This is a genomic window from Paenibacillus sp. HGF5 (assembly GCF_000204455.1).
In the GTDB taxonomy this organism is placed as follows: Bacteria; Bacillota; Bacilli; order Paenibacillales; family Paenibacillaceae; genus Paenibacillus_AQ; species Paenibacillus_AQ lautus_A.
Window position 1 is genome coordinate 1 of sequence record NZ_AEXS01000097.1, and the last position, 57,671, is coordinate 57,671.

The following is a 57,671-nucleotide window of genomic DNA, read 5'->3' on the forward strand; positions in this document are numbered from 1 at the left end:
TTCGAGCCTCATTGTCACGACGCTAAATCATGATTCCGAAGTCAAGGCCCTGTGCAGCAAATACGACAAAAAAGCATTCGTTATTGGTGCGAATGCGGAAACGTCGGTCCTGCTTGATATTGCCCGGCTGACACCGGGCAGCCATCTCAGTTTTGTCTGCCTGGGGAAGGCAGGTGCGCAGTGGATGGCCGGCCGTGTTCAAGAAGCTGGTATCGATGGGGTTCGGGCCAGCCTGGCCGGCCTGGATCATCGGGAAGACCTGCTGCAGCGGATCGAGCAATCCGATCAGGTTTATGCCTCTGATGCCGTATATGAAAAGGTTCGATCGTTAGCTCCCGGCAAGGTGAAGCTGTTTCCCATGGCGCTGGAGAAGAGCAGTGTGAACATGCTAAGAGACATGATCTGAAGCCCATAGGAAAAAACGCCCACTGTTTTAAACAGGGGCGTTTTCACTTTGGAATATGTCCATCCATCCGCGACGGATGTCCCACACTTTGGCTGCCGACAGCCCTCAAACGAGGAGTCAATTGCTGTTACCCTCGACATCCGACCGCTGACCCAAGTGTCATTTCCGAGAATTCAGCAGGTCAAGCAGTCGATTTACCCCGACCACCTGGATCAAGCAGCCATATAAACCCATATGATTTCGAAACGTCAATTCGTAATTGGCAGCTTCGCAATAAAAATGCTGCCTCACCCGTTCATGTGAGACAGCATGGTCTTTAAATGAAATGTTCGTTGCCCCTCAAGCCAGCTTACCGGAAATCCGGTTAATGGTCTCTTCGTCCGAAACCACATACAGCCTCGCATCCCGCGGAATCGGCAAATCGAGCTTGCGGTTGATGCTGAGGTCACTGCGATCGGAGATCAGCGTCGCTCCTTGCCGCAGCAGATCCTGAAATGCATCCCCGTAGGTCTTCCATGCGGAGTTTAATGCCACTTCGTAAATATCGTCGCCGTGCTGGCGGCTGAGCAGCTGCATCAGCACATCCGAGTTTCCTTCCTGCAGCGCTGCCCGCACCGCCAATCGGGAAACGGCATCGTGCGAGAGGACAAACTCGTTTACTTGATTGTGGCGGAAATTCTGCACATGCTTCTCCTGCATGATCTCCACCGTGGTATGTACGTCCGGCGCAATCCGCTCGATGCTGGAAACAATCAGGAGCGACTTGCCGTCCACCAGCGCCGATTCGTCGATCCGGGCGTCCGCGAAGACAATGGCGGACTTGGCCTCCAAAATGTTGGCTCTCATCAGCACGTCATCCGATGCAGGATCGCCGCTTACAAAATGCACCTGTTCGAGATGCTCCACGGGATGCCGGCTGGAATCGTCGATGACCACGATCTCGGACTGCGGCGAATACGACAGAATCTCGTCGATCGCGGACATCGCTTTTTTGCTCCAATTGATAATGATGACATGGCCGCTGCCCTTAAAGTTCAACCTGCCCGCTCCTCTCTGCCGCTGCATGCTTCCAAACGATTCGATCACTTTACCGATCACTAAACTGAGCAGTCCGATACCGAAGATATAGATGAATATCGTTAATATCTTGCCCGGCACGGTAGCTGCATAATAATCGCCATAACCAACGGTGGCCATCGTGGTAAGCACCCAGTAAAGGGCGTTAAACCAATGGTGAAACGTTTCCGGCTCCAGCAGGAATGCCAGGGTCGAGCAAAGCACCACAAACAGCACCACGATCACGCTGATCGTTGTTTTACGCAGACGCATCATTTTCAAAGATAATCTCAGAAAAAAAGTGCACGCTCCTGCTCCTCTCCCCATTGGTGCAAATCGGCCTAAATGATCAGGCTGCTGATCGCAAAGGCTGTGCCGATGAACACCATGGCCAGCAGGATGCCGATCGCTACGTTGCCCTTTTGCAGGTGCTCGGAAATTCGAAGACCCGGCGTCGCCAGCTCGAATACCCAATAGGCAACGATCAAGCATACATATCCAACGGCAAACCACAGTATCATATGCCATATCGATGAATTCGTATATGCCGATATGCCCAAAATAATAGCTGTTGCCATAAACTTGCCGCCAAATGCCAGACCAACCGCGACATTGCCTTTTTTCAGCTCTTCCATGTCGTTAAACCGGGTCATCCAGCTGAAAATCAGCATGCCCAGCAATTGAAGCACGATAATACAGATCACACTTATAACAATATTAATGACGACCGTCAATCCGCCCACCCCCGAAATTTTGCATAGGCCAAGTCGTAATCGGCGAAATCATGCACTTCCTCCAATACAACATCAACCGTGTCCTTCTTCTCCAATGCGGCATAACGCTTCTCGTCGATCGGCTGCTTGATCCGGTTGCCCGTCGGCAGCTCAACAACGGCAAAATGCCTGGTGTCTTTTTTGTACGTTGTTTTATATACCCCAACCAGCTTCACGTCGGTTTTGACGGTCACTTTCAGGTTGGCCAAATCCGATTCCGCCGTCTTTTTATCCTTGAACGACTTAATGGTCTGCCAGGACGATAACCGGATATCGTTGCGCTGATTCGCATCCGTGGTCAGCTCGGCGTCCATGAATTGCAGCGTCCAAACTTTGTCCCCTGTAGCATAGTTGTTATCGTTAGGCAGGAGCTCGTTATCCGGCAGGACGGTCATGTCGCCGCCAATCAAATCGCCGACGGTCCCTTCAATGATGCGATAGTCCCAAGGCACGCGACTAGAGGTTGAAGATACTTCCTCCGATCCGGTATGGAACACGGTGGAGCTGCCGCCGGAGCATGCGCTCAGCGCTAAAACCATAAGGGATAAGATAAGCACCGCCAGGACGACCGGAGGTTTCCTCTTTCCCTTCGGAGCACCGCTTTGCTGCCTTTTCTCTTGTTTCAACTGCATTTATTTCACTCCCATTGCGATAAAATGGCTCGAATTGCCCGTAATCAAACCGCCCGCCCGTCCCAGCAATCCGCATGGGATACCATTAAGGACGAACAACCCCGTCAGCAAATGAAATTCCCCTTCCGCCGTCTCGACGCGAGCCAGCTCGGCCCTCCTCTGATAGACCGTCGGAAACATGACGCTAGTATCATATCCGTCCTGATCCTCTACCTCGAGCTGTCCTGTCTGGTCGTACAGTTTGACAGAACCACCCTCTCGGCCGAACATCGACTTCGATACGAAATTGCCGGAGAACACCGGTTTGTTGTATGTCGGCAGCATATATTTAACGATCGCTTCGCGTTCTTGCTCATCGAACAATAGGCCCAGCTCATACATGCCCCACATGGCGGCCAGCAAGCCTTTGGACTGCAGCAGAATGCTGTGCGGCGAGTTGAACAGCTGGAGTCGCCCCGTCTCGATGGCATAGGCAAGCGCATCTCCGCCATCATCGACGGACATCCATTCCTTCGGATAAAGAGCAAACATCCGGTGAATCTCCCGGCCTTCGCCGTCCTTCAGCATGCCTTCGTCCACCCATAGATCCAGACAATCCACCAGCTTGATATCCAGCCCGCTGTGCCGGACCAATGCTTCAATCGTGCCGGAGTCCTCCAGATGCTCGCCGTAAGCAATGCATGCGGCCGTATCCGGACGCTCTGCCGCCCATGCTTGTGCCACCAGCTCTTGCATCCGCTCATTGGGAGAATAGACGCCGGCCTGAGCGCACATCCACGGCGTTGCAATGGAAGCCTCAACATACCCTGTGGGTGTGTCCGCATTCAGCTCCAGCAGCTTGATGCTGCCGTCATGGGCAATCGCAAAGTCAAATCTGGCATACCGGCTGATCAACCCTTCCTCCGGCAGCGGACATTCGTCCAGCATCTGCCATAGAATCGGCGGAATGCCGATCAAGCTGTAAATATGATGGTTGCGATGGACGTAACGTACGGTTTTGTCCAGCGTCGCCCACAGTACCGCAGCGGCTTCTTCCAGCTCGCGATAGGTCTCTTGACGTATAGTGACGATTTGATCTATCCAGTAGGCTTCCCCTTCCAAATTCGCCCAGGTAAAGCCAAGCTCTGCGAGCTCCGATACCCGCCCATTCCGATTGGGGTCAGGCTGTCCCGAAACGGTAAACACGCTTTGGCGGCTCATCCGCCAAAACCGCCGGATCTGGAGCTGGATTTCGAACCCGAGGAACTGAAGCCGCTGGAATTGCCGCCAATGCCGCCGGACTTGGACGATGTGGAGCGGCGCGTTATCGTTCCTGAAGAGGACGTTGAGGTCTTGGGACGGACATTGGAGTTCACCACCGGTTTGTTCTGGAACGTACCGCTCGAATACGTGCGGGGTTTGTAAGGCTTGCCGTTATTCGCGTAATATCCGCGATGATTGTTGTACCATCCGCTGGAGGAATAGTAGGAGCCGTTGTTGAACAGCATGTGGTAGAGCAGCAGATCATCCCAGCCGAAACCGGAATTGTAGCCGCCATAGTTATTGATTACCGTCGTTCCCCCGCCTGATCCTGCAGATGCTCCTTCCGCCGGCTCTTCCTCGAATTCTTCTGCGCTAGGGAACGGGATGTTCCAGTCCACGTTCTTGTCAAAATACTTCTTTACTTCTTCCGTCGACCAGGATACCAGCTGCGGCTCTTCGGATGAGGTAACCGCTTCCGAAGCGAGATCCTTCGCTGCCGCGCCCGACACCAAAAACGCATTCGCCAACAAGGCGATGCCGAGCGAGCTTGACAAGACTCGAATCGGTTTGCCTTCCGGCGTCAGCCATTTGGAAGCGGGCTGGTCTTTTTTGTCTTTTTCATTACTCAAGATGATGTCTCCTTTCGGACAGAATTAATCGTTCCGCATCGGAACGAGCAGAAGCTCCAGTTTGCCCGTGTCCACGTTTAATCTGCCTTCGATCGTTTCATATTCCCTGCCGCCCGCGACGATATAATTCACGTGCTCCAGCGCAGCGACCATGTTCATCGTCCATGCCCGCTCTTCAATCTGCACCAGCTCACCGTCCGGTCTTTTTTCAAACAAATAACGTTCATTCCATAATCCATGATGACAACCCCTTCCATCTAAAGCAGTGAGTATTGTTACGCATTATATTGGGAATCGTTTCAAAAATCTATGATGGGCTCTCGGCGCGTGGACGAAAAATTTGCTGCAAAAAGACACAATCCATATAATAACATCGCTACTGATTATTTACACCTTCGAATTACCATTAAAAAACTCTTGAAAACGAACATTCTAGACGCGCAATGCCTGATTATTTACGTTTTATAAGGTGTAGCATCCATTTTCATGATCATCGTCTCTCTTGACATTATCACTAGTGTCATACTTTAGGATGGGTATCATCCCAAACCCAGAAAGGGGTTATACCGATGAATACAAATCCAAAGAGATTTTCTAATGTTAATCATCATGACGATGCGCAGTCGGACGGCTCTATCCTTGCTCCGGTAACCGTGATCGGATTAGGCGCCATGGGCTCCAAGCTGGCCCGAACCTTCGTGAACAGCGGATATGACACCACCGTCTGGAACCGCACGCCTGAAAAAGCCGCCGAACTTGTAGGCTTGGGTGCCTCCGGCGCTACGGAGATCGCAGATGCCATCGCCGCCAGCCCCCTCGTGATCGTCTGCGTACTAGATTACGATGTCGCTCGCCATATTCTGGAGCCCATAGGCGATAAGCTTTCCGGTAAAGTTGTCGTAAATCTGACAAACGGCACTCCCGAGCAAGCCCGCAACATGGAGACGTGGATGAGTAGCCTGGGCGCCGATTATCTGGATGGCGGCATCATGGCCGTCCCTTCCCTGATCGCCACACCACATGCCGTCATACTCTACAGCGGTTCAGAGACTGCGTACGGAACGTATGAACAGGTCTTGGACAGCTTAGGTACAAGTCACTATTTGGGACCTGATCCCGCCCTCGCCCCACTGAATGACTTGGCACTGCTTAGCGGAATGTATGGGATGTTCGGCGGTTTTATCCATGCCGTGGCGCTTGCAGGCACCGAAGGAGCGAAGGCTTCAGACTTCACGACCTCGCTGCTGATGCCTTTTCTGCAGGCCATGATGTCCACTCTGCCTGAGATGGCGAAGCAGATCGACACCGGAGATTATTCCGCCAAGGATGCGAGTCTTGCGATGCAAGCCGCTCATGACACCATCGGGGAGGTCAGCAGGGTACAAGGCGTCAGCGCCGAAACATTCGCGCCGATTTTCGAACTGATGAAACGTCGGGTAGAGGAAGGTTATGGCGGGGACGACTTCGCCAGCGTGATTGAGCTGATCCGTAAGCGTCGATCGTCTTAACAGGAAGAAGAGAGCTATTATCGGCATCGGCAGGAACTGGCGACGACGTACGACCTGACCTCCATCGAACTTTAGTAACTCTGCGAAGCGATTCTTATCCTCCATACAAATGAAGCATGGATCATCCGGCGAGGACCGATCCATGCTTCTTTTTTTATATCCATGAACCTTGCTTATTTAATCAATTCCCTGATTTCCTGAAAGTTATCGGCAAATCCGATAAATACGTTGTCGCCGATAACGATCGTAGGCACGATCTGTTTTCCAGTCAGACGTCTCACTTCTTCCGGATATTCCGGATTCTGCGTGCAATCAAATTCCGTGTACGGAACCTGCTGCTCCTTGAAGTAACGCTTGGCATGATGGCAATCGCTGCAAGTGGGTATGGTGTAGATTTTCAACGGCTCTGTCATGTCGATCACTCCTTAAACGAAAATTATTTTATCTCAATAACAAAAGGCACGGTCACCACTTCACCTTGATGCTGAAATTGTCCCCAGATTTTGTAGATGCCGCTATGCGGAAAGGTAGTCGCAAACTCCGCTTTAGGACCAGTGCTAGATTCGTCAAGAGGATGCACATGGATGTACTTCTCGGCGTCTGCGGACAAAATGACAACATGACCGACCGCGCCTAGGTAAGGCTCCAGATTGCTGATTCCCTGCTTCGTCTGCGCATCCTGAATATGATAGGTGAGCACGGTCTCTTCATTCGATAAGGCATTGCTCAGGCTCAGTTCGATTTCCTTGCCGTTGACTTGTTTGATCAGGCTGGAGTCAGGCTCAATGGCCGAAGTTTCTCCTTCTTCTCCCTCCACCTGAACCCATTCGCTGAGCGTGCTCCCTCCAGCGCCCTTCGGCACGAAATCCGCAATCAATTTATATTCGCCGCCGGCGGGAAACGTGGTGTTCACGGTAAACTCGCCGTTCTCCTTGTAATCGGGATGGATATGGTTGAAAAATGACAAATCGCGATTCACGATGATCAAATGCAGCAGCTTCTCATGATTGACTTCAAATTCCTGGACGGGTCCACCGTTGTTGTCCGTGATCTGAATCGTTAACTCTGTTTCGGTGCCTGCGCTTGCCGGTTCATTCCATGTAAATTCAGCCTGGTAGTTGTTCGAGGCCGTCTCATGCCCGCCTCCGTGCCCACTGTGCCCGTTCTCTTCCGGATTTACGGCTTCCTGATTATGGTTCCCGCCGTGGCCGCCTGTATCCGGGGCCTGCTTCGCATTATCGCATGATGTCATTAATCCAATTGCAAGTATGCTCGTTAAGGTTAGCACAGTACCCTTCTTATTCAACATGCGCTATCACTCCATTCACTTGGATATGTTGTAAGATGACTTATCATCCGTTTCTGAAATTAGTATACCCCCCTATCCTATAATTAATCAACTTTTTTCTAAAATAGCACCTGATCCATTCGCGCTCTCCACGCAAATAACACCATGCCGCCCGCATGGTGTTATCCCCCTATTCTTCACTATCGCCCAAACTATAGGATCTATTCCTTATGGCTTTCGGTGCGTACAGCCGATGATTTCATAAATCTTCTCCATATCCACATGATTCCGCACGATGTCCGCCACACGGTCGTATTCTGCGAGTTTGCGTTCTTCCGCTTGGAACGATTCCCAAATGGCATCCAGTCCCTTATTTATCCGAATGCCGTTCAGCCAGGACCTGCGAAAGGCATCGTTGTCAAACAAGCCGTGCAGATAACAACCCCAGATGCGTCCATCGGCGGTGGCTAAACCTTCAGGATATGCTTGAATATCTTCTCCGGCTTCCAAAGAATCCCTCGAATCTGCTTCAATCGAAAACAACGTTCGGTGTTCTGATCCGCCAGGCTCCGTGCTCCTTTCGGTGACGCCCATATGGATTTCGTAGGCCCCTATTGCCGAAATAGCCTTCGTATCCGATAAAACGAGCTTCAGAGGATGTTCCTGTGACAATTCCCCTCTTACGCGAACGGTCTTTTTTTGCTTTGAAAAAGCTGTCCGCATCGGCAGCAGTCCAAGTCCCGCCGCTTCCCGTGCGCTGCCTTCCACCGCATGCGGATCCGATAACCGCTCGCCCAGCATTTGATATCCTCCGCAGATGCCAACCAGCTGCACATCCCGCGTCTGCGTCAATCTTAAAATTGCCTCCGCAAGGCCCCGATCCCGGATGAACCCCAAATCGCTGATCGTATCCTTCGTTCCGGGCAAAATGATGACGTCCGGCGTGCCGAGCTCATCCACCGATTGGACGAAGCGAACGACGACATCCTGCTCCCAGCGAAGCGCATCAAAATCCGTAAAATTCGAAATGCGCGGATACCGGATAACGACAATATCAAGGTCGCGTTTTTCCTGTCTCTGATATTGAAGCTCATCCAGCACTACGGAATCCTCGGCCTCGATCCGCATGTCCTGAATGTAAGGAAGGACGCCAAGCACCGGTATGCCTGTCCGTTCTTCAAGCCAGTCCAGTCCCGGCTTCAACAGCGCCAAATCCCCGCGGAATTTGTTGATGATAAACCCTCTGACCCTGGCCGCCTCATGGGGCTCCAGGAGTTCGAGCGTTCCTACAATCGAGGCGAACACGCCCCCGCGGTCGATATCCGCAACCAGAATGACCGGAGAATCCGCCCATCCAGCCAAATTCATGTTCACGATATCCCGATCCTTGAGATTGATCTCTGCCGGACTTCCCGCGCCTTCCATGACCACGATATCGTATTTCTCCCGGAGCCGGTCCAGCGCATCCAAGACGATCCCCTTGGCCTTCGGCAGAAACTGCGTCCTGTAATCCATCGCGCTCATCTGCATTTCGGGCACGCCGTGGATCACGATTTGGGAATGCATATCTTTAATCGGCTTGATCAGGATCGGATTCATGTCCGTTGTTGCGGCTATGCCGCAGGCTTCGGCCTGCACGCCCTGCGCTCTGCCGATCTCCTTGCCATCAAGCGTCACGTAGGAGTTAAGCGCCATATTTTGCGACTTGTATGGAGCCGTGCGATAACCATCCTGCAGAAAAATACGGCACAGCGCGGTCGTTACGATGCTCTTGCCTACATCCGAAGCCGTGCCCTGCAGCATGAGCACCGCTCCTTGTCCTTTCCCGATTATCGTGGGTGTTTCCCTTATGTATTCCGTTTCCGTTTCATTCATCTTCTTCACCCTTTTCCCTTACTTAAGCCGTTTACTCCCATCATTATAGCAAACCGTTGATGAAGGAGTTCTTCTTGCGTGAAATCAGATAACCCCCCTTGAAACTTTATCCTGAAAATGTTAGCTGTATATTGAATAGTTGCATAACAAACAAGCCGATCCGGAAGGATCGGCTTGTTTGTTATGCCTGTAAAATCAGACGCGGCCTAGGTATGCTCGCTAAAGGATAATATTATCATCACGAGGGATATATTCATCCAACAATATACTTTTTTAGTTAAATTTGTATTATCTTGGATAGGTGACTAGAGTTAGATAAGGGAGGACTTATTGAATGGTAATGCAATTCTCCAAGATTAGCAACATCTATATTCATGTCAAATGGTTCACGGACAATTTTGAATGGGTCCCTCTGCCCATTCCCCGTATCGTTACGCTGACGTTCCTGTTTTGGTTAGCGTTTACATTGCTGATCTTGTTGCTCACATGCGCAATACACGATCCCTTGGGAAAGATGCGGCCCGTCGTGCGAATCCACGGATGGCTGCACAGGCTTAGGCCCCACACCGAGGTGATTCTGCGTATTGGGCTGGCGATCGGGCTGGTGCTGCAGCTTCTGAGCGGCTCCTACCTCGCCCCCGAATTCCGAACCAATTCCATGTGGATCATCCTCGGCCTATCCGCAGCCGCAGCGTGCCTTCTCTATAAACGCACCTTGCCGGTAAGCGGCGCCATCCTACTCCTGCTCTATATTCAGGCGTCCTTATCCTACGGTCTTTTTCATTCCATCGATTATTTGCTCTATCTCGGCATTGTTTATTATCTGTTTGTGTGCGGCACTCCCATCAAAAGAACGGCAGCCCCGGTCTTGTATATATGCACAGGCATGTCCCTCGCTTGGCTTGCCATGGAAAAGCTGACCATTCCCGAGCTCGCTTGCACGGTTATGGGCAGCTATGGACTTCCTACCTTCGGTTTTACCATAGAGCATTTTGTCATGATTAGCGCTTTTGTTGAAATCGGACTGGCATGGGCGTTCATCGTAGGTATCATGAACCGGTTCACGGCACTGCTGGTATCCGGCATTTTTATTATGACAAGCCTTGTATTCGGTTACAAAGAAGTCATCGGCCATATGATCATTCACACGGTGCTGATCCTGTTCCTGATCGAAGGCACGGGGGAACTGCGTACCCCTTTTCAGTTCCATCGCTCGCCGGTTAAACGCGGATTGTTTGTGGGCGTTAACTTCTGCCTGTTTCTGTTCAGTTTGATGGCGCTCTATATTTGGATGGGCAAGATGTTATGACAAACTCTGAATCCGTTGGCCGATGGATTTGCCCAGCTCAACCACCGTTTTGGTCTCGCTTGACCTGACGACTGCATCCAGCACCTCTTGATTCCGGTATCCGTCCATGAACCCGGGCACTCCGTCGGCATGCGCTCCCCGCAATATCGCGGCAAAATCGGCATACTGCTTGACTTTGCAATGCTGCGGCACTTCCATTGCCGTTCTGGCGAGCTGTCCGGGCTCTTCTTCGCGAATCCACACCACCCGCTCCGGATCCAATGTGCTCGCGTGGACCGTGCCGTGGTCGCCATAAATGGACACTTCATGCTGATTGCCTGAACCGAATGCATTGCGTGACGTCTGGAATACGCCCATAACATCATCGGTCATCCGGGCCTGAAAGCTGGCAAAATCATCGACCTCGATCTTGGCCATGGCTCCCGTCACCGGGTCCCGGCGTTCCGGGATGATGGTATGTAGCTGGGCCGTAATTTCTTCGAACTCCCCAAACAGAAAACGGGCCATATCGATCATATGCGAACCGAGATCTCCCAGCGTTCCCGTCCCCGTGATGGCTTTGTTATATCTCCACATATAGGGAACCTGCTGGTTCGGCACGCCAAACCCCTGCAAATACTGAATGGAGAAATGACGGATCGTACCCAGCTTGCCCGTTCGGATAAGTTCCCTGGCATAACGAAAAGCGGGCGTATATCTGTACGTAAATCCGATCATGGCGGGAACGGGCTGTTTCTCATACAACTCCAGCAAGGAGATGGCTTCTTCGAAGACTCGCGTGAATGGTTTTTCTGCCAAAAAAGGCTTGCCCGCTTGCAAGCATGCGCTGATGATATCAGCGTGCACGTTGTTGGGCGTGACCGAAATGACGGCATCGACGTCAGGATCATCAATTAAATCCTTGAAATCCGTATAGCGTTTCCCGTCCTCGATCCCCAGCTGATCGCCTACTCTAGCCACCGCTTCCCCGTTGACGTCGCTCACGGCCACAAACTGATAGACATTCTCTGCATTCATCCAGCGGATGTGCTCCTGCGCCATCCCGCCCAAACCGATTAAGCCGATTCGAAATTTATTCATCGTTAGAACACTCCTCATATTAGGTCTCTCATTAGGATTGTGCGACAGGAGCGATGGGCGCCACCCGCCCGTAAGCCGTTTTAGCTCCTTCAACTGGAGCGGCCCAGAACACGCCATTGGTAATCACCTGCAGAATTTCGGGCTGGTGGTAGACCGGAAACATTTCGTGGCCCGGACGGAAATAAAACAGCTTCCCTCTGCCGCGCCTGTAACAACACCCGCTTCGGAACACTTCCCCGCCTTCAAACCAGGAGACGAACACAAGCTCATCCGGCGCCGGAATTTCGAACCGCTCTCCATACATTTCTTCCCGCGGAATCTCGATATATTCACCCAGCCCCTGCGCAATAGGATGGCTCGGTTCAACGACCCATAAACGCTCGATCTCGCCGTCGTCGCGCCATTTCAGCATCCCGGTGTTCGTGCCAAGGAGCCTGGAGAAGATTTTGGAGCCGTGACCAGAATGCAGCACGATCAATCCCATGCCGTCCAGTACCCGCTGCCGAACCTTCTCGACAATGTCGTCGCGGACCTCATCATGTGCCAGATGGCCCCACCACAGCAGTACATCCGTGTTCGCCAATCGCTCATCGGTCAATCCGTGATCCGGCTCATCCAGTACGGCGGTGGCTGCTTCCAAACCTTCCACCTGTTCGAGATGATCCGCTATCGCACGATGAATCCCATTCGGATATATGCCGGCTACCTGATCATTATGTCTCTCATGCCGGTATTCATTCCATACCGTGACTTTGATGTTCCCCATGATTGCTCCCTCCTGAGTTCCCTAGTAGTCGATTCAATAAAAGCTTAATCATCACTTCGAGTGCGGATCATACTTACGATCCCTGTTGCCCCCCGATTTTTTTGCGCTTTGTTATATGGTAAAAATCCGGGGACAAAGGGGACCGCTTCGCTTCTCCAATATGATTCCGCCTTCTCCGTTGAAGTCTGATACATGAATACTGATCATAATCCTTTTTCATCCCATGTCGAAATCACGCTGCCCCGCAGCATTTCGATCTGCGGGGCAGCTCATGACGATTGCTATCAATCCTTATTTGACACTGATATACCGCTGATAGGCTTCCTTGCGGATCTGTACCAGCCGCTCCAGCCCCATATCGTTCAGCTTCTTGACGTATGCGTCCCATTCCGCATCGATATTGCCTTCGGATATCCATTTTGCGCGGGTCGTGCCGACAAAGCCATCGATATCCGTAGTCAGCGTAGGCAGCTCCTGGAATTCTTCTGCGCTGTACATGACGTTCGGGAACGGCGTCGTCACGTAATCGCTGCCCAGCTTGTCGATGACCAGCTTCAAGCCGTCGCCCGTGGTCTCATCCAATATGATATTTTTCTCGAAGCTCGGGCTTACGTACTTGGGACCGAAATCCCTTACGGATTGCTCCCAGTACCAGGCATCCGCACTCGTTCCCTCCGGCGGACTCATGAGCGTAAACGTTCCGTCGTCGTTCTTCTGAATCACCGTGCCGATGGCTCCCCAGAAATTCTGGATGCTCGCTTCATTGGTGTAGAACTGATCCGCCCAGCGGGCCGAAATTTCCGGATGCTTGTTCGACGTGGTGATGAGAAACTCGTTTCTGCGCAGGCTCATGCCCTCAGGCTCGCCGCCCTGGTACCGTTTACCGTCAGGACCGGCAATGGATGGAATCGCGATGTATTGATCCTTCCATTTTCCGAATACCGCGTCCGGTACCCATTGGTTGGAGAAACCGATCAACGCCGCATCCGGGTTCTGATGTTTTGCCGTGGACATGGTGCTGTCCTGCGTGAAGATTTCTTGGTCTATGAGGCCTTCGGCGTACAGCTTATGGGCCCACTTGATCGCTTCTTTGTAGTTCTCCGTCACCGGGTAGAATACGGGCTCGTTATCGATGACCATCATGCTGTTTCCGTTGATGTCGGTGATGCCGAAGGGATTCAGCAGGTCGATGCTGATGTTCCCCGATCCGCTGACCGGAATTTCGTCGGCCTTGCCGTTGCCGTTCGGATCCCCTTCTTTGAACGCTTTGAATACGTTATACAATTCGTCCGTGTTGTCCGGAACGTCCAGTCCGAGCTGATCAAGCCAGGCTTTGTTAATGATCGGCTGGATCGACGCCTTCGGCCTTGACGGCAGCCGCGCCGGCAAGGAATAGATTTTCCCGTCCGGGAAGGTGCTCATCTTTTTCATCTCGGGCGTTTCTTCCAGCGCCGCCTTCAGGTTCGGCATGTATTGATCGATGTAGTCGTCGAGCGGACGGAAATACGACAGGTTGTTGACGATGTCGGAATCGCTGAATACGATATCCCCAAAAATGATATCCGGCAGCGTACCGCTCGCCAGCATGATCGATTTTTGCTCGCCCCAATCATTGGAGGACATGATCTGCCAATTGATTTTGACGTTGGTCTCCTTCTCCAAATCCTTGAGCCACTGGTTCTGGAGGAACGTATCCCCCATGTTGCCCCAGCGAACGGTCAGCACGTCCAGCGTAATCGGTTCATTCACGATCGGCAGGCCTTCTTGGTTAAAAGCGGCCTCGGCATCCGACTTGGCGTCCTCCTTCTTGCCGCCGCTACAGCCCGCCAGGTTCAACAGCAGGATTGCGGTCAACATGATGACGGCAGCCAGCTTGAGGCGATGTCTCCTCTTTGCATTGTTTGTTCCCATTCCACCATTCCCCCAATACTTATTTTTCATCAATTCATCGCGGTGTTACGACTTGACGGCTCCGATCATCACCCCCTGATTGAAATACTTTTGCACAAACGGGTAGATGCACATGATCGGCACCGTGGCGACGATAATGACCGCATAGCGCATAATATTGGCCAGACGCAGCGCAATGGCCGCGGCTTCCCCGGTACCCATCGCGGACTGCATCTGGTTGGTGACCAGAATATTGCGCAGTATGAGCTGCAGCGGGTACAGGTTCGTATCTTTTAAATAGATCAGGGCGTTGAAATAAGAATTCCAATGACCCACGGCCGTCCATAAGGCGATGACCGAGATGACCGCTTTCGAAAGCGGAATCACGATGGTCACGAAATATCGGAGATTTCCGCAGCCATCCAGCTGTGCCGCCTCCCATAAATCCTCCGGGATGCTGCTCTGGAAAAAGGTCCGCGCCACGATGATGTTGAAGGCGGCAACCGAGAACGGCAGCACCATGACAAGAAACGTATCGTACAGCTGGAAATCGCGGATCGTCATGAAGGTCGGAATCAAACCGCCGTTAAAGAACATCGTAAATATAAAGAGCAGCGATATATACTTGCGGCCCACGAGGTCTTTGCGGGACAGCGCGTAAGCTGCGGATATGTTAACCACCAGGCCGATGGCTGTACCCACGATCGTATACACAATCGTATTTCGGTACCCAATCCATATATTAGAGTGCTTCAGCAATTCTTGATAGCCTGCCAGCGTAAAATCATTAGGCCACAGCCATACCTGTCCATTCGCGACCGCTGCCGGCTCGCTGAACGAAGCGATGATGATGAAGTACAGCGGGTAAATCAGCACGATCAGCATCAAGACGGCGAATACATACAGGCCGATTTCCAGCACCCTGTCGGAAGATCGGGTGTTCCTCTGCTGCGGCCCCGTCTTCTCTCTTACTTCCACTACGCCCATAGAACCCTTCCTCTCTTGCGTTACCACAAACTGTTTTCGCTGTATTTTTTCGAAATCTGGTTGACCAGAATCAGCAGAACAAAATTGATGACCGTATTAAACAAATTGATGGCCGACGAGAAGCTGTATTGGCTGCTCAGCATCCCAATTTTGTACACATACGTGGAGATGACCTCGCTGGAGGTTATATTGAGACTGTTTTGCATGAGATAAACCTTCTCGAAGCCAACGCCAAGCAAGCTCCCGATCCGCAAAATGAGCAGCGTTACGACCGTTGGCATCAGCATCGGGATGTCGATGAACCGGATTTTTTGCCATCTGCTTGCCCCGTCCATGGTGGCCGCCTCGTACAGGCTGGGGCTCACCGCAGACAACGCCGCGATATAGATAATGCTGTCCCAGCCCGTATGCTGCCACACGTCCGACCATACGTACACGCTGCTGAACAAGCCGGCCGATCCCATCAGATTCGGTGCTTGTGCACCGAAGAGCCGGAAGATATTCCCGATCAATCCCGAGCCCGGCGAGAACAGAATCAGCATGAGTCCCACCATCACGACCGTCGATATAAAATGCGGCATGTAGGTTACGGTCTGGAAGAAGCGCTTGAACCAATTCTGGCGCATTTGATTGACCATCAAGGCCAGCATGATCGGAATCGGGAACGTCGCAACGCTGTATAAGCTGATGACCAGCGTATTCGTTATGGTGGTCGAGAATTGATAGGAGTTAAAAAACTTCTCGAAATACTTCAGACCGGCCCAGGGGCTGTCCATAATCCCGAGAGCGGGACTGTAGTCCTTGAATGCGATCAAAATGCCGTACATCGGCACGTAAGAAAACAACAAAACCAGCACTACCGCAGGCAGCAGCAGCAAATACAGGCCCCAATTTTTTCTGATCCGCCCGAGGGTTGGGTGTGTGGTTCTATTCAGTTGGCCTGCTTTCAAATCGATTCCCCTTTCTGTTCGCGTCGTCATGAATCCGGTATGTCACGTAAGCAATTTCAGTATACTGCGATCCGGCGTCATGATTTGGACCTCATGATGCGCTATCCGGACCTTTGCCATATCCTTTTGCCCGCCGTCCCCGAATCGCCGATTCGATCATGCTAGTATTCGGACTTTACGATGTGTTATCCGGACTTTATGGAAAATGCCCGAGCGTTCGCTCCTGTTTTTTTCGACGTTTCCATTTATAATATCCTTACTGATATAAAAACGCTTTCATAATATAGGCGAACTGAAAGGAATCAGGAAATCCCTATGGTTAAAGCATTGAATAACAAGCCTTATCCCATCCGTCACTATGTGAAAATCATGCTCTTCATCTCGATCTTTGCCCTCGTGGTGGATTTGGTGATCAGCTTCGCCTCCATCTTCATCGTGAAGCAGCAATCCACCCGCTATTTGCAGGATACGGCGAATCTGTACATCCGGCAGATCAATCATGACTTCTCGTATATCAACCACTATATGGGCTGGACGCTCGCGAATGACGAAAGCGTCAAGAACATGGATACCCCCGGCACCGATTACGTGAATTATATTAAGTCGAGCGAAAGAGTGCATAAACAGTTTAATGAGCTTCAAAAAAACTATGGCCAGGAATACAACTTCTTCTTCTATTTAAAGGAACAGGATTTCTTCCAGAACTATGCCCCCATGTCCCTTTCGTATACGGAGTTCCTGGAGCTGAAGGAACAGATCGTCTCCCTCACGGATTCCAAAAACGTATACGAAACGTTCTACTCGAACTGGAACCCGATCCTTGTGCAGGACACGCATTACGTCATTAACATCGTACCCTATCACAACCGGTACTTGATCTGCCTCATCTCCGCAGACGACCTGGTCCGGCCGCTCCAGGAATTGGATTTGGGCGAGGACGGGTTCGTCTCTCTGGTGGATGCCCAAGGAGCAGCCCTTACGAGTCCAGGTGCCGGCGAGGCCGGGGCCAAGCCGCTCGAAGGCGCCAAGGCTTCCTTGTTCAGCCTGTCACAGCCGCGGACTACGGTCACGGAGGGATTCTCGAATGCCTCCTTCAACGTGCAGCTGGTCATCCAGTTCGGCGTGTTCGAGACCATCATGATCGCCCAGCTGCTCATTATGCTGCTGTTCGTACTGCTTACTTGCACGCTCAGCGTGGTCATGCTGTATTTCAAGAAGAAGGTGTTAAAGCCCATTCAGAATTTCTCGGAAAACGTAAGGCGCATCCACGAGGATAGCGAAAATCTGGATTTCATGAGCAGCGAGATCATCGAGCTCGAGCAGGTCAATTCTCAATTCAAACACCTGATCGAACAGATCAAGAAGTTTAAAATCGATATTTACGAGCAGGAGCTCGAAAAACAAAGAATCCAGCTCGATTATATGAAGCTGCAGATCAACCCCCATTTTTTCCTGAACTGCTTGACGAACATCTACAGCATGGCGCAAATGCAAATGTTTAAGGAAATCGAATATATGTCGCTGTCCACGTCCAAATATTTTCGTTACATTTTTCAGAGCGGCGATAACCTCGTGCGGCTTGAGGACGAAATCGAGCACGTCCGGATTTATCTGGAGATTCAGAAGCACCGCTACCGCGATGCCTTTTCTTATCACATCGGGTATGAACAAGAGCTTGCCGGCCTCACGATTCCCCCCCTGGTGCTCCAGACCTTTATTGAAAACGCGGTGAAATACGCCGTATCCAGAGATCAGGTGCTGCAAATTCGCCTGACCGTCAGCTTGCAAGTGGAGGACGATAAGCCTTATGCGGTCATCCGGATCTCCGATACCGGTCCCGGCTTTCCGCAAGACGTATTGGATAAGCTGGCAAACGGCAGGCCGCTGGATCAAAGCGAAGGGAAACACATCGGGATCATGAACACCCTTCAGCGGCTGGAGCTGCTCTACCATCATCGGGCGCAGGTGGAATTTTCAAACCCGGAAGGCGGCGGTGCCAGCGTCGCACTAACGCTGCCCCAGCCACTGCAGGAAAGGAGAGGAGACATTCGATGAATGTATTGCTGGTTGATGACGATTATTTTGTCGTGGCCGCGCTGGAGAAGAAGATTGATTGGAAGGCACTCTCGATCGAACAAGTCCATACCGCTTACAGCGTGGCGCAGGCGAGGGAGATTCTGCAGGGTCATTCCGTTCAGATCCTCATTTGCGACATCGAAATGCCGCAGGGCAGCGGACTGGAGCTTCTCGCCTGGATACGCGAGGAACAATACGGCATACAGACGATCTTCCTGACTAATTACGCCGATTTCAACTATGCGCAGAAAGCGATTGAGCTGCAAAGCTTCGACTATTTCCTGAAGCCGATTGAATTCGACAAGCTCAGCCTCATCATCTCCAAGGCCGTGTACAAAGCTAAGGAACAGCAAAGCGATCAGGAGGCGATACAGGACGGGCAGCTGTGGAAGAAAAACCAAAGAAAGCTGCAAGAGCACTTCTGGAGCAAGCTGATCAAGGAAAAAAAGCTTCGTCGGACCGGGCCGCCATCGCCGGGTATATCGCGGAGCAGAATCTGTCCTATGCGATGTCGGATCTGTTTCTCCCCCTGCTGATCACGATCTTTCCGTATGATCAAAGCTTGGGCAAAGAAGACAAGGATCTGTTTGACTATGCGTTTCTCAACGTGCTGTCGGAATTGTTCCAGGACCCGCTCTTCACGGTTGAAGCCGCTATGGAATATAAGGATTACAATTGGATGGTCATGCTGAAATGGAATTATCCTCCTGATACCGCAGTCATTGAATCCATCTGCACGTCCTTCATCGAGAAAGCCAACCGGTTCCTTCGGAGCGATGCGTGCTGCAACGTATCGGTTTCGGCGGCTTTGGAGGGGATCAACAAATCCATACGGGACCTGCTGCAAATGAACGAGGACATGATCAAGAAGCGCAACCAGATCATGTTTCTGGAACGGCATTCGCTGCAAGAAGCCGCGTATACCCCTCCCCCGCTTCAAGACTGGGAGGCGCTGCTTGCCGAAAACAACCCGGGTGCCTTTCTCGAAGAAACTCGCCGGTACCTGCAGAATTTGGCCAAGAGCGGCGTCCACAGCGCTTCGGTGCTGCGTTTATTCCGCTTGGATATGGTGCAGCTCGTGTACTCCTACCTGAAGGGCAAAGAGATTCAGGCTCATAAGCTATATACCGGCAAAACCAATGATCAGTTATTTCTGCAGTCGTTAAACTCGATTGAAGACATGGAAAAATACATGGCGTATCTCGTCCGCACGGCAGCCGAATATCATGCTTACGCCGGCCATTCCCATACCGTCGTAGAGGAAATCAAGCATTATATCGGGTGCCATTACGGGGAGGAGCTGACGCGAACGACCCTGGCGGAAATCGTCTTTCTGAACCCGGATTATTTGGCCCGCGTCTTTAAGAAAGAAACGGGCGTATCTTTAGGCACTTATATCATTCAGGCCCGCATCCGGGCGGCCAAACATCTGTTGGAGTCGACTCCGTTGTCCGTGTATCAGATTGCGGCGAAGGTCGGATACGCCAATTATTCCTACTTCTCGAAGCTGTTCAAGCAGGATACGGGCTGGGCGCCCAGCGACTATAGGCGGGTGCTGCAAGGCGGAGGCAGCGGGAAGGTGGATCACGCCAAATGACCGCAGCATGCACTGGCAATCCATGAAGAATGGGCGAATCAACGACGTCAACACAAAAAGTACCGCAGCCTCAAGCATAATCGCTTGGCGGCCGCGGTACTTTCTTTACGATATTCAATAAGTGCTGTCCTTCGTCAGGTCATGCAGGGTAAATGTCGAAATCCTTCAGCGTTTCGCCCGTTCTGGCCGATTCAAACACCGCTTCGATCAGGTTCAGGACGCGCAGCACTTCCTCGTTCTTGACGATCGGTTCTGCCTCGCCCCGGGTCACGGCCGCAAAGTTATCGAAGAAGCTGCTGGATTGACGGTATGGCTCCGGCAGGGCACCCGTAATGGTAGCTTCTTCGGAAGGAGGGGCCATCGTTTTGGTCAAGCCTACCCCGGCTTGAATCGGCTTCGGCTCCACTTTCGCGGCATCCTGGTTCCGGGTAACGACTCTTCCGTTTAACGACCAATCCTCAATAATGCCGGTTCCCTCGGTTCCTTTGACATACCAGCGTGGAAGCGTAATAAAATTCGTCGTTCCCACTTCGATCAGAACCGATACGCCGTTCTCGAATTCGATGACCGATTCAAAGCCGTCATCCACCTCATCGCCCAAAATAAAGCTCAAGCGGCTGCTCAGGCTGGTCATCCGGCTGTCCACCATGAACAGGATCTGGTCCAGCAGATGCACGCCCCAGTCCAGCAGCATGCCGCCGCCGTGCGCTTCCAGATGGCGCCAATCGCCCGGAATGCCGTTCGCCCCGTGTACCCTGGATTCGATACGGAACAAATCGCCAATCGTCTTTTCGTTGTACATTTGCTTAATCGTCAGGAAATCCTCGTCCCAGCGGCGGTTCTGGTGAACCATCAGCACCCGACCGGCCGCATCGGCAGCGGAGACCATGTCCTTAAAGTCGCTTACGGACAATGTTACCGGCTTCTCGCAGATGACATGCTTGCCGGCTGCAAACGCCTGAAGCGCCAGCTCCTTATGCACGTCGTTCGGCGTTGCAATAAGCACCACGTCAACCGCATCATCGTTCAACACTTGGTCATAACTCTCGTAGGCAGAATACCCGTCCTCCCGGGACGCCTTCCGGCGCTCTTCCAGAATATCGTAGGTTCCGGTCACCTCAAGAAACGCGTTGTCCTTAATCAGCTTGGCATGGTAGCTGCCCATACCGCCGTAGCCCACGATCACGATCGCTTGTTTTCTTTTTTCCGTCGTCATAGATACATAGCTCCTTTTTTACATCTAAGCAGTAAACGCATACACAACCATTATAATATCATATGCGAAATAACTGTTCTCTTTTACGATATTGTATTCCTGCTGCCATCGCAAGGCTGTGAGTTACATCGCAGCCCGGAATGGAATGAGCAGGATGGCAAAAAAAAAAGCGTTACCCTGCTTCTATCGCAGGGTAACGCTTCTTGATTTTCGCGAGTTATTCCTTCACGACCAGCTTCAGCGGTGCCGCGATATTCGCTTCCACCTCTTTGCCCTGCAGCACGTCCTTGGCTGCGCCGACGGCGAGCTGACCGATCAGTTCAGGCTGCTGGGCTACCGTTGCCGTCAGATTGCCGGCTTCGATGGACTTCAGCGCATCGTCGTTGCCGTCAAAGCCGATAACCATGATGTCTTTGCCCGAGCTTTGGATCGCTTCGATTGCGCCCAGGGCCATTTCGTCATTGTGGGCAAATATCGCTTTGGCGTCCGGATTGCCCTGCAGCAGATTTTCCGTCACGGTAAGACCTTTGGTCCGGTCAAAATCCGCCGCTTGCTTCGCGACCACGTTCAGCTGCTCATCCGCGATATCATGGAAGCCCTTGCCCCGTTCGCGGGTCGCGGAAGCGCCCGGAACGCCTTCGAGCTCAATGACCTTCGTATCTTTGCCCAGCTGCTCCACGATATATTCGGCCGCCATTTGTCCGCCCTTCACGTTATCCGAGGCGACCAGCGCAGCGACCTCGCCTTGATCCGCCGAACGGTCCAGGGTGATGACCGGTATGCCCAAACTGTTTGCCGTTTGAACCACGGTCGAGATCGCGGACGAATCCGTCGGGTTAATCAGCAGTGCATTGACGCCCTGCTGAATCAGGTCGTCGACGTCATTGCTCTGCTTGGCAGAGTCGTTCTGCGCGTCAACGACAACGACCTCCATTCCCTGCTTCGCCGCTTCGGCGACGACGCCATCCTTCAAGGAGACGAAGAACGGGTTATTCAAGGTGGAGATGGAAAGACCGATCTTGATGTCTTTGACGTCTCCGCCGGTTTTGGGCTTCGCCCATTCCGGCGGCTCCAAGGAACAGCCCGTGATGAAGATCAGCATGAGTGATACGAGCAGCAAAGTTGTTTTTTTCATCGTTCATTCTCCCCCTTAAGCCGATTTTCTACGGTCGAGCAGTACGGCAATCGCGATCACGACACCTTTGACAACCATTTGATAGAATGAGTTCACGCCGAGCAGGTTGAGCCCGTTGTTCAGAATTCCGATAATCAGCACCCCGATCAGCGTGCCGACAATCCGGCCGCGTCCGCCGGTCAGGCTTGTACCGCCCAGCACAACGGCTGCAATGGCATCCAATTCATAGGATGTACCCGCTGTCGGCTGTGCGGAATTCAAACGGGAGGTCAGAATCGCCCCTGCCAGCGCGGACAGCATCCCTGCCAGGGAATAAATCATAATCTTTACGCGCGGTACCTTAATGCCGGATACAAGCGATGCCTTTTCGTTACCGCCGATGGCATACGTTTTGCGGCCAAACGACGTTTTATGCAGGATGACCCACAGCACGGCAAACGTGATGATCATCGTAATGGCCGGCACGGGAATGCCCAGCAGGTATCCGCGCCCGAACAATTGGAATACAAGGCTGTCGCCAAGCCCAGTAATCGGATTACCGTTCGTATAAACCAGCGTAAGTCCCCGGAATATCGTCATGGTAGCCAAGGTGGCGATAAACGGCGCCATTTTCCCCTTGGTAATCATGAGACCGTTGATCATCCCCATGACACCGCCAAGCGCAACGCCGATGATGATCGAGAGAATCGGGTCAAACCCCGCTACCATCATATTGGCGACAAATGCGCTGGAGAGCGCGAGAATCGAACCGACCGACAGGTCAATGCCGCCCGTCAGGATAACAAACGTCATACCGAAAGCAATCAGTGCGTTAATCGATACCTGACGCAGCAGGTTCAGAATGTTAAGCGGTTCCAAGAAGCTTGGATTCAGGACGGAAACGATGACGATCAGAATGATCAGTCCGAGCAGCGGACCGAGCTTTTGCGTCAAACCTGAGACCTTGAACCCTTTTTCCGCCTTGGCATCGTTAATAGTTGTCATATTACTGTCCCCCTGTAGCTAGAGTCATGATGTGTTCCTGCGTGGCTTGTTCGCGATCCAGTTCACCGGATATCCTGCCCTCGTGAACGACGAGAATCCGGTCGCTCATCCCGAGCACCTCCGGCAGCTCCGACGATACCATCAGAATCGCCACGCCGCGTTCGGTCAGCTCATTCATCAGCTGGTAAATTTCGCGCTTCGCTCCTACGTCCACGCCGCGGGTCGGCTCGTCCAGGATGAGCACGCTCGGCCCAATGCCGATCCATTTGGCGATAACCACCTTCTGCTGGTTGCCCCCCGACAGATTGCGTGCATGCGTCTCGGATGAGTGGGTCTTGATCTGCAGCCGCTTTGTCAGCGTATCGACGAAATCCTGCTCCTTCTTCCCGGAAATGAATCCTCTGGATGAGAAGCTGAACAGATTGGGCAGCGCCATATTTTCACGGACCGAGAAATCCAGCACCAGCCCTTCATCCTTGCGGTCCTCCGTTATGAATCCAATGCCGTGTTTCACGGCATCATCCGGCTTCTTGATCTGAACCTTCTTGCCGCGCACCCAGATTTCCCCGCTATCCAGCGGGTCCAGCCCGAAGATCGCTCGCATCATCTCGGTGCGCCCCGCGCCCATCAAACCGGATACGCCTACGATCTCGCCGGCTCGAACGGAGAAGCTCACATTCTCGAACCGGCCCTTGCCGGTAATATTTTTCACTTCCAGCACCGGTTCGCCCGGAGACGGATGCCGTGCGGGATATCGCTCGGTCAGCTCCCGGCCGACCATCTTTTTGACGACTTCGTCAAAGTTGGTTTCGGGAATCGGCTTGGTGTCCACGGATTTGCCATCCCTCATGACCGTAATCCGGTCGCAGATCGTGAAGATCTCCTCCATGCGGTGGGAGATGTAAACGATGGATACGCCCTGCTTTTTCAACGAGCGGATGACGCCGAACAGCTTCTCGATTTCCCTTTCGGTCAGGGCCGCCGTGGGCTCGTCCATAATGATGACTTTCGCTTTGGTCATGAGCGCTTTAGCGATCTCAATCATCTGCTGCTGGCCGACGGAGCATTCCCCTGCCTCCTGCGTCAACGGTATCGTCACCGCCAATTTGCCGAACTGTTCCTTCGCAAGCGCCTTCATTTGTTTCATGTTGAGGAATCCCAGGCCGGATGTCATTTCCTTGCCGATAAACAAGTTATCCAGAACCGTCATCTCCGGCCAGATGTTGAGCTCCTGGTGGATGAAGGCAACGCCTCTCTCTTCGGCTTCCTTCGGGTTCGCAAAATAGGTTTCCTGACCGTCGATCAAGATCTTGCCCTCATCCCGGCTGTGAAGCCCGGTTAATATATTCATCAGCGTCGATTTGCCCGCGCCGTTCTCTCCCATCAGGGCATGAACCTCTCCTTCCCGGAGATCAAAGTCCACGCCCGCCAGCACCCGGTTCGTGCCAAAGGATTTATGGATATTCGTCATCTCAATGTTCATGATGCTTCCTCCTCTTTAACCGAAATGAACGCCGGCCTGCAAAATGCAGTTCGCATAGGGCTTGGCTTCGCCTGTACGGATAACCGCCTTGGCGTTTCGAGTCCGTTCCTTGAACTGCTCGTGCGAGCAAGCCTCGATCTCGCAATCCTGAAATTGTTCCTGTATATCATGCAGTGTTTCCTTATTCTCCCGCTTCATTTCTTCAGCAATGACGATTTTTTCAACGACCATATCGTCGGCGATCGCCTCCACCACCTCCATAAAGCTCGGCGTTCCCAGCGTAAGCGCCAGGTCGATCTTCGGAACGCCTGGAGGAATCGGAAGGCCAACGTCCCCGACCACGATGGTATCGGTGTGCCCCAGATCCGCCAGCACTTTCGCGATGTGGCTGTTCAGCATGCCGTTCTTCTTCATGATCAAAGGCTCCCTTCCACTTCGAGACGCGACGGCATTCCGCCCTGCGCTCCGAACTTCATGACCGACAAGGAAGCGGCGCGGTTCGCGAATCTGAGGCTGTCGGTCATGCTCATGCCCTCGGCCAGCGCCACGGCGAATGCGCCGTTGAATGTATCGCCGGCACCCGTTGTATCTACGGCTTCAACCTTGTAGCCCGGAACCACGACCTCTTGCATACCGTCAAAATAACGAACGCCCTTTTTCCCTTCCGTTACGATGAGTTTATTCGGATACCGGCGCAGCACGTCGCCGAGCGGCTCGTCATTAAACAGGATAGCGGCTTCATGTTCGTTTGGCGTAATGTATGCCGCCCGTTCAATAACGACGCTCGGCACCGGACGGGCAGGAGCGGGGTTCAGCATCAATGGCACCTGATACTTGGCGCATATCGCACTCACGTGCACCACCGTTTCTTCCGGAATCTCCTGCTGAATCAACACGATATCCGCCGCCTGGATTGCCTTTTCCGCCTGATCTACGTATTTCGGAGTGATCCGATCATTGGCAGCCTTCACCACCACGATGCTGTTGTCTCCCTCTGCCAAAATGATGTGCGCCGTACCGCTTTCCATACCTGTAACCGGTTCCACATAATCCGTAATAACACCATTCGACTGCAAATTGTTCAAAATCGTTTCGCCGAAGGAATCGTCACCGACGCAGCCAACCATCGTCACCTCTGCACCCAGCCTTGCCGCCGCGACGGCCTGGTTGGCTCCCTTCCCTCCGGGCACCGTCTTAAAGCTGTCGCCTAGCACCGTCTCTCCCGCGCCGGGGCGCTTGGCGGAGGTCACCACCAAGTCCATCGACGCGCTTCCGATTACCACGATTTTTGCCATCACGATTCCACCTTTCTCGTTGTCTGCCGCTCTATGAATTCAACCGAGAATTCGATATTGCTTTTCTCTATGCGCTGCCCTTCGATAAGTCCGATAAGCAATCTGGCCGCTTCCCGGCCCATTTCGTACGCCGGCTGATGAATCGTTGACAGCGGCGGGGCCAGCAGCCTGCTGAGCAGAATATCGTCAAATCCTATAATTTGCACGTCTTCCGGCACCCTTTTCCCCAGCCGAAACGCTTCCTTCACCACGGCGGATGCCATAATATCGTTACTCGCGATTATGCCATCCGTGTCCGGATATTCGCTGAACACTTTCTGGGCGAATTCCTCGGCATCGGTTAAAGAAAACGATGTCGTCTTCAGCACTTGATACGCAGCCGCCTGCTGCTCCAGAACCTCGACAGCTCCTTCAAAACGTTCCTGTGCAGGCCGCACATCCGCCGGACCTTGAATTACCGTTATGGCTTTACTCCCTCGCCGTACGATTTCCTCAGCCGCTATTCTTCCTCCCTGACGGCCATCCGCGTACACGGAAGGGCGGTCCGACGAGGTGCGGTCGAGAAACACGACGGGAATGTTCAGTACCGTATACATGTCGGCATCCGGATCGTTGGTCGATGATATGACGCCAACCACATTGTTCTGGACAAACGTCTGAATGTACTCCATTTCCTTCTTCTTGCTCTCGTCGCTGTTTCCGAAGATCAACCGGTAATCATTCTCCTGCATCTCGTCCTCTACCCCGCGGGCAAGCTGCGGGAAATAGGGGTTCATGATGTCGGGAAGCAAAAGTCCTATCAATTTGGATTTCCTCTTGTATAAAGAACGCGCCACTTCATTCGGCGTGTAATTCAGCTCTCGAATGCTCTGTTCCACCTTGGACCTGGTGTCCTCATGCACGTAACCGTTTCCATTTAAAACCCGCGAAACCGTGGCTACGGATACGCCCGCCTGATTCGCCACATCCTTGATCGTTGCCATACCGTCATCACCTCATTCATGTGTAACCGGTTACAGATATAAGATATCACATCTCTTTTCAACGTGCAAGCTTTTACGGAATGGAATATTCTTGTACCGGCACTGGCAAACTCGCCATCAGCAACTGCCATGTCCGGCAATAAATTACGGTATTCTTACAAAACCCATTACTGGATTTTACATCCGGCTCCTATACTCAATGCTGTAAGGCCAAGCTGGAAAGTGAGGTAAAACATGATGATGGAAAAAGAATTCACGCTTCCTTCTCCGGGGCACTCTCTATCGCCGAACGTCAACGAGCCGGAGGTATCAACCGCGGCGAAACCCGTCTCGATCAAGAGAACAAGGCGCAGGGAAATTCTGCTCGCTTATGCATGTTTAGCGCCTTCGCTGCTCATATTCGGCCTGTTCTTATTCTACCCGCTGCTCAAGTCGGTTTATCTTAGCCTGTTCCTGACCGATCCGCAAGGCCGGGTAGCGGAATTCGTAGGATTCGACAACTTCAGGGAAATATTGGCCTCCGACATGTTCTATACAAGCTTTGGCAATACCCTGCTGTTCATCGTGCTGACGGTTCCGACCGGCATGGCGGCTGCGATTCTGCTGGCTGCCCTGACGCACAACAAACTCAAGGGCATGAAAATATTCCGCTTTATCTTCTCGCTTCCGATGGCCGTGTCCGTCGGTACCGGCTCGATGATCTGGATGATTCTATACCATCCGACCTTAGGCATACTGAATTATTTCCTCTCGCTCCTCGGCACGCAGCCCGTCCAATGGCTGACCGATCCGAAATGGGCCATGATCTCCGTCGCGCTTATGACCGTCTGGATGAATCTTGGATTCAACTATATCCTGATGCTGAGCGGCATGCAGGGCGTGTCCGAAGATATCTATGACAGCACCAAGATTGACGGCTCCGGTCCGCTGAGAACGTTCTTCCGGATAACGATGCCGCTAATCTCCCCTACGTTATTCTTCACGTCCGTCGTATCGGTCATCGGTGCCTTCCAAGCATTCGGACAAATCAACATCCTCACCAAAGGCGGTCCGATGAACAGCACCAACGTCATGGTATTCAACATCTACCAGGATGCCTTCGTCAATTTTCGCTTCGGCATCGGCAGCGCGCAGGCACTCATCCTGTTTGCCATCATTCTGCTGCTGACCGTCTTTCAATTTAAATTCGTCGAGAAGAAGGTGCATTACCAATGAACATGCGTCTCATGCCCAAAAGCTTCATCTACATCGCGCTGCTTCTCGGTTCGTTGGCCGTTCTTTTCCCGCTCCTATACACCTTGTCGACATCGCTGATGAGCGAGGCCGAATCGGCCGTCTATCCGCCGCCTCTGCTTCCCGAAGCCGTCAATCTGTCCAACTTCGCCAAGGTGATCGATACGATTCCTGTTCTTACCTTTATCGGAAACAGCCTGGTCGTCTCCATTGCCATCATGCTCGGGCAGATCGTGACCGCAAGTTTGGCGGCATACGCTTTCGCCTTCCTGCGATTCCCGGGAAAAACGCTGCTGTTCAGCCTCTTTCTCGCGACGATGATGATCCCGTGGGAGGTGATCATGATTCCGAATTACTTGACGGTCAAAAGCCTGAACTGGCTGGACACCTATCAAGGGCTCATCATTCCATTTCTAGCCACGGCCTTCGGAACCTTCCTGCTCAGACAGACCTTCCTGCAGCTGCCGAAGGAGCTGTTTGAAGCGGCCCGCGTGGACGGCTGCGGACATGTCCGCGTTTTCCTGAGCATGGTGCTGCCGTTATCCATCCCTGGAATCGCCACGCTGGGCGTGTACTCGTTCCTGAATAATTGGAACATGTACCTGTGGCCGCTTCTGACAACCAACCGGGTCGAGATGCGAACCGTCCAAATCGGGATCGGCATGCTGCAGTTCGAAGAGATGAATTCATGGAATCTGATACTCTCCGGCGTGCTCCTGCTGCTGCTGCCTTCCCTGCTGCTGCTTGCGCTCGGGCTGAAACCCCTTGTGCGCGGCATCACCGCAGGTGCTTTGAAGGGCTAATGGCCACAAAGCCGGCCTCAGTAGACCACATTGGATCAGCCTTGCGTGCCGGTTATCGATATAAAACGGGCCCACGCAATTTCTGATAGATCAAACCATACTTTATTTTCAAAAAACCATTTTCAAAAAGGGAGAGATTAACCGATCATGAAACGTTTTGGTAAAAGGTCCTTCGCGCTGCTCCTGCTTTCCTGCTTCATGCTGATCAGCGCCGCTTGCAGCAATACGCCAGCCGCCGGAGAAACGACCGTTGCCGCCGGCAGCGAACCGGCCAAGGAACCTGTTAAGGTCGTTTGGTGGCATTCCATGAGCGGTGAGCTCGGGACCGTCGCGGACAAGCTGATTTCCGATTTTAACGCAGCCCACCAGGATATTCAGGTAGAGGGCGTGTTTCAAGGCACGTACGATGAAAGCTTGAACAAGCTGAAGGCTTCATTGGGATCGAACAGCGGACCGACCATGATTCAGGTGTACGAAATCGGCAGCCGTTTCATGATGGACACCAAGGCGATCCGTCCGGTTCAAGACTTCATGGATGCTGAAGCATACGACATTTCCTCCTTGGAACCGAATATCAAAAATTATTATACATTCGACGACAAATTGTATTCGATGCCGTTTAACTCCTCCAACCCGATCCTTTACTACAACAAAGATGCCTTTAAAGCGGCCGGTCTGGATCCGGAAAATCCTCCAAAAACCTACGAGGAGGTAGCGGAAGCGGCTAAAGCGCTAACGAAAGGCGGCCAAACCGGCGCATCCTTCGCAATTTACGGCTGGTTCATGGAGCAGTTCCTTGCGAACCAAGGCGTTGAGCTGCTGAACAACGGCAACGGCCGCACTTCTCCGGCAACCGCTTCGCAAGTCAACAATGCCGCTGCCGTGAAAACGCTGGAATGGTGGAAGCAAATGCTGGACGATAAGGTTCTGCTGAACCTGGGACGTAAAACGGATGACACCAAAAAAGCCTTTGCAGCCGGCCAGGTCGCCATGACGCTGGACTCCACGGCTTCGCTCCGCGGAATCGTCAGCGCAGCGGAAGGCAAATTCGAAGTCGGCACGGCATTCCTGCCCAAACCGGCTGACGGCGGCGAAGGCGGCGTTATCATCGGCGGTGCAAGCCTGTGGCTGATGAACAACAAATCGGAAGAAGAGCAGCAGGCCGCCTGGGAATTCATGAAGTATTTGGCCGAGCCGCAAACCCAAGCCTACTGGCATGTCAACACGGGTTACTTCCCGGTCACGACCAAAGCTTACGAAGAGTCCCTGGTAAAAGAAAACCTGGAGAAATATCCTCAATTCCAGACCGCGGTGGATCAACTGCATCAAACGACCGCCAACCTGGCAACGCAGGGCGCTGTCATGGGCGTGTTCCCTGAGGCCCGCCAGCTGACGGAAACGGCCATCGAGGAAGTGCTGAACGGTCAGAAAACACCGCAGGAAGCATTGGATAAAGCTGCTCAGGAGATCAGCTCCAAGATCGAGACCTATAATAAAACGGTAAAATAAACGTCGTGCATGCCGCGTAAGCATGCGATGAAACCTAATTCGAATTGCACATCATTAACACCCTTCATGCTGTCTCATGGGGCTCTCTGCAGTCATTCCATGAATCATGCATAAAGGGTGTTTTTCTTTTTCTCGTTCAACCCAAAACCTTCCATATTTGCTCAGCTTGTATAGGGCTTTGCCCAAGTCACTCAGCCCGGCTCCGGAATACACTGTTACAAAGTGGAGGTGAGCAAAGTGATGAACAATCTTCCGTCCACCGTATCGATCATCCCGGTGCCCTTCGACCGGGGAGCTACCCGCCGCGGCGCCGGACAGGGACCGGACGCCATATTCGGAGCCGGTCTGAAACGCAAGCTTAACGCGCTCGGTGTAACCTACCAGGTCGATGATTTTGCTGCGCTCCCCGAGCGCAAGGATGAAGCGCACCATCCCCGATTAAAACATTTGACAGAAGTCGTGACGATGAACGAGCAGCTGGCAGCGCGCGTATCCGCCCTGGCAGTAGCGGGCACCTTCCCTCTTGTGCTCGGCGGCGACCATAGCATAGCAATCGGCACGCTCGCCGGACTTACCCGGCATTACCGCAACTTGGGCGTCATCTGGATCGATGCCCATTCCGATCTCAATACGCCGGATACTACCCCGACCGGCAATATCCATGGCATGTCCCTGGCTGTCAGCTTGGGAAAAGGCGATCGGCGGCTAACCTCGATCGGCGGCGTTAAATCAACCATTAAGCATGAGCATGTGGTGCTCATCGGCGCGCGCTCACTTGATCAGGGCGAGCGGGACTTCATCCGCCGGGAAGGCATCGCCTGCTTCACGATGCAGGATATCGACCGCATGGGCATGTTCCGGGTCATGGAGGAAGCCATCCGCATTTCGTCAACGGGAACGGATGGCGTTCATCTTTCCTTTGATATTGACAGTGTCGATCCGAAGATCGCACCGGGAACAGGAACGCCGGTACAAGGCGGGCTCAGCTACCGGGAAGCGCACCTGGCCATGGAGATGCTGTCGGAATCCGGTATTCTGACGTCAGCCGAATTCGTGGAGAACAACCCGCTGCTGGACCGCGGGCAGAAGACGTCCCGGCTGCTTGTCGGTTTAATCGCCTCCATGCTGGGCGAAAGCATCTTATGACATTTTCATGACATGGCATCACGCTTGATTATGAGAGGCCTCTTGCGCGGGCATGCTGTATTTTCCGCGTTGCGGTTTCTTTAGACTCCCAAGGAGGTTACGCCATGGACCCTTCCAACCCTCATATCGAGAAAGCCGAAAGGTACGGCGCGAGAAACTACCACCCTCTTCCCATCGTCATCGCTTCAGCTGAAGGCATTCATGTGACGGATTCGGACGGCAAACGGTATATCGATATGTTAAGCGCCTACTCGGCACTTAACGCAGGTCATTGTCATCCCCGCATCATCCGGGCCTTAAAGGAACAGGCGGATCGGGTGACCCTGACCTCGCGCGCATTTCATCATGATCAACTAGGCGATTTTTACGAGAAGCTGTCCGCTTTAACCGGCAAAGGGATGATTCTTCCCATGAATACGGGAGCCGAGGCGGTTGAGACAGCGCTTAAGGCAGCACGTCGCTATGCTTACCGGAAGAAAGGTATTCCGACAGATCAAGCTGAAATCATCGTATGCGAGGGCAATTTCCACGGCCGCACGATCACGGTTACCTCCTTCTCCTCATCCCGCGAATACCGCGAGGACTTCGGTCCGTTTACGCCGGGATTCAAAGTCATTCCCTATGGCGACCTTGAGGCGCTGGAGCAGGCGATTTCGCCGAATACAGCCGCTTTTCTCGTGGAGCCGATCCAAGGCGAATCCGGCATCGTCATTCCGCCTGACGGATACCTAAGCGGGGCACTGGAGCTGTGCAGGCAGCACAACATCCTCATGCTAGCGGACGAAATCCAGACCGGCTTCGGCAGAACGGGCAAACGCTTTGCCTGCGACTGGGAGGAGGTCGAGCCGGACATGTACATTCTTGGAAAAGCGCTGGGCGGCGGCGTCTTTCCCGTCTCCGCCGTGGCGGCGGACGCGGATATTCTGGATGTATTCGAGCCGGGTTCCCACGGCTCGACCTTCGGCGGAAATCCGCTCGGCTGCGCGGTGGCCATCGCCTCCATGGACGTGTTCATTGAGGAAGGGCTGGAGGTTCGCTCCCTGGAGCTCGGCGAATATTTTCTCCGGCAACTTCGATCCATCCCGCATCCCGATATCCAGGAGGTGCGCGGCAGAGGTTTGTTCATCGGCATGGAGCTGAAGGTCCCGGCCAGATCCTATTGCGAGAAACTGAAAGATCTCGGCTTGCTCTGCAAAGAAACCCATGAAACCATTATCCGCTTCGCCCCTCCGCTCATCATCACCAAAGCGGAACTGGACCAGGCGGCGGGGATCGTAAGGCAGGCGTTTGCGTGATAAATCGATACCGTCATGCACTTGCGCAAAAAACAGTTTGTTCACCCCCCGGCTCCAAGGCATGGGGTGCGGCAAACTGTTTTTTGCGGTTTCTTTCCGCTTTTAGCCAGGCAGAAGCTGAAGCGTTGACTGAAATATCATATAGCGGTGCCATGCCGCATTTCCTGTATAATGGATTGTATAATATTGGATTTAAGATTCTGATAAGAAACGTATCGTTATTCCCTTCTCGGCTCATTTCAGCGTATGACGGGTAATGATTCCCAGCCATGTTTTATCAGGGTTGATGATAACTTAACAAGGAGGTTCACTCATGAGAATAGCCATTTGCGGGGGCACCGGCTTCATTGGCCAAGCATTGTGCAAGCGCTGGCTGCGCGACGGACATGACATTATCATCATCACCAGGTCGAAGCCGGAGATCCCTGCTGTGCAGCAGAACGGGTCATTATCCTACTTGACCTGGGATGAGATGAAATCCCATCCGGAGCGGTTCGAGCGCTTGGACGCACTCGTTAACCTTGCCGGCTCCTCCCTGAGCCAGCGCTGGACGCAAGCAGGCAAGAAGAGAATTCTTCAATCCCGGCAACGAACCGTATCTGCCGTAGCGGACCTGATGCAGCGCCTGGAGCACAAACCTCCGGTCATTCTTCAAGCATCGGCAATGGCCATATACGGCACATCCGAGTTTGAAGCGTTTGATGAGGACAGTCCGGCCACGATCATGGATTTCCCGTCCGAGGTTGTGCAGCAATGGGAGCAGGCAGCCGATTGTATCCCGGTAGACCGGTTAATCAAGCTGCGCATCAGCGTCGTGCTGGGCGATCAAGGCGGTGCCCTCCCCAAGATGCTGCTGCCGTATAAATTAGGGGTCGGCGGCAACATCGGCAGCGGCAAGCAATGGCTCTCCTGGATCCATATCGACGACATCGTGGAATTAATCGATTATTGCATCCGGCACGAAGACATTTCCGGAGCCGTGAACGCCGCTTCCCCGCATGCGGTCACGAACGAGGAATTTGGCCGTAGCGTCTCCAAGGTCTATCGCCGTCCGCATTGGCTGCCCCTGCCTGCATTCATGCTCCAAGCCATCCTGGGCGAAATGTCGCTTATTCTGTTAAAGGGCCAGCGGATCCTTCCGGCCAAAGCCCAGCGCCACGGCTTCAAGTTCCGGTATCCGGAATTGACGGCCGCCTTGCAGCAGATCAAAGGAAGCTGAATCACCCTCCTTGCGCATAAAAACAATCGCTCTCTTGAGATCAAGAGAGCGATTGTTTTATTCGTGAACGTTATTGGACCGGAGATAACTCACTCTCCGTGACCCATTTGTGGTTCTTGACTTCCTCTCCGGATGTTGACGTAAAGTCCACCATATAGACCGTCGTTTGCTCGGCGGAATCGATAACGGCTGTCGCTCCGTTCATCCCCTCCATATGATCCGCATTCACGACGGCTTTCGCTCCCGGCTCCAGGGGCTCCTTGCCCGCATCCTTCAGCTCTTCATGAATGACCCATTTATGATCCTTCACTTCGGGCCCGCCGTTCGTCGGCGTATACGATATCGTGTACACCGTCGTATCGTAAGCTCCGACTATCGTTGCTTTGGCCCCCTTCATCCCGGGCATGTGGTCGGATTCGATGATCGCTTGGGTCCCGGCCGCATAGGCAGGATTGTCCGCCGTCTTCAACCCTTCCGGAACCTCGCCCGATCCGGAATGGTTCATGCTGCCGTGATCCATGCCTTCCATGCCGCCGGTGGTATCCACGCTCTCCGCTTGATCCGGATTCGCGCCATCCGTATTTCCGCAGGCGCCCAGCACGAGGATGAGGGATGCAAAGGCAACCAGAATAAGCGGCTTTAATCGTTTTTTTGCTGACATATGACGAACTCCTCTCTTATATTGAATATTCATAGCATAACAGCGACTTGTGAAGAACTTATGTAGCTGTCTATGCATTACATCACTATACCCATTTTTTCTTTATATCTTATCTTGTGATATATAATAGAGAGACAACCCAAGATACATCCAACCTATATTAAAGGCAGATGACACTGCCTTAGGAACGAAGGAGAACCATCTCCCATGCAAATCGATGACGATGTTTTCATCCCGTTATTCAAGCGGGCCAATTCCATATTAAATCGTACCTTGAGCCGTATTGAACAACAGGAGCTGAGCATCCGGATCCATTACTGGGGGTTCATGCCACGCCACTACGACAATACGGAGCACAAGCATTCTTTTTTTGAAGCTTGTTACGTGTTAACAGGCAACGGAACCTATATCGAGGGCGAAAGAGAGTTTCAGCTCCATCCGGGCACACTGTTTCTCTCACGGCCGGGCGTCCAGCATCAAATAAGAAGCAAGGACGGCCTGGCCTTATGCTATGTCGCCTTTGAACCGGAAGAAACGGCAACCGGCGAGTTTTATGCGGCCGCGTTCCGGTTGTTGGCCAAACAAGGCAATCCGGTGGTTACAGAAGGTGCCCGGCAGGCGTCCGGATTATTATGGCTTTCGCTGTTATCGCTGTTTCATACGGGTTCCGGCAAACAGCACCCGCCGCAAATGCTGAACAGTTTGGCCGCATCACTGATAGTATCCTTTCTGGCCGTCCATGGCCCGGGCTTCCACCATGAGCCTTCCGGCGCCGAAGCAAACGATGAAGGAACCTCCATGTTTCATCAGGCCGAACTGTTTATCAAGGACAACCTCAACGAACCGCTCTCGCTGGAGCGCGTGGCGGGCCATCTCCACATCACGACCCGTCATTTAACCCGGCTGTTTCGCAAATACGGCCATCAATCCTTTGTCCATTATGTACAGGAGCAGCGCGTGCAGCAGGCAAAGCATATGCTCCTCCATACGGATCGCCAGATCAAGGAGATTGCCGTCTGCTGCGGATTCGAGTCCGTGCATTACTTCACCAGGGTATTTACGTCCAAACTTGGCGTAACCCCGGCCCGCTTCCGGCGCTCGCAGTTTTCGGAAGGACGCTACGACTCCGAGGTTTAGCGCCCAAGGGCCGCCGATGTCCTGATCGTACAAAAACACTTCCTCTTTTTATAAAGACGTATCCTCCCTTGCCTTCTACAATGAAGTCGTAACAGACATTCCGGAAGGGAGGATACATCCAATCCATGAAACCTGCAACTGCCTTTCAATCACATCCGATCAATCCTGTGGATTTTCGCCACGAGCCCTTGTTCATGAATCAGGGGATCGACTCCTGGAACTCGTTCATCATGTCGACCCACAAACAAAAATCGCAGCTTCATCCCCCTGAAAAGCGAGGCGTCTACATTACGCTCGACGGAACGCACGGTGCCGATTTCGATAAACTGCTGATCCAGCTTCAGCAAGCCTGCGAACAAGAGGGCATCGCCTTCTCGAGCGATTCGACGTCCCATTACGTAAAACCCGAAGCCGAGCTCCGGGCCGAGATGGCTCCTTATCTGACCGATAACCGGGCATTCGGCTATAAAGCCTCGGATGTCCGTCCCATTCAATATTTTCTGCCGGACGCAAAGGCTGCCTTGCAAAAAAGCGCGCGTCAATTTGACGCGATGTGCGGCATTCACGTGCTGCACGGCCCGGGTGCCTCGCTGCTGGAAGGCAAGACTCCCGATCTTCGCTTCTACGCCGATTACTCCCGCGAAAACCAGCAGCGGCGCCATGCCGAGCATATGGGCAGCTTCGGCCTCGGCATCTCGAGCGATAAGGTTGAGACCTACAAGAACTGCCTGTTTCTCGAATGGCCCGTCTGGGAAACTTACCGCCGGGACTGGCTGGACCATCATGTCCAGCATTCGGTCAACCAAGCGTACTATATGGATTTGAATCGTTCGGAAGCTCCCGTCTGGCTGCCTGCAGCGAAATTGGCAAGCGTGCTGCATCAAGCGGCCCGGCAGCCGTTTCGGGTCAAGCCGTTTTTTGCCCCGGGGATATGGGGAGGGCAATACCTTAAGGAATTGTGCGGCCTTCCCGAAGAATGGCCGAACTGCGCCTGGAGCTTTGAACCCATCGCTCCCGAGAACACGCTGCTGCTGTGCGTGCAGAATGTCACCTTCGAGGTTCCGTTCACTTTGTTGATGGAGGCAGCCCCCCAGGAAATTATGGGAACGCGTAATTTCGAGCTGTTCGGCGATTATTTTCCGATCCGGTTTGACTATCTGGATACGATGCAGGGCGGCGAGCTGTCGCTTCAGGTGCATCCGTTGCAGGAATATGCAGAGGCGCAGTTCAATGAACATATGACACAGCAAGAGTCGTACTACATCATGCGTAATGTCCCGGGAGCCAAGGTGTATTTGGGACTGAAGGAAGGGATCACCGGCGGACGGCTCCTTGAAGCCGTCGAGAATGCCCATCTTCAGGAAGAGCCGCTTGAGCTTTCCGACTACGTTAACGAGTACCACTCGCATACAGGGGATCTCTACCTTATTCCACCGGGTACGGTCCACTGCTCCGGCAGGGATAATCTCGTGCTGGAAATCTCCTCGACCACCTGGTGGTTTACGTTTAAGATTTACGATTATCTGCGGCTGGACGCCGATGGCAAGCCACGCCCGATGAACCCTGAGCATGCGCGCCACAATATCAATGACGCCATGAATACGTCGGCGGTAGAGGACGGGCTTATCGCCAGGCCATCCGTCGTAAGCCGTCAAGGCGGGAACACGGAGGAACTGCTGGGGCAACGGGAAGAACTTCTGTTCCAGGTCAGCAGGCTGAATTTGCAGGATACGTGGAAAGCGGATACCCAAGGAGAGTTCGTTATGTACAATCTCGTGGAAGGCGACCGCGTCCGCCTTGTACCGGCAGCGGACGAGGGTGGGGCCGTTGAATGGGGCTACGCGGAATCCTACATCGTTCCGGCATGTATAGGCGAATACCGATTGGAGAACCTGTCCGAATCCCCGTGCACATTGATTGCGGCCAGGGTCAATCCGGAATGGAATCTCCCGCTGCTTCCGCCTTCCCGGAGAGCGGCAAACGGAGAGTTTTCATGAACCGCCCTGATTGGGACGATCCGGGAAGCCCGTCTCCCCCTGCCCCCATCACCATAACGCTTGATGCCGGGGGAACCGCTTTGAAGGGGGCGCTGCTCTTGAATGGGCAGCTTGTCCCCGGCTCGTTCCTCATCCGGCCTTCGGCATCGCAAGGAACGGCTGAGGAAGCGATCGCCAGCTTCGCCGGCGCCTGCCATGATTTGTTACGCTTTTACGCCTCGGCCTTCCGGCCGGTGGACTATCGCGATTCGATCCGGATCGGCTTTGCCTTTCCGGGGCCCTTCGATTACGCAAAAGGCGTTGCCCTTCTTCAAGGCATCGGCAAATATGATGGGCTGTACAAACTGTCGGTTCGGGATCTGCTCCGTTCGAAGTTCCAGAGCCTCAAACCATCCTTTCCGGGTGCCATGATGAATCGTTTGACCGCTGCCGATATCCGATTCGGGAACGACGCCTTCATGTTCGGGCTGGGCGCCTCCATCCGGTTCAGGGCGGAACGTCTCGTATGCCTGACGCTCGGTACGGGCCTCGGTTCGGCCTTCGTGGAGAATGGCCGGATCGTAGCCGGCAAGGACGGTATCCCTGGCAGCGGCATGCTGTATGCGGAGCCTTACCGGGACCACATCGTGGACAGCTATTTCGGGAGAAGAGGCATTCTGAGGATGGCCTCGGAGCGGGGACTCCTGACGGACGGAATCGACGTTGCCGACCTGGCCGAAGCGGCAACGCGAGGTAACGGGCAGGCCCGCGATTTATTCCGGGAATTCGGCAGCAATCTGGGAGGAATGCTGCGGCCCTATCTATCCGGATTCCGGCCGGATCGCTTGGTGCTGGGCGGACAGATCTCGGGCAGCCTGCCCTTATGGGAAAGGGATATGCAGCTGGCCTTGGGTACGCACAGCGTTCCAATCGACTGTCTCGAGGACGGTACGTCCGCTGTGTTTTACGGCATAGAGAAGCTGTTTGACGATACGGCGAGCGATCGATCCGCTCCATATTATCATTAGGAGGTCCTATCATATGAACAAGAACATATCACGCCAAGGAAGCCATAGACCCGCCCGTCCCTGGACGATCTATGCCATCCATCATTCTCACACGGATATCGGTTACACCGAGCGCCAGGAGCGGATCGAGCAGTACCATGTCGATTTTATCCGCCAGGCTTTAGGCATTACGGATGCCGCACACCGCGGAGAACGTCCCGAATGGAAATCGTTCCGCTGGACTTGCGAAACATTCTGGGCGGTTGAGAAATTCCTCGAATCGGCCACGACGGAAGAAAAGGAGGCTTTTCAGCAAGCGGTAATCCGCGGTGATATCGAACTGTCCGGAACCTATCTCAACATGACGGAGCTTCCGGACTTCGACCTCCTTCTGCACAATCACGGCAAGGCGCAAAGGTATGCAAACACGTTCGGACATCGGATCGACAGCGCCATGACCGCCGACATCAACGGGTACAGCTGGGGTTATGCGGAAAGCCTGCTGCAAAATAACATCGAGCATCTGTTTTCCTGCATCCATACGCACCACGGCATGTATCCGCTGGGCCGCAAACAAACCCCGTTCTGGTGGGAAAGCCACAGCGGCGGCAGGCTGCTCGTATGGAACGGCGAGCATTACATGTTCGGCAACGAGCTCGGGTTCTGCCCTGACGCACTCGGCAAATACATCATCAAGGATGAGCTTCAGCATAATTTGATGGAGCCCGAAGAGCGGCACAACGACATTGCTGCCCTGCGGATTAACCGGTATTTATGGAATCTTGAGCAGGAGTCCTACCCGTATTCCTTCGTTCCCGTCATGGTCTCCGGCCTGGGCACGGACAATGCGTCCCCGAATGCCGACATTGCGGAGTGGATAAGCGCATGGAATGAACAATACGGCGACCAAATCACCATTAAAATGGCCACGCTCTCCGAATTTTTTGCCGTCTTGAAGCAGGAGGATCTGTCCGCGCTTCCGGTGCACCGCGGGGATTGGCCGGACTGGTGGACCGATGGGGTCGCCTCCACGGCGATGCATACCCAGATTTACCGGGATGCCCAGCGCACGCTTCGCAAAGTCAAGCGTCTCGATCCGGGCCATGCAGCGGCAAGCCTCGCCGAGATCGAGGAGGCATCGCAGGCGCTGACCATGTATGCCGAGCATACCTGGGGCTACCATTCCTCCGTGTATGAGCCTTGGCATCCGCAGGTGCAGATGCTGGAGGTGCGAAAGCAAGCCTATGCGGCGGAAGCCAGCAAGCTGGCTTACCGGGCGCTGGATAAAACGCTCGTTGCCCGTCAGGGGGCACTGCTTGCCCCCCATCGTCCCTTACGCTACGAGGTGATCAACACGGAACCGGCCGCAGCTACGCTGCAGGTTGCCGTACCGCTGGATGGCTGGGAACACGTGATTTTGAAGAAAACGTTCGAGCTCATCGACGAAACGACCGGGCAGCCGCTTCCGTACCAATTGACACATACGGGGGCACTCGTTACGGAGCTCATGCTTGAAGCGGGAGAGTCCCGGATATTGTTTATTCATACGCCCGAATCGTCTGATGTTTTCGCTGCTTCCGGGAATATGGCAACCGCGCGGAATACCGAACCGATCGCATGCGAAGGCATCGCCGACATTTGGACCCAGCCCTTGACTCCCTATCCGATCGTGGTGGGCAAGAGTTCGCTCGAATCCGACTTCTTCCGGATCGAATGGGAAATGAACAAAGGCATTACGGCCTGGATCGATAAGACACGCTCGGCGGGCCTGCTGGACGGCGAACGCGAGCACGGGGCATTCACTCCTGTCTACGAGGTAACGCCGGCACAGGATGAGCATAATCCATCCGAAATATGCTCGACCCGCCGCCGCATGGGACGCAACCGGAAGGGCACCAACGTCCAGCGGGATGCCGGGCGCTTAACCCGCGCGACCGTGCTGGACAACGGACCGCTGTTTGCCCTGGTCGAGCTGGTGTTCGACGTGAAGGGGCTCAGCTACTATGCCCTCCACATCAAGATGTTTGCCAACCAGCCTCGTGTCGAGGTGTCCGTCCGCTTCCACAAGGACAGCGTTTGGCTGCCGGAAAATGTCTATGTGGCACTGCCGTTCTCGCTGGGGACGGAAGCCGAGTTATACGCCGAAAAAGCCGGATGCCATATCCGGCCTTGGAAGGATCAAATTCCTGGAAGCTGCCTCGATTACACCAGCGTGCAGGAGGGAATATTCTGGCACTCGGCTAAAGACCGGGAAGCGTTGACCCTGTCCATGACAGACACGCCGCTCGTACAGCTCGGAACGCTGGAGCACGGGCCGCGCCAGCTTCACGCCATGCAGCCGGCGGACAGCCGTCCTTCCACGTATGCCTGGATATTGACGAACTACTGGGAGACCAATTTCAAGGCTACGCTCGGCGGCTTCTACGAGTTCCGCTATGCGGTAGAACGCCATCGCCAGCTGGACCCCCAGCAAACGGCGAAGACGCTGCACGCCTCAACCGGACAATTCACGATCCATCGGATCCATTGATTCATGATGAAGAACAGCTGCCCTGGTAACCAGGGCAGCTGTTCTCATTAATACAAGGAGGCGGTCTGTCGATCCGGCCTCTCCCGTCTTTTGATTATTCGGTTATAGCGGGATTACGTCCAAGCCCACATGAATCCGTCGCGATCCCAGGCAATCCGGCCGCCATGCAGTTTGCGGAAAGCCTTCTTCACGTCCTTGGAGAGCGAAGCATTTCCATTCTCGTTCACGAAAACAAATTCTTCCCCGAAGTTCTCGCGTACATAACGGATGGCTTCCGTCTGATACAAATTGCCCGTAAACCGGATTTCCTCCACCATCCATTCGGCCACCTGCTGTGCTGTATATGCCATATGTGCATTCTTCCCTTCTGTATCCATTCCCTTATTATAACAGAATGGACGACAGAGTCGATTCGCATGGAAGCCGCCCGAAGGGCAGCTGTGCATATTTCGCCATCGCGATAGCGAAAGCAGATTACATCAAGATCCATGACAGCAATAAAAACTGGATGGAACCCGCAATCTCGATCATGCCGACCTTCATCGGTTTCATTATTTTTCCGGCATACCGCAGTGTCTTCACAAACGGAAACAAGAAAGGCAGGCACATCCACGGATGCCCGAGGAAGATCGGCAGAATCAGCATCACCGAATGATACATGATGGCATATGCCGTCCAGCGCCTGTTTTTCCGCTCCCGAAATACGGATTTGACAAAGAATACGGTTCCCGTGAAATATAGGAAATTCAGAGCAACAACAGCGGCTAGCAGCTGATCGAAGCCTCCTCCTCCCAGCATGTATGCAGCGGCGCCTCCGGTACAGAACAGCAGGATCGCACAAATATCGTTCAGCAGCGCACGCTCCGCTTTGCGGAGGACATGCCAGACATTAACCATGATCAGCACGAGAAGGATCGGCGCAAACCAGAGCATCGACGGCTTGAGAACAAGTACCGGAACCAGAAACACAGCGGCAACAAGGGCATAAGCGGTCCCCCAGGATATCCAGGTTTTGCGTTTGGCCGTGGTCTTTAAGGATTGCAGAAACGGATAGGACGCCATATATAGAAATAACCACGCCAAAAACAGCGGAAGGTGCAGAAGGGCCGGCTTGGCAGCCACCATTCCGATGAAATAAGGTACAGAGACCATGGCCCAGCCTCCATGCTCCCGCGGAATCACAATCCTCGTCTTTTTCATGCCTCTCTCCCTCTCCATCCATCAGCTCGCACCGACAACGATTCATCTCTTGTCAGCCGCTCGAAGCATTGCCGGACGAATGGTATGTAATATCGCTAAAGGTACCTACATAATGAATGATGTCGCCCGATTCGTCCCTTACGGCATTAATGGTCAACAGCTCCAAATATTCCTCTCCGTTTTTCCTGCGGTTCCAAATCTCCCCCTGCCAGCTTCCGCGCTCCATGATCTCAGACCACATCGCGCGATAAAACGCCGACGATTGCCTTCCGGACTTCAGCACGCTCGGATTTTTGCCGAGCACTTCCTCCTCCGAGTATCCCGTTAACTTCGTGAATGCCGGATTGACGGCACTGATCCTTCCGCTTGGATCCGTTACCAGAATCCCTTGGCCGGTGGAGTTAAACACCTCGGATTGCACGGCAAGTTTGTCCTGATAATACATCCATACAACAACGACGAAGCTCGCAAGCGCAACCTGCGACAAAGCCATGAAGCCGATGGAATACTGCCCTGTAACCGAATGGATAAAGGAAAGCATCAGCGGAGGAAAGAATCCGCCAAGGCCGCCCATCATGGACACGATGCCATTCACAATGCCGGCCTGCTTATTGAAATAAAGGGGCACGAGTTTGAAAATGACCCCGTTCCCGAGACCCGCACCAACGGCTATGGTTAAGCAGCCGGCCGTATACAAGCCGATGGACGGAGAGAATGCCAACAGGATAGCCGCAGCCGTCAGCCCCAGGAATACGCCCATTAATAAGAACAGCGGTTTAAATCGGTCTGCAAGCCAGCCGCCGACGGGACGCAAAAAAGTCGCGATCATGATGAACCCGGCCGTCCGCATCCCGGCATCCACCTTGGCCAGCTCAAAATGAGAAACCAGGAAGTTCGGCAAGTACACCGTAAAGGCTACGAACGAACCGAAGGTAATGAAATAAAAAAGCGAGAAAAACCACAGCTTTTCATTCTTATATACACCCTTGATCTGTTCCATGACCGGTGTTTTCACCTTGATTTCTTTGCGGTCGCCTAAAAAAACATTGAATAATGCAAATATCAGCAGCAGGATCAAATACAGCTGGACGGTTTTGGACCATCCGATCCCCGTCGCGATGACCGGTGCGGCAAACGTGGTAATGGCTGTACCGATGTTGCCCATCCCATAGATCCCATTGACCAGTCCCAGCTTCTCTTTTGCATAGTATTTCGGCAATGAGGTCACGCCCACCGAGAACACGGCCCCACCGATCCCAAGGAACAAGCCGCCGATGACCAGATGCGTAAAGGATGAAGCCGAGCTGATAAAATAGACCGGAAACAGCAGCAGGATGAAGCTGGATATAAAAACAATTCGTGCTCCGACCACGTTGGCGTAATAACCGAGTGGTATCCGCAGAACCGAGCCCAGCACCACCGGAATGGCCGTCAGAATGGCGAGCCGGTCTGCCGGAATGGCGATATCTTCTCTTATGAACGGCAGGAGCGCGGAGATGATGACCCATACCATAAAACCAAGCACCAGATTCATTGTTTGCAGCGGAAGCTGCAGCTTTTTGATCATTCCCATCACCTTTTCCAAAGCGTAATGAATGGCATATTGATCCCCAGCTCCTATTGTACGTGCACCTATTCACAATGCGAATAGGGAAGTTCCCTGAATCTCTCCGGGGAACTTCCCTATACCTTACCGCAATCACCCTGCTTATGCGTCATTATTAAAAATCCAGCAGTTTTTTCTTCAGCGCATATTCCACTAACTCCGGACGGCTCTTCAATTTCAGCTTTTCCATGATTTTGGCCTTGTGCGCTTCCACCGTTTTGACCGATACAAATAGTTTTTCCGCGATTTCCTTGTTGCCATAGCCCTTCGCGATCAGCGGCAGGATCTCAATCTCCCGTTGGGACAGGCTGTTAAACGGATCCTGCTCCGCGCTCTCGCTGTCTTTCTTGATAAATTCCCGGACCAGGGACGTGGCCATCTGGGGGTGGATGTAGGTTCCTCCCTTATGAACCATGCGGATGGCAGAAATCAATTCATCATCCGGCGCATTTTTGAGCACGTAACCCGAAGCGCCGTTCTTCAAAACATGGAACAAGTAATCGTCATCGTCATACATGGTCAGGATCAAAATTTTCGTTTCGGGAAATTCACTGCTGATCTTGCCTGTCGCAATCAATCCGCTCTCGCCGGGAGGCATGCTTAAATCCATCAACAGCACATGCGGCCGATGCTTGGCCACCATGGCGTATGCCTCAATGCCGTCTGCCGCCGTCGCGACGACCTCCATATCCTCTTGGTAATTCAGAATCATGGAAAATCCGCTGCGGACCACGGCATGATCATCCGCGATCACAATTTTCATATTCCCCTCACCTCCGCCTTGCCGCTGCTCGTAAGCGGGATCTTCAGCTGAACCGTCGTCCCCTCGCCGGGAGCGGAAACCAAAGTAAACTGGCCATCGACGAGTTCTGCGCGTTCGCGCATTCCGTACAGCCCCAATCCGGTTCCCTTGGCTTCGTCAATGATCATGTTAAACCCGACGCCATCGTCCCGGACGGTTAACTGAAGGCAGCCGTTCTCCTCGCATAATCGGACATGTACCTCGTCCGTTCCCGAATATTTCAAGGCATTTAACACCGCTTCCTGGCAAACCCGGTACACCACCGTTTCAATCTCGCTGCCATAGCGGGCCGCCGCCAACTCGGCAGAGAATTCAACCAGCATGCCGTAATTCTTCCCGATCCATTTGAAATGGGAGCGGAAGGCAGCCTCCAGCCCCAAATCATCGAGGGAAGCGGGCCGGAGCTCAACCGACAAATGCCGGATATCATCCAGCAGCCTCGTTAAAGACGCCTCGGTCTGGTGCAGCTTCTTGAGCACATCCTCGCCCACATTCATATATTTAACGACGCGCAGGTCGACCAGCGAGCTTAAGAGCTCCTGAGCCACGCTATCGTGCAGCTCGCGCGAGATCCGCTTGCGCTCGTCCTCCTGTGCCTTGATGACGTATTTCAGCATATTCGTCCGCTGCAGCATTTCCTGCGTTTTCTGCTGCTTCGTCAGATCGAGGAGCATCATCACCCGGATGCCGCGGGCTTCATCGATGGTATGGTAACTGGCCGCATAAGGAACAATTCCTTCGGACCGCGTCTTCAGATAGACTTGGAACGACGAGAATTCTCCATCCGGATAATCCAGATAGCATTTGGAGCAGGAGATGAGATCCTGTTCGTCGGTGTACCCTTCGCAGGTCTGGCAGAAGGACCCGTCCAGTCCGGAGTGCATCCTCTCGATCACTTCAATGTCAAGGATATTCTCCGCAGCCGGATTCATCGCGACCACGCTGCCGTCCTCGTCCATAAAAAAAATGGCTTCCATGCTATTCTGATACATGTTTCTCAGCAAATCGCTCAGATGCTCATCCGTCATTTGAATCACGGCCGTGATACCTCCTTGGCATAAAAAGCGCCAAATTCCGTTCCTATACCTTCCTGAAACGACGCAAAGGCCTTGTGATCCAGCATGTTCTCCTTACGATATCCCACAAGCAAAACCCCCATGACGCGCGTGCCTTCCCACAGCGGTATGGCACCGAGGCTCTTCAGCTGCTCTGCAACGATAATCGGATAATTATACAAGTCCCTTGATTCAATGTCCGCATTCACATTCGGGATCAGCATCGGTTTCCCGGTCTTAAACACCATGCCGGCGATGCCCTTGCCGGAATGCAGCACAATGCGCTTGTACCTCTCGTTGATGTTTCCCGAGGCATACTGCCAGGTCAATACAAATCGGTCTTCAGCCGGCTGCACCAATGCCATGGACACGAAATCGAAATGAAACCGGGTCCGAAGCTTATCCATCTCACGTTGGTAATTATAGATCGGCTGATTCTTCATCCCCATTACTCCTCTGACGTAGAAAAGAAGGCTAAAGAAGCCTTCTCTCGTCCTACGACTCAAATTTGCGGTGCTTTCTATACAGGATATATCTTCTGCCCACATAATTCAACGGAACACTCCACACATGGACCAGACGGGTAAACGGCCACAAGCCGAAAATACCAAATCCCGCAAGAATGTGAATTTTGAACGACAGCGGCACATCCTCCATAAGCGAAGCCTCCGGACGGAACATAAACAATCCGCGGAACCAGACCGAGACCGTTTCCCGATAATTGAATTCCGGCTGCACCGCGTTTGTGACCAGCGTGCTGTACATCCCCATGAAGACGATAAACAGCAGGAGGACATTGACCACCATATCGGAAGCGGTGCTGAGTTTTCGGACATTTCGGATGGCAAATCGTCTGGCGGTTAACAAGATCATGCCCCCCAGCGTTAAAAAGCCGAATGCGCTTCCGATATACACCGCGCCGATATGGTACATATGGTCGCTGACACCGAGCGACTCCATCCAGGATTGGGGGATGGCCAGGCCGGCCACGTGTCCCCCGATGACCGGAATGATGCCAAGATGGAACATGAGGCTGCCCAGCTTGAGATGTTTTTTCTCGATAAACTCGCTGGATTTTGCCGTCCAGTTAAACTGGTCCGTACGATAACGGTAGATATGACCCACGATAAATACAACGATGCATACATAGGGGAAAATGACCCACAAAAATTGATCAATCATGTTCATGAGTGGCAGCCTCCTGACTGAGACACGCCTTGAACGTGTCGCGAAGCCCTTGAACAAGATAAGCATACGGGCTGTTATACTTCTCCAAGGCTTTCAGCAGATGATAGGTGCCGTCTTCCATGACGGCCATCATCAAATTCAGGCTTTCCGCGGCTTCCTTCTCGCGGCCCTGCCAGGGCGCCGCGTACAAAAACTCGCACATCAGCGGAAGATAATCCGACAATTCCGAGCCTTCGATGCCAAGGCCAAACATCTCATACGTTTCCTTAAGCCTGGCGAGCATCTGCCCGCGTTCCCGGCCGTCCTCGAATTTGTAATAGGTCATATACAATGTGGATTTCGCCTGAAAGTCGAAGGTCTGGACATACAGCTCTTCAATCTCCTCCATGCTGTATTCATGCACGATCGTCCAATACGTTCTGACGGGTTCATAGGCCGGATCGGCGGAGTCAAGCAGCTCCTCCATGACAGACGGATGGAAATCCAGCTTTTCCGGATACGTGAGCTGCTGAGCAAAAAAACCGAAAACATGTTTACAATCATGCAGCTTTCCGAGATTAATCACGCCAGATCCCTCCATAGAAATTTTCTTCGTACAGCTCCTTGCCGGTTTTGCCCTGCAGACCTTCCGGACCGCAGCCGCCGCAGCTCGCGCCGAATCCTTCGGAGCCCTGGGAACGGTAGACATCCATATGGCTTTCTTTATGGGAAGTCGGAACAACGAACCGGTCATCGTATTTCGCGATGGCAAGCAGCCGGTACATCTGCTTCATTTGATGGGCAGTCAGGCCGACCCGTGCCAGACGCGTCTCATCAAACTCGGCCCCCGACGATTGTGCGCGCATATAAGAACGCATCATCGCCATTCTTTGCAGGGCTTCCTTCACCGTGAGCGTGTCGCCTGCCGTGAGCAGATTCGCGAGGTACTGGATCGGCGTGCGCATCTCCTCGATCGCCGGGAAAATCATGTCCGGATTCTCGATGGAATCCCTGCCTTCAAAATAGTTCATGATCGGGCTGAGCGGCGGCACATACCATACCATCGGCAGCGTCCGGTACTCCGGATGAAGCGGGAAGGCCAGCTTGTATTCGATCGCAAGCTTATAGACCGGCGAGTTTTGGGCAGCTTCGATCCATTCTTCCGACAAGCCGTCTTTGCGCGCCTGCTCGATGATCCCAGGATCGTGGGGATCCAGGAACAGATCGAGCTGCGCCTGATACAGATCCTTCTCATCCGGCGTGGAGGCTGCTTCCTGTACGCGGTCCGCGTCATAGAGCAGCACGCCCAAGTAACGGATACGGCCTGTGCAGGTTTCGGAGCATACCGTTGGCAGCCCTGCTTCGATTCTCGGGAAACAGAAGGTGCATTTCTCGGCCTTGTTCGTTTTCCAGTTGAAGTACACCTTTTTGTAAGGACAGCCGGTCATGCAGTACCGCCAGCCGCGGCAGGCCTCCTGGTCCACCAGCACGATGCCGTCCTCGTCCCGCTTATACATGGCACCGGAGGGGCAGGAGGCGACGCAGCTCGGGTTCAGGCAGTGCTCGCACAGGCGGGGCAAATACATCATGAACGCCTGCTCAAAGTTGAATTTGATCTCTTCCTCGATCTTTTCGATATTCGGATCCTTCGGACCGGTCACGTGGGCGCCCGCCAGATCGTCTTCCCAGTTCGGGCCCCATTCCAGATTCATCGTTTCGCCGGTCACGGCCGATTTCGGACGAGCCACCGGCTGGTGTTTCTTCTCCCCGGCATTCGTCAGATGTTCATAGTTATACGTCCAGGGCTCATAGTAATCTTTCATTTCCGGCATATCCGGATTGTAGAAAATTTTACCGAGCGCGATTTTGGACAGCTTGCTGCCGGACTTCAGCTGCAGCTTGCCCTTTTTCAGCGTCCAGCCTCCCTTGTATTTCTCCTGGTCTTCCCAGCGGATCGGGTAGCCGACGCCCGGCTTCGTTTCCACGTTGTTGAACCACATGTATTCCGCGCCCGGACGGTTCGTCCAGGTGCTCTTGCAGGTGACGCTGCACGTATGGCAGCCGATGCATTTATCCAAATTCATGACCATGGCGACCTGCGCTTTAATCTTCAAGCCAATCCACCTCTTTCATTTTGCGGACAGCCACGTACACATCCCGCTGGTTGCCGATCGGTCCGTAGTAGTTGAAGCCATAGCTGAGCTGGGCGTAGCCCCCGACCATCTGGGTCGGCTTCACATGGATTCTCGTCGGCGCGTTGTGGCTGCCGCCGCGATCCTTCGTGATTTCCGAACCCGGCACATTGATGTGTTTGTCCTGCGCGTGATACATGTACATCGTGCCTTTTGGCATCCGGTGGCTGACAACGGCACGGGCGGTGACGACCCCGTTGCGGTTGTATACTTCCAGCCAGTCGTTGTCCTGGATGTCGTTTGCCGCCGCGTCGTCATTGTTGATCCATACCGTCGGGCCGCCGCGGAACAGCGTCAGCATGTGCAGGTTATCCTGATACGTGCTGTGAATGTTCCATTTGCCGTGCGGCGTCAAATAGCGGAGCACCAGCGTATCCTTGCCCCCGGTAATCTGCTTGTCGCGCGGTCCGAACACCATCGGCGGAAGCGTCGGTTTATACACCGGCAGCGCTTCGCCGAACTGCAGGAAGATTTCATGGTCGATATAAAAATGCTGCCTGCCGGTCAGCGTGCGGAACGGCACGAGCCGCTCGATGTTCGTCGTGAACGGCGAGTACCTTCTTCCCATTTTGTTCGAGCCGCTGAACACCGGCGTCGGAATGACTTCCCTCGGCTGGGCCGTGATGCTCTGGAACGTGATGCGCTCCGCCGCGCGGTCCGCGGAAATATCCTTCAGCTGCACGCCGGTATCCTGCTCCGCCGATTCCCATGCCCGCTGCGCTACTCTTCCATTCGTAGCCGAAGAAAGATTCAGAATGGCATCCGCCGCATTTCTTGCGGTATGAAGCTTCGGCAGGCCATTTTTGATGGAGTCGTCATAATAAGTTCCGTTCAAGCGCTTCAGCTCTTCATACTCCTCGGCAACCGAGAAGCTGACGCCGTGCGCCCCGACTTTGCCTGTGGCCAGGTTCGGCCCGAGCGTCACGAATTTATCGTAAATTTTCGTATAATCGCGTTCGACCACCGTCAGGTTCGGCATCGTTTTGCCCGGAACCGCTTCGATCTCGCACTTGCGCCAATCCTTCACCTCGCCGTACGGCTGGGCGATCTCGCTTGCCGAGTCATGGGCCAGCGGGCTTGTCACAAGATCCTTGTATACGCCGGGCAGATGCGTTTTGGCCATGTCCGAGAAGACTTCAGCGATCGTTCTGTAAATATCCCAGTCCGATCGCGATTCCCAGAGCGGATCCACCGCCGGGTTGAACGGATGGACGAAGGGGTGCATGTCGGTGGAGGATAAATCGGTTTTCTCGTACCAGGTCGCTGCCGGCAGCACCACATCGGCATACATCGGCGTCGAGGTCATCCGGAAATCGAGCGCGACCAGCAGATCCAGCTTGCCTTCCACGTCCTCGCGCCACACCATTTCCTCCGGCTTATCCTCTTCGTTCGGCGTCGAGAGCAGGCTGTCCGAAGCGCCAAGCAAATGCTTCATGAAGTATTCCTGCCCTTTGGCCGAGCTTGAGATCAGGTTCGAGCGCCATACGAACAGCGATCGCGGGAAGTTTTCCGGCGCACCCGGATCTTCGGCCGCAAATTTCGTCTCCCCTGACACGATTTGTTCAAGCGTGTGTTTCACGATGTCTTCATTGCTCGTTTTGCCCTGCAGCGCCGCTTCCTCCGCAAACGTCAGGCTGTTCTTGTTGAACTGGGGATAGGACGGAAGCCAGCCGAGCCGCGCGGCAAGCACGTTGTAATCCGCCGGATGCTGGTACCGGATCTCCCCGCCCGTCGGCGATTTCAGGGAATCGGCCCCCATTTCTTCGTATTTCCACTGGTCGGTCGCAAAATAGAAGAACGAAGTGGCATTTTGCTGACGCGGCGGTCCCTGCCAGTCTTTGGCGAAGGCAACCGTGGACCACCCCTCGATCGGACGGCATTTCTCCTGTCCTACGTAATGCGCCCAGCCGCCGCCGTTCACACCCTGGGAGGCCGTCAGAATGACCAGGTTCAGAATGGAGCGGTAGATCGTGTCGCTGTTGAACCAGTGGTTAATGCCCGCACCCATGATGATCATGGAGCGGCCGCCGGTATCCAGCGAATTCTGCGCGAATTCTCGGGCGATTTGAACGACGACCGACGCTTTCACGCCGGTAATGTTCTCCTGCCAGGCCGGGGTGTAGTCGAATTCGGCATCTTCATACCCTGAAGCCGCAAGCCCGCTCTCCGCTTGCCCTATCCCATATTGGCTCAGCATCAGATCATATACCGTTGCGGCGAGACGCTCGGTTCCGTCGGCCAGCTGAATTTTCTTCGCTGGAATTTGGCGTTGGAAGGTGCCGTTGGCCCGGTTATCAAAGAACGGGAACCGGATCTTCTGCCGCTCCGCTCCCTGGGACTCCACGGAAAGCGCCGGTGCAATGACCGACCCGTCTTCGCGTTCCAGAATCAGGTTCCATTTCTTGTCCTGCTCCCAGCGCTGGCCCATCGTACCGTTCGGAACGATGATTTCATTCGTGTTCTCGTCGATAATCACCGGTTTCCACTCGGCATGCTGCGAGGCATCGCCCAGATCGCTTGCCCGGAGGAAACGGCCTGCCTTGTAGCCTCCCTCAAACTCATCCAGGAGAATCAGGAAAGGCATATCCGTATATTGTTTCGCATAATTCAGGAACATCGGCTCCTGACGCTCATGATAGAACTCCTTCAAAATGACATGCGTCATGGCTTGTGCGATCGCCGCATCGGTTCCGGGGTTCGGGGCCAGCCAGTTGTCGGCGAATTTGACATTCTCGGCATAGTCCGGCGCGACCGACACGACCTTGGTGCCTTTGTACCGCACTTCCGTCATGAAATGGGCGTCCGGCGTACGCGTTAACGGCACGTTCGAGCCCCACATGATCAGGTAGCCCGCATTGTACCAGTCGCTCGATTCCGGCACGTCGGTCTGCTCTCCCCAAATTTGCGGGGAAGCCGGCGGCAGATCGGCATACCAGTCGTAAAAACTCAGCATTTCGCCGCCCAGCAGGGAGATGAACCTTGCTCCCGAAGCGTAGCTGATCATCGACATCGCCGGAATCGGGGTGAAGCCGGCGATGCGGTCCGGGCCGTATTTGCGGATCGTATAGATTAACTGGGCGGCGATCAGCTTCGTGGCTTCCTGCCAAGATACACGAACGTGACCGCCCTTTCCCCGTGCTTGTTTATAGGATTTGGATTTCGCCGGATCTTCGACGATGCTGGCCCAAGCGGCGATCGGATCGCCGTGCTCGTTCAATGCCTCTTTCCACATATGCCACAGCCGGCCGCGCATGTAAGGGTATTTCACCCGCAGCGGACTGTATTCATACCAGGAAAATGACGCCCCGCGCGGACATCCCCGCGGTTCGAATTCCGGCATATCCGGCCCGCAGGACGGATAATCGATCTGCTGGTTTTCCCAGGTGATGATCCCGTTCTTTACGAACACTTTCCAGCTGCAGGAGCCTGTACAGTTCACGCCGTGAGTGGTCCGCACCACTTTGTCGTGCGACCAGCGCTTGCGGTACATATCCTCCCATTCCCTGCTTTTCTCCTCCAGAACGGACCAATTGCCAGAGTAGCTTTCCATCCTCTTGAAGAACTTCAGCCCCGACTTTCGTCTCATAGGACACTTCAACTCCTTCTGCTTGAATGACAATGATTGGGGAATCAATGTGCCGTTCTTCGTATAGCTTCATTATGAGCGGCCTCACCCTCGGTTCCTATTAGGGAAACTCCTATATTCCTTCGAGAATTCCCTTGGTTAACGTCAGGCGGCGATTCGCGCACGGATCGTCTTGTGAAACGAAAAAAAGGTGTCCCGCAAGACCTGATGATCTTGCGGGACACCTTGGGATTCTGTTGCGACCGCTGGATGTTCAGGATCATTCCCCGATCTTCACCGGGACCCCCGTTTCGGCCGACTGCAAAGCAGCAAAGGTAATTTCCATGGTTTTAAACGCATCCTCGTAGGAGGATAAGATTCCGGAGGCATCGCCGGTGCGAACCGCGTGGATGAACGCTTCACTCTCCCGAAGATACGGATTAGCCCTATTCCGGTATTCCGTCGTTCTTCCTTTTTCCTTGACGATGAGCTTATCGGATTGAATGCCGATGACCCCCTGCTCCGTATAAATATCCAAGCCAGCCCGATCCGACTCCGGCAGCATGCAGGTATTGGAGATCGTTGCCACGGCGCCGGATTTTAATTTCAGCGTCGCAGTGCCCACATCGTGTACCGTTACCCCCTCATGAACATCCTTCATCGCTCGATGGGCAAAAGCCGCATACACTTCATCCGCTTCACCCAGCAGGCAGCGAAGCAGGTCAACCATATGGGTGGTTTGCTCAATGAATTGCCCTCCCGAGCCTTCCTGCTGTCTCCACCAGTACACCTGCGGCATGTCTCCCATCCAGTAGCCAAGCGCCATCCCGATCTTCCGGCCTTCCAGCAGCTCGGCTGCCTTGATGGCCGCATCCGTATAACGGAAATGATACCCTGCAGACGTAATTAAACCGGCCTTCTTCACCTCATGCAGAATCTGCCGTGGCGTATCCAGGCTCGTGCCCAGCGGCTTCTCGACCAGAAAAGGAATGCCCCGTTCCACCACCTGGGCTTCGATCTCTCCATGCGCAAACGGCGGAACGCAGATATAAACCGCATCGGGCTTGGTTGCATCCAGCATCTGCTCAACGTTGCTGTACGCCTTGGCGCCGGCATAGCCCCGCACCGCTTGTTCCGCTTTCTCCTGACTCGTCCCGACAAAGGCGGCAACGTTCACTCCGTCCATGTTGGACACAATATCTGCATGCACTCTGCTGAACCAGCCTGTACCGATCATTCCTATGTTGAATGCCATCTGATCCTAAAACCTCCCCTTCCATTAGAGACGATGCCCTGTTCTTCTTCATTATCATAGTACCGGAAAAGCCCGGCAAGCATCATGTTTCGTCGGCCTTGTCCTCAATTCCTTTATTTGAATAAAAAAAGCCCGCTCTTCGGTCTTGGACCGGGAGCGGACTCTGCCTATCTGAAAATCATCCATATCACAATAAACGCTATTAACGAAACAAGATAAATGATGAGCAGCTTCGTGAGATTGGTTCTCGTTTTCCGCTCATAGTTCGGGTTTTCCTTCTTATTCTCCTGAGATAATCCTACCAGAAGCGTTGATATTCCTCCAATTAATGCCAGCGCGATGACGATAATATACATAACCAACCACAAACAACCCCATTCGATTATTCATTATATACAATCTATTATAGAACCTGAGGCTTCAGGATCAACCTATATCATCATGAAATGGTCGTTTCTGCCTCATTATAATGAACAATCGGCCGATGCACACCATCCAATTGCACGACAGTTGTGACCATCCAATTGGATGGCGGGTCACCCTCCATTGCGGCTTTCAACCTTCGCGCGCCGTCCATTGATGCAGCCGTTCCAGTGCCTCTTCGGCTTCAGGCATCGGAAACAGGGGCCACACATGCATCATGTTCTCGTATTCCCAGTACTCGGCATCGACGCCTTCCCGGGCCATCTTATCGCGCAGCAGGCGAGCGTCCGGCAGCAGGGAATCGTCGGTTCCTGCGAGAATGACCGTGCGGGGAAGGCTTCCCATATCGCCAAACAAAGGACTGACCGCAGGATGGTCCATCGGAAGGCCTCCTGCATACATCCTACCTACCGCTCCGAGCCCGGCCGGCTGGAGAAAGACGTCGCGCTGCGGGATGCCGAGCGCGGATATCTGCGGATTGTCCGTGGCTGCATCCACCCATGGCGAGATCAGAATCAGCCCCTCCGCTTGCAGCGGCGTCTCCTTGACCGACTGGGCCATGTCGAGAGCCAGCGCGCCGCCGGCCGAATCGCCCATAAGAAATACCGGGCTCCCGGCGTGGGCACATACGTGCACGTAAAACTCGCGCATCAGCCCCGTCAGCTTTTTCGCATCGGCAGCCGGAACGGTGGGATAATTGGGTAGGATGACGGTGAATCCGGTTCGTTCCGTCCACTGCCTTGCAAACGCGAAATGGGGCGGCAGAATCTCTTCGATATAGGCTCCGCCGTGCAAATAAACGACTGTCCCCTGTTCCTTCCTTCCATGCGATACATAATAATTCATGCTTACGCCCGATCCGCTATGGAAACGGCGGGTCTCAAATCCTTCCTGATCCTCTGACAGCGCAGGATATGGAGGCAATGTTTCGATATACTGCCGAATCGTTCCGGCATGTTCCCATTTATGATGAAATCCCTCGGCGGTCAGCTGCTCTTTTATAGCCGCGCTCTCTTTACTCGGCATATGGTTTTCTCCCCTTTGCTGGACGTTATCGATATAGGGCAGGCTGGTGCGTGTCCTGCTTCAATATATCACCGCACGCGGCATAGCCGCTGTGGCAATTGATACAGAAGCGTTCATCCAATGGGGTTGTTCGAGATAAGGCTGCTTTAGGCTCTGAGCCGGCAAGACGATGATATCCTATGTAAAAGCCCGAATGCTACCGGGCCGAATCCCTCAGTAATTGATCCGCGCTGTGCTGCAGAAGAAGGCAGAAGGAGCGGTTATGTCCGATAAAAAACGACGATGCGTCATAGCGATGACGGGCAGGCTCATAAGTAATCAGAGCGCGATGCTTCATATTTTCCATGAGCAGGTCAGCGAACCGCTCCGCAGGACCCTTTGAGAAAAAGGTTAGATAGGCGTACAGGGAATGATCCACGGGCTCATCGAGAGGACTTACCCCCGCGCAGGAAAACTCGGTCTCCAAGCCCGCCTGCTGCAGCGAAATCAATATCGGATACAGCTGCTCGTCGACAGGGGTACTGCCGAATAACCGCGTGCGTTTGGGCTGTTTGCGCACCTTGGGTCTGTTGATCCACTCGTTTAGCTCCTGCCTTCTCCGCCTCCACTGTTCCGGGGTATGTGCGCTCAGGAGCAGCTCTCCGCCGGAATCCTGTCGTTCCTGGTTCATCCCGTCCATCCCCCTCATTGACATGGTATCTTGCTGCTACTTTTAGTGTAGTCCCATTTCGTTTGAAGTCAAATAAGCCGGACGGCTGGTCCGGCTTGCGTTAAGGCATGCGCTAACGGGTTTCCCGATGCAGCGTCACCCGCTTCAAACGCGGACAATATTTGCGCAATTCCATCCGCTCCGGGTGATTTCTTTTATTTTTGGTCGTTGTATAGTTACGGTCCCCCGTTTCCGTGCATGCCAATGTGATCGTCACTCGCATATTCAACACCTCCTACCTTTGGTTTTAAATCGTAATTATTACGATTAATTAAGTATACTCTATTCCTGTTTTTGCGTTTTGTCAAGCGACTTACAGCCGCCATTTCGGGAAGTCGGTAAGGTTGCCCCGTCCAATTGGCAGTTCGATATCCCGTCCATATTGAAGGGATGGCTCAAGATTTGTCATCGTAATGATGAAATTATGAAAAGCCTTTATTTATGCTAAATGATATGATTAAGGTTACAGACAGAAACCGCCTGAATATGTCACGAAAGGATGAGGAAGGTGTGGAAGCCGGATCGTAACAGCACACGACCTCTATATCAGCAAATTGCCGATGATCTGGAGCAAAGAATATCTTATGGTGAGTTTCCACCGGGCAGCTTACTCCCATCCGAACGAAAGCTCGCGGAGCAGTTAGGGGTTAATCGAAGCACCGTGGTTCTGGCTTACTCGGAGCTTCGGGCGCTTGGAATTATAGAGAGCCGTTCCGGAAGCGGAACGCGGGTCAGCAACTCCAAATGGGGAGCCACGCCCAAGCATACGCCGAACTGGCGCCGTTATGCGGAGGGAGGGAATTTCCTGCCGAATCTCCCTTTTCTTCGCCGGATTCGGGAAGCGCTGGCGCATGATCCCTCATTGATCGATTTTGCCAGCGGAGAGCTTGCCGGCGATTTGGCACCGATCCAAGAAATGAATACGTTAATGAGTCAAAAATCGAACACGTCCTATTTCGGATATGACAACCCGCAGGGATATGGGCCGCTCCGGC

The 57,671-nt window shown here is 53.5% G+C and carries 52 protein-coding genes and 1 pseudogene (1 of these 53 running past the window's edge); 17 read left to right on the forward strand and 36 right to left on the reverse strand.

The features are described 5' to 3' along the window. Positions 1-406, forward strand: a pseudogene (locus HMPREF9412_RS32940) (GntR family transcriptional regulator); the annotation flags it as partial. Between the two features lie 339 nt (positions 407-745). Here HMPREF9412_RS32940 and HMPREF9412_RS15420 read toward each other — a convergent pair. The 6 genes from HMPREF9412_RS15420 to HMPREF9412_RS15445 form a co-directional block, all read right to left on the reverse strand. Beyond that, positions 746-1,738, reverse strand: a complete 993-nt coding sequence (locus HMPREF9412_RS15420) for a potassium channel family protein (protein ID WP_009592611.1) — start codon at positions 1,736-1,738, stop codon at positions 746-748. Between the two features lie 65 nt (positions 1,739-1,803). After that, positions 1,804-2,196 (reverse strand): DUF350 domain-containing protein, encoded by a 393-nt coding sequence (locus HMPREF9412_RS15425; RefSeq protein WP_009592598.1) that lies wholly within the window; start codon positions 2,194-2,196, stop codon positions 1,804-1,806. Further along, entirely contained in the window at positions 2,193-2,867 is a 675-nt protein-coding gene (locus HMPREF9412_RS15430) for a hypothetical protein (RefSeq protein ID WP_009592620.1), read from the reverse strand. The genes HMPREF9412_RS15425 and HMPREF9412_RS15430 overlap by 4 nt, the downstream gene beginning before the upstream one ends. Beyond that, positions 2,868-4,067 (reverse strand): glutathionylspermidine synthase family protein, encoded by a 1,200-nt coding sequence (locus HMPREF9412_RS15435; RefSeq protein WP_036672404.1) that lies wholly within the window; start codon positions 4,065-4,067, stop codon positions 2,868-2,870. Then, entirely contained in the window at positions 4,064-4,738 is a 675-nt protein-coding gene (locus HMPREF9412_RS15440) for a hypothetical protein (protein WP_009592614.1), read from the reverse strand. Before HMPREF9412_RS15440 ends, HMPREF9412_RS15435 begins: the two co-directional genes overlap by 4 nt. Positions 4,739-4,762: 24 nt before the next feature. Continuing rightward, positions 4,763-4,954, reverse strand: a complete 192-nt coding sequence (locus tag HMPREF9412_RS15445; protein WP_009592628.1) for a hypothetical protein — start codon at positions 4,952-4,954, stop codon at positions 4,763-4,765. A 353-nt stretch (positions 4,955-5,307) separates the two neighbouring features. Here HMPREF9412_RS15445 and HMPREF9412_RS15450 point away from each other — a divergent pair, with 353 nt between their 5' ends. After that, entirely contained in the window at positions 5,308-6,246 is a 939-nt protein-coding gene (locus tag HMPREF9412_RS15450) for an NAD(P)-dependent oxidoreductase (RefSeq protein ID WP_009592564.1), read from the forward strand. A gap of 173 nt (positions 6,247-6,419) precedes the next feature. Here HMPREF9412_RS15450 and HMPREF9412_RS15455 read toward each other — a convergent pair whose 3' ends face one another. The 3 genes from HMPREF9412_RS15455 to HMPREF9412_RS15465 form a co-directional block, all read right to left on the reverse strand. Continuing rightward, positions 6,420-6,659, reverse strand: coding sequence for a glutaredoxin family protein (locus HMPREF9412_RS15455; protein ID WP_009592566.1), 240 nt, complete (start codon positions 6,657-6,659; stop codon positions 6,420-6,422). A 23-nt stretch (positions 6,660-6,682) separates the two neighbouring features. Next, positions 6,683-7,555: a hypothetical protein gene (locus HMPREF9412_RS15460; RefSeq protein ID WP_009592641.1), complete on the reverse strand. Its 873-nt coding sequence runs from the start codon at positions 7,553-7,555 to the stop codon at positions 6,683-6,685. Positions 7,556-7,762: 207 nt separating this feature from the next. Continuing rightward, entirely contained in the window at positions 7,763-9,337 is a 1,575-nt protein-coding gene (locus tag HMPREF9412_RS15465) for a cobyric acid synthase (RefSeq protein ID WP_050802825.1), read from the reverse strand. A 406-nt stretch (positions 9,338-9,743) separates the two neighbouring features. Here HMPREF9412_RS15465 and HMPREF9412_RS15470 point away from each other — a divergent pair, with 406 nt between their 5' ends. Further along, positions 9,744-10,718, forward strand: a complete 975-nt coding sequence (locus tag HMPREF9412_RS15470) for a hypothetical protein (protein ID WP_009592582.1) — start codon at positions 9,744-9,746, stop codon at positions 10,716-10,718. On the opposite strand, the gene HMPREF9412_RS15475 is transcribed toward HMPREF9412_RS15470, so the two are convergent. From HMPREF9412_RS15475 to HMPREF9412_RS15495, 5 genes are all read right to left on the reverse strand, one after another. Continuing rightward, positions 10,713-11,798 carry a Gfo/Idh/MocA family protein gene (locus HMPREF9412_RS15475; protein ID WP_009592575.1) on the reverse strand — a complete coding sequence of 362 codons (1,086 nt, stop codon included), beginning with the start codon at positions 11,796-11,798 and terminating at the stop codon, positions 10,713-10,715. The genes HMPREF9412_RS15470 and HMPREF9412_RS15475 overlap by 6 nt on opposite strands. A gap of 31 nt (positions 11,799-11,829) precedes the next feature. Next, positions 11,830-12,564 (reverse strand): ThuA domain-containing protein, encoded by a 735-nt coding sequence (locus HMPREF9412_RS15480; RefSeq protein WP_009592639.1) that lies wholly within the window; start codon positions 12,562-12,564, stop codon positions 11,830-11,832. Between the two features lie 291 nt (positions 12,565-12,855). Then, the gene (locus HMPREF9412_RS15485; protein ID WP_009592633.1) at positions 12,856-14,475 is read right to left on the reverse strand and encodes an extracellular solute-binding protein; all 1,620 of its coding nucleotides are present in this window, start codon (positions 14,473-14,475) and stop codon (positions 12,856-12,858) included. Positions 14,476-14,520: 45 nt separating this feature from the next. Then, complete coding sequence (locus HMPREF9412_RS15490; protein WP_009592568.1) at positions 14,521-15,441, reverse strand: carbohydrate ABC transporter permease; 921 nt, start codon at positions 15,439-15,441, stop codon at positions 14,521-14,523. 20 nt (positions 15,442-15,461) lie between these two features. Beyond that, entirely contained in the window at positions 15,462-16,391 is a 930-nt protein-coding gene (locus HMPREF9412_RS15495; protein WP_009592560.1) for an ABC transporter permease, read from the reverse strand. A 315-nt stretch (positions 16,392-16,706) separates the two neighbouring features. Here HMPREF9412_RS15495 and HMPREF9412_RS15500 point away from each other — a divergent pair, with 315 nt between their 5' ends. From HMPREF9412_RS15500 to HMPREF9412_RS33670, 3 genes are all read left to right on the forward strand, one after another. Beyond that, complete coding sequence (locus HMPREF9412_RS15500) at positions 16,707-18,446, forward strand: sensor histidine kinase (protein WP_009592577.1); 1,740 nt, start codon at positions 16,707-16,709, stop codon at positions 18,444-18,446. Continuing rightward, a complete protein-coding gene (locus HMPREF9412_RS33665) occupies positions 18,443-19,003 on the forward strand; it encodes a response regulator (protein WP_009592556.1) in 561 nt (186 codons plus the stop codon). The genes HMPREF9412_RS15500 and HMPREF9412_RS33665 overlap by 4 nt, the downstream gene beginning before the upstream one ends. 656 nt (positions 19,004-19,659) lie before the next feature. Further along, positions 19,660-20,064: a helix-turn-helix domain-containing protein gene (locus tag HMPREF9412_RS33670; RefSeq protein WP_368072381.1), complete on the forward strand. Its 405-nt coding sequence runs from the start codon at positions 19,660-19,662 to the stop codon at positions 20,062-20,064. Positions 20,065-20,203: 139 nt separating this feature from the next. Here the strand turns inward: HMPREF9412_RS33670 and HMPREF9412_RS15510 are convergent, their stop codons facing one another. The 7 genes from HMPREF9412_RS15510 to HMPREF9412_RS15540 all read right to left on the reverse strand — a co-directional run bounded on the left by HMPREF9412_RS15510 (position 20,204) and on the right by HMPREF9412_RS15540 (position 27,160). Then, positions 20,204-21,280, reverse strand: coding sequence for a Gfo/Idh/MocA family protein (locus tag HMPREF9412_RS15510; RefSeq protein ID WP_009592593.1), 1,077 nt, complete (start codon positions 21,278-21,280; stop codon positions 20,204-20,206). A gap of 217 nt (positions 21,281-21,497) precedes the next feature. Further along, positions 21,498-22,415: a ribose ABC transporter substrate-binding protein RbsB gene (rbsB, locus tag HMPREF9412_RS15515; protein WP_009592597.1), complete on the reverse strand. Its 918-nt coding sequence runs from the start codon at positions 22,413-22,415 to the stop codon at positions 21,498-21,500. 15 nt (positions 22,416-22,430) lie between these two features. After that, positions 22,431-23,399, reverse strand: a complete 969-nt coding sequence (gene rbsC / locus HMPREF9412_RS15520; protein WP_009592570.1) for a ribose ABC transporter permease RbsC — start codon at positions 23,397-23,399, stop codon at positions 22,431-22,433. 1 nt (position 23,400) lies between these two features. Then, positions 23,401-24,882, reverse strand: coding sequence for a sugar ABC transporter ATP-binding protein (locus tag HMPREF9412_RS15525; RefSeq protein ID WP_009592592.1), 1,482 nt, complete (start codon positions 24,880-24,882; stop codon positions 23,401-23,403). Between the two features lie 15 nt (positions 24,883-24,897). Then, positions 24,898-25,296: a D-ribose pyranase gene (rbsD, locus tag HMPREF9412_RS15530; protein WP_009592571.1), complete on the reverse strand. Its 399-nt coding sequence runs from the start codon at positions 25,294-25,296 to the stop codon at positions 24,898-24,900. 2 nt (positions 25,297-25,298) lie between these two features. Beyond that, positions 25,299-26,177, reverse strand: a complete 879-nt coding sequence (gene rbsK, locus HMPREF9412_RS15535; protein WP_009592631.1) for a ribokinase — start codon at positions 26,175-26,177, stop codon at positions 25,299-25,301. Then, positions 26,177-27,160 carry a LacI family DNA-binding transcriptional regulator gene (locus HMPREF9412_RS15540; RefSeq protein ID WP_009592574.1) on the reverse strand — a complete coding sequence of 328 codons (984 nt, stop codon included), beginning with the start codon at positions 27,158-27,160 and terminating at the stop codon, positions 26,177-26,179. The genes rbsK and HMPREF9412_RS15540 overlap by 1 nt, the downstream gene beginning before the upstream one ends. 234 nt (positions 27,161-27,394) lie before the next feature. Between HMPREF9412_RS15540 and HMPREF9412_RS15545 the strand changes: the two genes are divergently transcribed. From HMPREF9412_RS15545 to HMPREF9412_RS15570, 6 genes are all read left to right on the forward strand, one after another. Further along, the gene (locus HMPREF9412_RS15545) at positions 27,395-28,375 is read left to right on the forward strand and encodes a carbohydrate ABC transporter permease (RefSeq protein WP_009592563.1); all 981 of its coding nucleotides are present in this window, start codon (positions 27,395-27,397) and stop codon (positions 28,373-28,375) included. Then, on the forward strand, positions 28,372-29,196 hold the full coding sequence (locus tag HMPREF9412_RS15550; RefSeq protein ID WP_009592559.1) for a carbohydrate ABC transporter permease: 825 nt from the start codon (positions 28,372-28,374) through the stop codon (positions 29,194-29,196). Before HMPREF9412_RS15545 ends, HMPREF9412_RS15550 begins: the two co-directional genes overlap by 4 nt. A gap of 147 nt (positions 29,197-29,343) precedes the next feature. Beyond that, positions 29,344-30,705 carry an ABC transporter substrate-binding protein gene (locus HMPREF9412_RS15555; RefSeq protein WP_009592627.1) on the forward strand — a complete coding sequence of 454 codons (1,362 nt, stop codon included), beginning with the start codon at positions 29,344-29,346 and terminating at the stop codon, positions 30,703-30,705. Positions 30,706-30,945: 240 nt separating this feature from the next. Next, complete coding sequence (gene rocF, locus HMPREF9412_RS15560) at positions 30,946-31,851, forward strand: arginase (RefSeq protein ID WP_036672411.1); 906 nt, start codon at positions 30,946-30,948, stop codon at positions 31,849-31,851. 104 nt (positions 31,852-31,955) lie between these two features. Beyond that, complete coding sequence (locus tag HMPREF9412_RS15565) at positions 31,956-33,146, forward strand: ornithine--oxo-acid transaminase (RefSeq protein WP_009592605.1); 1,191 nt, start codon at positions 31,956-31,958, stop codon at positions 33,144-33,146. A 313-nt stretch (positions 33,147-33,459) separates the two neighbouring features. Continuing rightward, positions 33,460-34,365 (forward strand): TIGR01777 family oxidoreductase, encoded by a 906-nt coding sequence (locus HMPREF9412_RS15570; protein ID WP_009592606.1) that lies wholly within the window; start codon positions 33,460-33,462, stop codon positions 34,363-34,365. A gap of 70 nt (positions 34,366-34,435) precedes the next feature. Here the strand turns inward: HMPREF9412_RS15570 and HMPREF9412_RS15575 are convergent, their stop codons facing one another. Then, a complete protein-coding gene (locus HMPREF9412_RS15575) occupies positions 34,436-35,026 on the reverse strand; it encodes a YdhK family protein (RefSeq protein ID WP_009592638.1) in 591 nt (196 codons plus the stop codon). Positions 35,027-35,233: 207 nt separating this feature from the next. Here HMPREF9412_RS15575 and HMPREF9412_RS15580 point away from each other — a divergent pair, with 207 nt between their 5' ends. From HMPREF9412_RS15580 to HMPREF9412_RS15595, 4 genes are all read left to right on the forward strand, one after another. Further along, positions 35,234-36,163 (forward strand): AraC family transcriptional regulator, encoded by a 930-nt coding sequence (locus HMPREF9412_RS15580; protein ID WP_009592640.1) that lies wholly within the window; start codon positions 35,234-35,236, stop codon positions 36,161-36,163. A gap of 125 nt (positions 36,164-36,288) precedes the next feature. Next, positions 36,289-38,160 carry a class I mannose-6-phosphate isomerase gene (locus HMPREF9412_RS15585; RefSeq protein WP_009592558.1) on the forward strand — a complete coding sequence of 624 codons (1,872 nt, stop codon included), beginning with the start codon at positions 36,289-36,291 and terminating at the stop codon, positions 38,158-38,160. After that, a complete protein-coding gene (locus HMPREF9412_RS15590) occupies positions 38,157-39,167 on the forward strand; it encodes an ROK family protein (RefSeq protein ID WP_009592636.1) in 1,011 nt (336 codons plus the stop codon). Before HMPREF9412_RS15585 ends, HMPREF9412_RS15590 begins: the two co-directional genes overlap by 4 nt. Positions 39,168-39,180: 13 nt before the next feature. Beyond that, positions 39,181-41,676: a glycoside hydrolase gene (locus tag HMPREF9412_RS15595; protein WP_009592626.1), complete on the forward strand. Its 2,496-nt coding sequence runs from the start codon at positions 39,181-39,183 to the stop codon at positions 41,674-41,676. Positions 41,677-41,789: 113 nt separating this feature from the next. On the opposite strand, the gene HMPREF9412_RS15600 is transcribed toward HMPREF9412_RS15595, so the two are convergent. From HMPREF9412_RS15600 to rpmG, 14 genes are all read right to left on the reverse strand, one after another. Continuing rightward, complete coding sequence (locus tag HMPREF9412_RS15600; protein WP_009592569.1) at positions 41,790-42,026, reverse strand: DUF6953 family protein; 237 nt, start codon at positions 42,024-42,026, stop codon at positions 41,790-41,792. A gap of 124 nt (positions 42,027-42,150) precedes the next feature. Continuing rightward, positions 42,151-42,876: a YwiC-like family protein gene (locus HMPREF9412_RS15605; protein WP_009592587.1), complete on the reverse strand. Its 726-nt coding sequence runs from the start codon at positions 42,874-42,876 to the stop codon at positions 42,151-42,153. Positions 42,877-42,928: 52 nt separating this feature from the next. After that, positions 42,929-44,443, reverse strand: coding sequence for a nitrate/nitrite transporter (locus HMPREF9412_RS15610; protein WP_009592596.1), 1,515 nt, complete (start codon positions 44,441-44,443; stop codon positions 42,929-42,931). Between the two features lie 154 nt (positions 44,444-44,597). After that, positions 44,598-45,245 carry a response regulator transcription factor gene (locus tag HMPREF9412_RS15615; RefSeq protein ID WP_009592555.1) on the reverse strand — a complete coding sequence of 216 codons (648 nt, stop codon included), beginning with the start codon at positions 45,243-45,245 and terminating at the stop codon, positions 44,598-44,600. Further along, entirely contained in the window at positions 45,242-46,321 is a 1,080-nt protein-coding gene (locus HMPREF9412_RS15620) for a sensor histidine kinase (RefSeq protein WP_009592572.1), read from the reverse strand. The genes HMPREF9412_RS15615 and HMPREF9412_RS15620 overlap by 4 nt, the downstream gene beginning before the upstream one ends. After that, positions 46,318-46,782, reverse strand: a complete 465-nt coding sequence (locus HMPREF9412_RS15625) for a GAF domain-containing protein (RefSeq protein WP_009592601.1) — start codon at positions 46,780-46,782, stop codon at positions 46,318-46,320. Before HMPREF9412_RS15625 ends, HMPREF9412_RS15620 begins: the two co-directional genes overlap by 4 nt. Before the next feature lie 52 nt (positions 46,783-46,834). After that, entirely contained in the window at positions 46,835-47,527 is a 693-nt protein-coding gene (gene narI / locus HMPREF9412_RS15630; protein WP_009592621.1) for a respiratory nitrate reductase subunit gamma, read from the reverse strand. Next, positions 47,514-48,092 (reverse strand): nitrate reductase molybdenum cofactor assembly chaperone, encoded by a 579-nt coding sequence (gene narJ, locus HMPREF9412_RS15635; RefSeq protein ID WP_009592573.1) that lies wholly within the window; start codon positions 48,090-48,092, stop codon positions 47,514-47,516. Before narJ ends, narI begins: the two co-directional genes overlap by 14 nt. Further along, the gene (gene narH, locus HMPREF9412_RS15640; RefSeq protein WP_009592602.1) at positions 48,085-49,620 is read right to left on the reverse strand and encodes a nitrate reductase subunit beta; all 1,536 of its coding nucleotides are present in this window, start codon (positions 49,618-49,620) and stop codon (positions 48,085-48,087) included. The genes narJ and narH overlap by 8 nt, the downstream gene beginning before the upstream one ends. Beyond that, positions 49,610-53,284: a nitrate reductase subunit alpha gene (locus tag HMPREF9412_RS15645; protein ID WP_009592594.1), complete on the reverse strand. Its 3,675-nt coding sequence runs from the start codon at positions 53,282-53,284 to the stop codon at positions 49,610-49,612. The genes narH and HMPREF9412_RS15645 overlap by 11 nt, the downstream gene beginning before the upstream one ends. Positions 53,285-53,543: 259 nt before the next feature. Next, positions 53,544-54,518, reverse strand: coding sequence for a Gfo/Idh/MocA family protein (locus HMPREF9412_RS15650; RefSeq protein ID WP_009592632.1), 975 nt, complete (start codon positions 54,516-54,518; stop codon positions 53,544-53,546). Between the two features lie 555 nt (positions 54,519-55,073). Beyond that, positions 55,074-55,967 (reverse strand): alpha/beta hydrolase fold domain-containing protein, encoded by an 894-nt coding sequence (locus HMPREF9412_RS15660; protein WP_009592618.1) that lies wholly within the window; start codon positions 55,965-55,967, stop codon positions 55,074-55,076. Between the two features lie 196 nt (positions 55,968-56,163). After that, entirely contained in the window at positions 56,164-56,637 is a 474-nt protein-coding gene (locus HMPREF9412_RS15665) for a hypothetical protein (RefSeq protein WP_009592580.1), read from the reverse strand. A 112-nt stretch (positions 56,638-56,749) separates the two neighbouring features. Then, positions 56,750-56,899 carry a 50S ribosomal protein L33 gene (rpmG, locus tag HMPREF9412_RS15670; RefSeq protein ID WP_009592608.1) on the reverse strand — a complete coding sequence of 50 codons (150 nt, stop codon included), beginning with the start codon at positions 56,897-56,899 and terminating at the stop codon, positions 56,750-56,752. Between the two features lie 285 nt (positions 56,900-57,184). On the opposite strand from rpmG, the gene pdxR reads away from it, so the two are divergent. Next, positions 57,185-57,671: the beginning of a MocR-like pyridoxine biosynthesis transcription factor PdxR gene (pdxR, locus tag HMPREF9412_RS15675; RefSeq protein ID WP_009592586.1), read on the forward strand. It continues 950 nt past the right edge of the window; the window shows 487 of its 1,437 coding nt (coding positions 1-487); it begins with the start codon at positions 57,185-57,187; its stop codon lies off the right edge, out of view.

Coding starts and splice junctions, on each gene's coding strand:
- HMPREF9412_RS15625 (WP_009592601.1), bottom strand. CDS start 46,782: ATGAAGAATCAGCCGATCTATAATTACCAACGTGAGATGGATAAGCTT.
- HMPREF9412_RS15460 (WP_009592641.1), bottom strand. CDS start 7,555: ATGTTGAATAAGAAGGGTACTGTGCTAACCTTAACGAGCATACTTGCA.
- HMPREF9412_RS15465 (WP_050802825.1), bottom strand. CDS start 9,337: ATGCTGCAGGGCACGGCTTCGGATGTAGGCAAGAGCATCGTAACGACC.
- HMPREF9412_RS15645 (WP_009592594.1), bottom strand. CDS start 53,284: ATGAGACGAAAGTCGGGGCTGAAGTTCTTCAAGAGGATGGAAAGCTAC.
- rbsB (WP_009592597.1), bottom strand. CDS start 22,415: ATGAAAAAAACAACTTTGCTGCTCGTATCACTCATGCTGATCTTCATC.
- HMPREF9412_RS15605 (WP_009592587.1), bottom strand. CDS start 42,876: ATGAAAAAGACGAGGATTGTGATTCCGCGGGAGCATGGAGGCTGGGCC.
- HMPREF9412_RS15600 (WP_009592569.1), bottom strand. CDS start 42,026: ATGGCATATACAGCACAGCAGGTGGCCGAATGGATGGTGGAGGAAATC.
- rbsK (WP_009592631.1), bottom strand. CDS start 26,177: ATGGCAAAAATCGTGGTAATCGGAAGCGCGTCGATGGACTTGGTGGTG.
- HMPREF9412_RS15590 (WP_009592636.1), top strand. CDS start 38,157: ATGAACCGCCCTGATTGGGACGATCCGGGAAGCCCGTCTCCCCCTGCC.
- HMPREF9412_RS15595 (WP_009592626.1), top strand. CDS start 39,181: ATGAACAAGAACATATCACGCCAAGGAAGCCATAGACCCGCCCGTCCC.
- HMPREF9412_RS15610 (WP_009592596.1), bottom strand. CDS start 44,443: ATGATCAAAAAGCTGCAGCTTCCGCTGCAAACAATGAATCTGGTGCTT.
- rpmG (WP_009592608.1), bottom strand. CDS start 56,899: ATGCGAGTGACGATCACATTGGCATGCACGGAAACGGGGGACCGTAAC.
- HMPREF9412_RS15565 (WP_009592605.1), top strand. CDS start 31,956: ATGGACCCTTCCAACCCTCATATCGAGAAAGCCGAAAGGTACGGCGCG.
- HMPREF9412_RS15525 (WP_009592592.1), bottom strand. CDS start 24,882: ATGAACATTGAGATGACGAATATCCATAAATCCTTTGGCACGAACCGG.
- HMPREF9412_RS15570 (WP_009592606.1), top strand. CDS start 33,460: ATGAGAATAGCCATTTGCGGGGGCACCGGCTTCATTGGCCAAGCATTG.
- HMPREF9412_RS15545 (WP_009592563.1), top strand. CDS start 27,395: ATGATGATGGAAAAAGAATTCACGCTTCCTTCTCCGGGGCACTCTCTA.
- HMPREF9412_RS15575 (WP_009592638.1), bottom strand. CDS start 35,026: ATGTCAGCAAAAAAACGATTAAAGCCGCTTATTCTGGTTGCCTTTGCA.
- HMPREF9412_RS15450 (WP_009592564.1), top strand. CDS start 5,308: ATGAATACAAATCCAAAGAGATTTTCTAATGTTAATCATCATGACGAT.
- HMPREF9412_RS15550 (WP_009592559.1), top strand. CDS start 28,372: ATGAACATGCGTCTCATGCCCAAAAGCTTCATCTACATCGCGCTGCTT.
- HMPREF9412_RS15660 (WP_009592618.1), bottom strand. CDS start 55,967: ATGCCGAGTAAAGAGAGCGCGGCTATAAAAGAGCAGCTGACCGCCGAG.
- narI (WP_009592621.1), bottom strand. CDS start 47,527: ATGAACATGATTGATCAATTTTTGTGGGTCATTTTCCCCTATGTATGC.
- HMPREF9412_RS15540 (WP_009592574.1), bottom strand. CDS start 27,160: ATGGCAACGATCAAGGATGTGGCGAATCAGGCGGGCGTATCCGTAGCC.
- HMPREF9412_RS15430 (WP_009592620.1), bottom strand. CDS start 2,867: ATGCAGTTGAAACAAGAGAAAAGGCAGCAAAGCGGTGCTCCGAAGGGA.
- HMPREF9412_RS15585 (WP_009592558.1), top strand. CDS start 36,289: ATGAAACCTGCAACTGCCTTTCAATCACATCCGATCAATCCTGTGGAT.
- HMPREF9412_RS15555 (WP_009592627.1), top strand. CDS start 29,344: ATGAAACGTTTTGGTAAAAGGTCCTTCGCGCTGCTCCTGCTTTCCTGC.
- HMPREF9412_RS15490 (WP_009592568.1), bottom strand. CDS start 15,441: ATGGGCGTAGTGGAAGTAAGAGAGAAGACGGGGCCGCAGCAGAGGAAC.
- HMPREF9412_RS15455 (WP_009592566.1), bottom strand. CDS start 6,659: ATGACAGAGCCGTTGAAAATCTACACCATACCCACTTGCAGCGATTGC.
- HMPREF9412_RS15435 (WP_036672404.1), bottom strand. CDS start 4,067: ATGAGCCGCCAAAGCGTGTTTACCGTTTCGGGACAGCCTGACCCCAAT.
- HMPREF9412_RS15485 (WP_009592633.1), bottom strand. CDS start 14,475: ATGGGAACAAACAATGCAAAGAGGAGACATCGCCTCAAGCTGGCTGCC.
- HMPREF9412_RS15650 (WP_009592632.1), bottom strand. CDS start 54,518: ATGGCATTCAACATAGGAATGATCGGTACAGGCTGGTTCAGCAGAGTG.
- HMPREF9412_RS15500 (WP_009592577.1), top strand. CDS start 16,707: ATGGTTAAAGCATTGAATAACAAGCCTTATCCCATCCGTCACTATGTG.
- rbsD (WP_009592571.1), bottom strand. CDS start 25,296: ATGAAGAAGAACGGCATGCTGAACAGCCACATCGCGAAAGTGCTGGCG.
- HMPREF9412_RS15665 (WP_009592580.1), bottom strand. CDS start 56,637: ATGAACCAGGAACGACAGGATTCCGGCGGAGAGCTGCTCCTGAGCGCA.
- rbsC (WP_009592570.1), bottom strand. CDS start 23,399: ATGACAACTATTAACGATGCCAAGGCGGAAAAAGGGTTCAAGGTCTCA.
- HMPREF9412_RS15510 (WP_009592593.1), bottom strand. CDS start 21,280: ATGACGACGGAAAAAAGAAAACAAGCGATCGTGATCGTGGGCTACGGC.
- HMPREF9412_RS15475 (WP_009592575.1), bottom strand. CDS start 11,798: ATGAATAAATTTCGAATCGGCTTAATCGGTTTGGGCGGGATGGCGCAG.
- HMPREF9412_RS15470 (WP_009592582.1), top strand. CDS start 9,744: ATGGTAATGCAATTCTCCAAGATTAGCAACATCTATATTCATGTCAAA.
- HMPREF9412_RS33665 (WP_009592556.1), top strand. CDS start 18,443: ATGAATGTATTGCTGGTTGATGACGATTATTTTGTCGTGGCCGCGCTG.
- HMPREF9412_RS15615 (WP_009592555.1), bottom strand. CDS start 45,245: ATGAAAATTGTGATCGCGGATGATCATGCCGTGGTCCGCAGCGGATTT.
- HMPREF9412_RS15580 (WP_009592640.1), top strand. CDS start 35,234: ATGCAAATCGATGACGATGTTTTCATCCCGTTATTCAAGCGGGCCAAT.
- rocF (WP_036672411.1), top strand. CDS start 30,946: ATGAACAATCTTCCGTCCACCGTATCGATCATCCCGGTGCCCTTCGAC.
- HMPREF9412_RS15420 (WP_009592611.1), bottom strand. CDS start 1,738: ATGATGCGTCTGCGTAAAACAACGATCAGCGTGATCGTGGTGCTGTTT.
- HMPREF9412_RS15480 (WP_009592639.1), bottom strand. CDS start 12,564: ATGGGGAACATCAAAGTCACGGTATGGAATGAATACCGGCATGAGAGA.
- HMPREF9412_RS33670 (WP_368072381.1), top strand. CDS start 19,660: ATGGCGTATCTCGTCCGCACGGCAGCCGAATATCATGCTTACGCCGGC.